This window comes from Companilactobacillus formosensis (assembly GCF_005405305.1).
Taxonomy (GTDB): domain Bacteria; phylum Bacillota; class Bacilli; order Lactobacillales; family Lactobacillaceae; genus Companilactobacillus; species Companilactobacillus formosensis.
The window spans coordinates 1-57,671 of sequence record NZ_BJDU01000009.1 but is presented as its reverse complement, the minus strand read 5'-3'; the positions used below and the strand labels follow the sequence as shown (position 1 = coordinate 57,671).

Annotated in this window: 58 protein-coding genes and 1 pseudogene (1 of these 59 running past the window's edge); 21 read left to right on the top strand and 38 right to left on the bottom strand. The window is 35.5% G+C overall.

The window, feature by feature from the left end:
* Positions 1 to 330, top strand: the 3' end of a protein-coding gene (locus tag FFM65_RS10375; RefSeq protein ID WP_119318677.1) for a tyrosine-protein phosphatase. 474 nt of this gene lie to the left of the window's left edge; the window shows 330 of its 804 coding nt (coding positions 475–804); its start codon lies beyond the left edge, outside the window; it ends in the stop codon at positions 328 to 330.
* 246 nt (positions 331 to 576) lie between these two features.
* Here the strand turns inward: FFM65_RS10375 and FFM65_RS10370 are convergent, their stop codons facing one another.
* Genes FFM65_RS10370 through FFM65_RS10360 form a run of 3 tightly spaced genes read right to left on the bottom strand, consistent with a single transcriptional unit; the run spans position 577 to position 3,204 of the window.
* The gene (locus FFM65_RS10370; RefSeq protein ID WP_119318676.1) at positions 577 to 1,332 is read right to left on the bottom strand and encodes an ABC transporter ATP-binding protein; all 756 of its coding nucleotides are present in this window, start codon (positions 1,330 to 1,332) and stop codon (positions 577 to 579) included.
* Positions 1,280 to 2,227: an ABC transporter permease gene (locus FFM65_RS10365; RefSeq protein WP_119318675.1), complete on the bottom strand. Its 948-nt coding sequence runs from the start codon at positions 2,225 to 2,227 to the stop codon at positions 1,280 to 1,282. The genes FFM65_RS10370 and FFM65_RS10365 overlap by 53 nt, the downstream gene beginning before the upstream one ends.
* A gap of 11 nt (positions 2,228 to 2,238) precedes the next feature.
* On the bottom strand, positions 2,239 to 3,204 hold the full coding sequence (locus FFM65_RS10360) for an ABC transporter substrate-binding protein (protein ID WP_119318674.1): 966 nt from the start codon (positions 3,202 to 3,204) through the stop codon (positions 2,239 to 2,241).
* Between the two features lie 773 nt (positions 3,205 to 3,977).
* Between FFM65_RS10360 and FFM65_RS10355 the strand changes: the two genes are divergently transcribed.
* Together FFM65_RS10355 and FFM65_RS10350 are read left to right on the top strand one after the other, a co-directional pair.
* Positions 3,978 to 5,183: an MFS transporter gene (locus FFM65_RS10355; RefSeq protein WP_119318672.1), complete on the top strand. Its 1,206-nt coding sequence runs from the start codon at positions 3,978 to 3,980 to the stop codon at positions 5,181 to 5,183.
* A gap of 50 nt (positions 5,184 to 5,233) precedes the next feature.
* Complete coding sequence (locus FFM65_RS10350) at positions 5,234 to 5,623, top strand: winged helix-turn-helix transcriptional regulator (RefSeq protein ID WP_119318671.1); 390 nt, start codon at positions 5,234 to 5,236, stop codon at positions 5,621 to 5,623.
* Between the two features lie 93 nt (positions 5,624 to 5,716).
* On the opposite strand, the gene FFM65_RS10345 is transcribed toward FFM65_RS10350, so the two are convergent.
* The 3 genes from FFM65_RS10345 to FFM65_RS10335 form a co-directional block, all read right to left on the bottom strand.
* Positions 5,717 to 5,902: a hypothetical protein gene (locus FFM65_RS10345; RefSeq protein ID WP_119318670.1), complete on the bottom strand. Its 186-nt coding sequence runs from the start codon at positions 5,900 to 5,902 to the stop codon at positions 5,717 to 5,719.
* 514 nt (positions 5,903 to 6,416) lie between these two features.
* Entirely contained in the window at positions 6,417 to 8,771 is a 2,355-nt protein-coding gene (locus tag FFM65_RS10340; protein WP_119318669.1) for a phosphoketolase family protein, read from the bottom strand.
* 102 nt (positions 8,772 to 8,873) lie between these two features.
* Complete coding sequence (locus FFM65_RS10335) at positions 8,874 to 9,602, bottom strand: GntR family transcriptional regulator (RefSeq protein ID WP_119318668.1); 729 nt, start codon at positions 9,600 to 9,602, stop codon at positions 8,874 to 8,876.
* A 433-nt stretch (positions 9,603 to 10,035) separates the two neighbouring features.
* Here FFM65_RS10335 and FFM65_RS10330 point away from each other — a divergent pair, with 433 nt between their 5' ends.
* Positions 10,036 to 10,626 (top strand): NADPH-dependent FMN reductase, encoded by a 591-nt coding sequence (locus tag FFM65_RS10330; protein WP_119318666.1) that lies wholly within the window; start codon positions 10,036 to 10,038, stop codon positions 10,624 to 10,626.
* Positions 10,627 to 10,670: 44 nt separating this feature from the next.
* Here the strand turns inward: FFM65_RS10330 and FFM65_RS10325 are convergent, their stop codons facing one another.
* Positions 10,671 to 11,660, bottom strand: coding sequence for a choloylglycine hydrolase family protein (locus FFM65_RS10325; RefSeq protein ID WP_119318665.1), 990 nt, complete (start codon positions 11,658 to 11,660; stop codon positions 10,671 to 10,673).
* A gap of 166 nt (positions 11,661 to 11,826) precedes the next feature.
* Between FFM65_RS10325 and FFM65_RS10320 the strand changes: the two genes are divergently transcribed.
* Positions 11,827 to 12,765 (top strand): Dyp-type peroxidase, encoded by a 939-nt coding sequence (locus FFM65_RS10320; protein ID WP_119318664.1) that lies wholly within the window; start codon positions 11,827 to 11,829, stop codon positions 12,763 to 12,765.
* A 316-nt stretch (positions 12,766 to 13,081) separates the two neighbouring features.
* Here the strand turns inward: FFM65_RS10320 and FFM65_RS12200 are convergent, their stop codons facing one another.
* Positions 13,082 to 13,234 carry a DUF6095 family protein gene (locus FFM65_RS12200; RefSeq protein ID WP_161936656.1) on the bottom strand — a complete coding sequence of 51 codons (153 nt, stop codon included), beginning with the start codon at positions 13,232 to 13,234 and terminating at the stop codon, positions 13,082 to 13,084.
* A gap of 188 nt (positions 13,235 to 13,422) precedes the next feature.
* On the opposite strand from FFM65_RS12200, the gene FFM65_RS10315 reads away from it, so the two are divergent.
* Positions 13,423 to 14,541: an SLC13 family permease gene (locus FFM65_RS10315; RefSeq protein WP_119318663.1), complete on the top strand. Its 1,119-nt coding sequence runs from the start codon at positions 13,423 to 13,425 to the stop codon at positions 14,539 to 14,541.
* A gap of 46 nt (positions 14,542 to 14,587) precedes the next feature.
* Here FFM65_RS10315 and FFM65_RS10310 read toward each other — a convergent pair whose 3' ends face one another.
* From FFM65_RS10310 to FFM65_RS10285, 6 genes are all read right to left on the bottom strand, one after another.
* The gene (locus FFM65_RS10310) at positions 14,588 to 15,121 is read right to left on the bottom strand and encodes a ClbS/DfsB family four-helix bundle protein (RefSeq protein WP_057815391.1); all 534 of its coding nucleotides are present in this window, start codon (positions 15,119 to 15,121) and stop codon (positions 14,588 to 14,590) included.
* A gap of 697 nt (positions 15,122 to 15,818) precedes the next feature.
* Positions 15,819 to 17,237: a C69 family dipeptidase gene (locus FFM65_RS10305; RefSeq protein WP_119318662.1), complete on the bottom strand. Its 1,419-nt coding sequence runs from the start codon at positions 17,235 to 17,237 to the stop codon at positions 15,819 to 15,821.
* A 17-nt stretch (positions 17,238 to 17,254) separates the two neighbouring features.
* Positions 17,255 to 18,121, bottom strand: a complete 867-nt coding sequence (gene sdaAA / locus FFM65_RS10300) for an L-serine ammonia-lyase, iron-sulfur-dependent, subunit alpha (protein ID WP_119318661.1) — start codon at positions 18,119 to 18,121, stop codon at positions 17,255 to 17,257.
* 11 nt (positions 18,122 to 18,132) lie between these two features.
* Positions 18,133 to 18,804: an L-serine ammonia-lyase, iron-sulfur-dependent subunit beta gene (gene sdaAB, locus FFM65_RS10295; protein ID WP_119318660.1), complete on the bottom strand. Its 672-nt coding sequence runs from the start codon at positions 18,802 to 18,804 to the stop codon at positions 18,133 to 18,135.
* Positions 18,805 to 18,942: 138 nt separating this feature from the next.
* Positions 18,943 to 20,379 (bottom strand): C69 family dipeptidase, encoded by a 1,437-nt coding sequence (locus FFM65_RS10290; RefSeq protein ID WP_119318659.1) that lies wholly within the window; start codon positions 20,377 to 20,379, stop codon positions 18,943 to 18,945.
* 95 nt (positions 20,380 to 20,474) lie between these two features.
* On the bottom strand, positions 20,475 to 21,890 hold the full coding sequence (locus FFM65_RS10285) for a glycoside hydrolase family 1 protein (RefSeq protein ID WP_371851284.1): 1,416 nt from the start codon (positions 21,888 to 21,890) through the stop codon (positions 20,475 to 20,477).
* Between the two features lie 150 nt (positions 21,891 to 22,040).
* Between FFM65_RS10285 and FFM65_RS10280 the strand changes: the two genes are divergently transcribed.
* A complete protein-coding gene (locus FFM65_RS10280) occupies positions 22,041 to 22,763 on the top strand; it encodes a GntR family transcriptional regulator (RefSeq protein ID WP_119318657.1) in 723 nt (240 codons plus the stop codon).
* 35 nt (positions 22,764 to 22,798) lie between these two features.
* Here the strand turns inward: FFM65_RS10280 and FFM65_RS10275 are convergent, their stop codons facing one another.
* Complete coding sequence (locus tag FFM65_RS10275; protein WP_119318656.1) at positions 22,799 to 23,821, bottom strand: LCP family protein; 1,023 nt, start codon at positions 23,819 to 23,821, stop codon at positions 22,799 to 22,801.
* Between the two features lie 150 nt (positions 23,822 to 23,971).
* On the opposite strand from FFM65_RS10275, the gene FFM65_RS10270 reads away from it, so the two are divergent.
* A complete protein-coding gene (locus FFM65_RS10270) occupies positions 23,972 to 24,460 on the top strand; it encodes a cysteine hydrolase family protein (RefSeq protein WP_119318655.1) in 489 nt (162 codons plus the stop codon).
* 33 nt (positions 24,461 to 24,493) lie between these two features.
* Here FFM65_RS10270 and FFM65_RS10265 read toward each other — a convergent pair whose 3' ends face one another.
* The gene (locus tag FFM65_RS10265) at positions 24,494 to 24,763 is read right to left on the bottom strand and encodes a hypothetical protein (RefSeq protein WP_119318654.1); all 270 of its coding nucleotides are present in this window, start codon (positions 24,761 to 24,763) and stop codon (positions 24,494 to 24,496) included.
* 110 nt (positions 24,764 to 24,873) lie between these two features.
* Positions 24,874 to 25,200, bottom strand: a complete 327-nt coding sequence (locus FFM65_RS10260) for a thioredoxin family protein (RefSeq protein WP_059074571.1) — start codon at positions 25,198 to 25,200, stop codon at positions 24,874 to 24,876.
* Positions 25,201 to 25,360: 160 nt separating this feature from the next.
* On the opposite strand from FFM65_RS10260, the gene FFM65_RS10255 reads away from it, so the two are divergent.
* The gene (locus FFM65_RS10255; protein ID WP_057815343.1) at positions 25,361 to 25,630 is read left to right on the top strand and encodes a metal-sensing transcriptional repressor; all 270 of its coding nucleotides are present in this window, start codon (positions 25,361 to 25,363) and stop codon (positions 25,628 to 25,630) included.
* A 139-nt stretch (positions 25,631 to 25,769) separates the two neighbouring features.
* On the opposite strand, the gene FFM65_RS10250 is transcribed toward FFM65_RS10255, so the two are convergent.
* Together FFM65_RS10250 and FFM65_RS10245 are read right to left on the bottom strand one after the other, a co-directional pair.
* Positions 25,770 to 26,462 carry a VIT1/CCC1 transporter family protein gene (locus tag FFM65_RS10250; protein WP_119318731.1) on the bottom strand — a complete coding sequence of 231 codons (693 nt, stop codon included), beginning with the start codon at positions 26,460 to 26,462 and terminating at the stop codon, positions 25,770 to 25,772.
* Positions 26,463 to 26,484: 22 nt separating this feature from the next.
* The gene (locus FFM65_RS10245; protein ID WP_119318653.1) at positions 26,485 to 27,174 is read right to left on the bottom strand and encodes a VIT1/CCC1 transporter family protein; all 690 of its coding nucleotides are present in this window, start codon (positions 27,172 to 27,174) and stop codon (positions 26,485 to 26,487) included.
* Between the two features lie 201 nt (positions 27,175 to 27,375).
* Between FFM65_RS10245 and FFM65_RS10240 the strand changes: the two genes are divergently transcribed.
* Positions 27,376 to 27,840 carry a Fur family transcriptional regulator gene (locus FFM65_RS10240; RefSeq protein ID WP_119318652.1) on the top strand — a complete coding sequence of 155 codons (465 nt, stop codon included), beginning with the start codon at positions 27,376 to 27,378 and terminating at the stop codon, positions 27,838 to 27,840.
* On the top strand, positions 27,833 to 28,246 hold the full coding sequence (gene arsC / locus FFM65_RS10235) for an arsenate reductase (thioredoxin) (protein WP_119318651.1): 414 nt from the start codon (positions 27,833 to 27,835) through the stop codon (positions 28,244 to 28,246). The genes FFM65_RS10240 and arsC overlap by 8 nt, the downstream gene beginning before the upstream one ends.
* 144 nt (positions 28,247 to 28,390) lie before the next feature.
* On the opposite strand, the gene FFM65_RS10230 is transcribed toward arsC, so the two are convergent.
* Positions 28,391 to 29,152 (bottom strand): sulfite exporter TauE/SafE family protein, encoded by a 762-nt coding sequence (locus tag FFM65_RS10230; protein WP_245954262.1) that lies wholly within the window; start codon positions 29,150 to 29,152, stop codon positions 28,391 to 28,393.
* Between the two features lie 78 nt (positions 29,153 to 29,230).
* Here FFM65_RS10230 and FFM65_RS10225 point away from each other — a divergent pair, with 78 nt between their 5' ends.
* Positions 29,231 to 30,103 (top strand): AraC family transcriptional regulator, encoded by an 873-nt coding sequence (locus FFM65_RS10225; RefSeq protein WP_119318649.1) that lies wholly within the window; start codon positions 29,231 to 29,233, stop codon positions 30,101 to 30,103.
* A 125-nt stretch (positions 30,104 to 30,228) separates the two neighbouring features.
* Here the strand turns inward: FFM65_RS10225 and FFM65_RS10220 are convergent, their stop codons facing one another.
* The 4 genes from FFM65_RS10220 to FFM65_RS10205 form a co-directional block, all read right to left on the bottom strand.
* The gene (locus FFM65_RS10220) at positions 30,229 to 31,026 is read right to left on the bottom strand and encodes a metal ABC transporter permease (protein WP_119318648.1); all 798 of its coding nucleotides are present in this window, start codon (positions 31,024 to 31,026) and stop codon (positions 30,229 to 30,231) included.
* Position 31,027: 1 nt separating this feature from the next.
* Complete coding sequence (locus FFM65_RS10215; protein WP_119318647.1) at positions 31,028 to 31,696, bottom strand: metal ABC transporter ATP-binding protein; 669 nt, start codon at positions 31,694 to 31,696, stop codon at positions 31,028 to 31,030.
* A 2-nt stretch (positions 31,697 to 31,698) separates the two neighbouring features.
* Complete coding sequence (locus FFM65_RS10210; protein WP_119318646.1) at positions 31,699 to 32,601, bottom strand: metal ABC transporter solute-binding protein; 903 nt, start codon at positions 32,599 to 32,601, stop codon at positions 31,699 to 31,701.
* 205 nt (positions 32,602 to 32,806) lie between these two features.
* The gene (locus FFM65_RS10205; protein ID WP_119318645.1) at positions 32,807 to 33,232 is read right to left on the bottom strand and encodes a Fur family transcriptional regulator; all 426 of its coding nucleotides are present in this window, start codon (positions 33,230 to 33,232) and stop codon (positions 32,807 to 32,809) included.
* Between the two features lie 138 nt (positions 33,233 to 33,370).
* Between FFM65_RS10205 and FFM65_RS10200 the strand changes: the two genes are divergently transcribed.
* The 6 genes from FFM65_RS10200 to FFM65_RS10175 all read left to right on the top strand — a co-directional run bounded on the left by FFM65_RS10200 (position 33,371) and on the right by FFM65_RS10175 (position 39,477).
* Entirely contained in the window at positions 33,371 to 34,063 is a 693-nt protein-coding gene (locus FFM65_RS10200) for a response regulator transcription factor (RefSeq protein ID WP_119318644.1), read from the top strand.
* Complete coding sequence (locus FFM65_RS10195; protein WP_119318643.1) at positions 34,060 to 35,448, top strand: sensor histidine kinase; 1,389 nt, start codon at positions 34,060 to 34,062, stop codon at positions 35,446 to 35,448. The genes FFM65_RS10200 and FFM65_RS10195 overlap by 4 nt, the downstream gene beginning before the upstream one ends.
* 437 nt (positions 35,449 to 35,885) lie before the next feature.
* Positions 35,886 to 37,388, top strand: coding sequence for an AMP-binding protein (locus FFM65_RS10190; RefSeq protein WP_119318642.1), 1,503 nt, complete (start codon positions 35,886 to 35,888; stop codon positions 37,386 to 37,388).
* A gap of 3 nt (positions 37,389 to 37,391) precedes the next feature.
* Positions 37,392 to 38,201: an ABC transporter permease subunit gene (locus tag FFM65_RS10185; protein WP_119318641.1), complete on the top strand. Its 810-nt coding sequence runs from the start codon at positions 37,392 to 37,394 to the stop codon at positions 38,199 to 38,201.
* Positions 38,201 to 38,923 (top strand): ABC transporter ATP-binding protein, encoded by a 723-nt coding sequence (locus FFM65_RS10180; RefSeq protein ID WP_119318640.1) that lies wholly within the window; start codon positions 38,201 to 38,203, stop codon positions 38,921 to 38,923. The genes FFM65_RS10185 and FFM65_RS10180 overlap by 1 nt, the downstream gene beginning before the upstream one ends.
* A gap of 137 nt (positions 38,924 to 39,060) precedes the next feature.
* Positions 39,061 to 39,477 (top strand): protein-export chaperone SecB, encoded by a 417-nt coding sequence (locus FFM65_RS10175; protein WP_119318639.1) that lies wholly within the window; start codon positions 39,061 to 39,063, stop codon positions 39,475 to 39,477.
* 89 nt (positions 39,478 to 39,566) lie between these two features.
* On the opposite strand, the gene FFM65_RS10170 is transcribed toward FFM65_RS10175, so the two are convergent.
* From FFM65_RS10170 to FFM65_RS10125, 9 genes and pseudogenes are all read right to left on the bottom strand, one after another.
* The gene (locus FFM65_RS10170; protein WP_119318638.1) at positions 39,567 to 40,073 is read right to left on the bottom strand and encodes a helix-turn-helix domain-containing protein; all 507 of its coding nucleotides are present in this window, start codon (positions 40,071 to 40,073) and stop codon (positions 39,567 to 39,569) included.
* A gap of 155 nt (positions 40,074 to 40,228) precedes the next feature.
* A complete protein-coding gene (locus tag FFM65_RS10165) occupies positions 40,229 to 41,206 on the bottom strand; it encodes an aliphatic sulfonate ABC transporter substrate-binding protein (RefSeq protein ID WP_162897989.1) in 978 nt (325 codons plus the stop codon).
* Positions 41,203 to 42,720 carry an AMP-binding protein gene (locus tag FFM65_RS10160; protein ID WP_119318637.1) on the bottom strand — a complete coding sequence of 506 codons (1,518 nt, stop codon included), beginning with the start codon at positions 42,718 to 42,720 and terminating at the stop codon, positions 41,203 to 41,205. Before FFM65_RS10160 ends, FFM65_RS10165 begins: the two co-directional genes overlap by 4 nt.
* Positions 42,677 to 43,852 (bottom strand): annotated as a pseudogene (locus tag FFM65_RS12470) (acyltransferase). Before FFM65_RS12470 ends, FFM65_RS10160 begins: the two are co-directional and overlap by 44 nt.
* 694 nt (positions 43,853 to 44,546) lie before the next feature.
* On the bottom strand, positions 44,547 to 45,929 hold the full coding sequence (gene argH, locus FFM65_RS10145) for an argininosuccinate lyase (RefSeq protein WP_119318635.1): 1,383 nt from the start codon (positions 45,927 to 45,929) through the stop codon (positions 44,547 to 44,549).
* Positions 45,926 to 47,167 (bottom strand): argininosuccinate synthase, encoded by a 1,242-nt coding sequence (locus tag FFM65_RS10140; RefSeq protein WP_119318634.1) that lies wholly within the window; start codon positions 47,165 to 47,167, stop codon positions 45,926 to 45,928. The genes argH and FFM65_RS10140 overlap by 4 nt, the downstream gene beginning before the upstream one ends.
* Before the next feature lie 275 nt (positions 47,168 to 47,442).
* Positions 47,443 to 48,255 (bottom strand): SDR family NAD(P)-dependent oxidoreductase, encoded by an 813-nt coding sequence (locus FFM65_RS10135; protein ID WP_119318633.1) that lies wholly within the window; start codon positions 48,253 to 48,255, stop codon positions 47,443 to 47,445.
* A 325-nt stretch (positions 48,256 to 48,580) separates the two neighbouring features.
* Positions 48,581 to 50,914, bottom strand: a complete 2,334-nt coding sequence (locus tag FFM65_RS10130) for a glycoside hydrolase family 65 protein (protein ID WP_119318632.1) — start codon at positions 50,912 to 50,914, stop codon at positions 48,581 to 48,583.
* Positions 50,915 to 51,175: 261 nt separating this feature from the next.
* Positions 51,176 to 51,430, bottom strand: a complete 255-nt coding sequence (locus FFM65_RS10125) for a RodZ family helix-turn-helix domain-containing protein (protein ID WP_057813635.1) — start codon at positions 51,428 to 51,430, stop codon at positions 51,176 to 51,178.
* A gap of 153 nt (positions 51,431 to 51,583) precedes the next feature.
* On the opposite strand from FFM65_RS10125, the gene FFM65_RS10120 reads away from it, so the two are divergent.
* Positions 51,584 to 51,808, top strand: a complete 225-nt coding sequence (locus tag FFM65_RS10120; RefSeq protein ID WP_119318631.1) for a transcriptional regulator — start codon at positions 51,584 to 51,586, stop codon at positions 51,806 to 51,808.
* A gap of 69 nt (positions 51,809 to 51,877) precedes the next feature.
* On the opposite strand, the gene FFM65_RS10115 is transcribed toward FFM65_RS10120, so the two are convergent.
* The 3 genes from FFM65_RS10115 to FFM65_RS10105 form a co-directional block, all read right to left on the bottom strand.
* The gene (locus tag FFM65_RS10115) at positions 51,878 to 52,390 is read right to left on the bottom strand and encodes a hypothetical protein (protein WP_119318630.1); all 513 of its coding nucleotides are present in this window, start codon (positions 52,388 to 52,390) and stop codon (positions 51,878 to 51,880) included.
* 360 nt (positions 52,391 to 52,750) lie between these two features.
* Positions 52,751 to 53,203, bottom strand: a complete 453-nt coding sequence (locus FFM65_RS10110; protein WP_162897988.1) for a flavodoxin — start codon at positions 53,201 to 53,203, stop codon at positions 52,751 to 52,753.
* Positions 53,204 to 53,265: 62 nt separating this feature from the next.
* The gene (locus FFM65_RS10105; RefSeq protein WP_119318628.1) at positions 53,266 to 53,874 is read right to left on the bottom strand and encodes an NAD(P)H-binding protein; all 609 of its coding nucleotides are present in this window, start codon (positions 53,872 to 53,874) and stop codon (positions 53,266 to 53,268) included.
* 178 nt (positions 53,875 to 54,052) lie between these two features.
* Between FFM65_RS10105 and FFM65_RS10100 the strand changes: the two genes are divergently transcribed.
* Positions 54,053 to 54,622 (top strand): sugar O-acetyltransferase, encoded by a 570-nt coding sequence (locus FFM65_RS10100; RefSeq protein WP_119318627.1) that lies wholly within the window; start codon positions 54,053 to 54,055, stop codon positions 54,620 to 54,622.
* Positions 54,623 to 54,672: 50 nt separating this feature from the next.
* Here the strand turns inward: FFM65_RS10100 and FFM65_RS10095 are convergent, their stop codons facing one another.
* On the bottom strand, positions 54,673 to 55,281 hold the full coding sequence (locus FFM65_RS10095; RefSeq protein ID WP_119318626.1) for an NAD(P)H-binding protein: 609 nt from the start codon (positions 55,279 to 55,281) through the stop codon (positions 54,673 to 54,675).
* 151 nt (positions 55,282 to 55,432) lie between these two features.
* A complete protein-coding gene (locus FFM65_RS10090; protein WP_119318625.1) occupies positions 55,433 to 56,488 on the bottom strand; it encodes a baeRF8 domain-containing protein in 1,056 nt (351 codons plus the stop codon).
* Positions 56,489 to 56,723: 235 nt separating this feature from the next.
* Between FFM65_RS10090 and FFM65_RS10085 the strand changes: the two genes are divergently transcribed.
* Positions 56,724 to 57,671 (top strand): RNA-guided endonuclease TnpB family protein (locus FFM65_RS10085; RefSeq protein ID WP_137610117.1); only part of this gene is annotated, 948 nt, incomplete at its 3' end.

The following is a 57,671-nucleotide window of genomic DNA, read 5'->3' as shown; positions in this document are numbered from 1 at the left end:
GCTGGTAAAGATAGAACCGGCATGGGGGCTGTTTTCTTCTTACAAGCTTTAGGAGTACCATTTGAAACTATCAAGTCAGATTATTTATTGACTAACAAGGCCAACAAAGAATACGTTACGGATTTACTTTCCATGTTAAAGGAAAAAGGCTACACCGATCCTGATGTACTTAGTTCAGTCCACGACTTAATGACCGTTCATACTAATTATTTAGCCACAGCCATGAGAACTATCGACAAAGAATACGGTAACATAGATAAGTATATCAAAAACGAACTGGGGGTAACTGACTCAGAAATCAATAGTTTGAAGAAGATTTACCTCGAATAAATTTATTCTTCCAATTTTTGAAACATTAGCATCATACTTTCTTCACATTTACTCGTTATGATGTACTTGTAAGTTAAAGGAAATCAAAAAGCTTTAACTTATCCCCCCTATAAATAATCTTCATATATATAAATTAATGATTCTCACTAAAACATAACAGAAAAAATCCATCCTTCCCCCCTGATAAATGGATTAGAATCAAAAAGCTAGTTACTGATCTCTACTTCAGTAACTAGCTTTTTTTGTTTAGGCGAAAGCTTCTAATAATTGTTCTTTATTTAGATTTTGTTTTTCGATACCTTTAACATCCAACTTAATCTGACCATCTTGAACCATGATCAAACGATTACCGTACTTTAAAGCATCGGACATCTTATGCGTAATCATCATTGTCGTTAAATGTTTTCTCTGCACCATTTCGTCGGTAATTTTCATAACTTCTTGACTAGTCTTAGGATCAAGTGCAGCCGTATGTTCGTCCAACAATAGTAATTTTGGTTGGCTCAAAGTTGCCATCAACAATGACAAAGCTTGTCTTTGACCACCGGAAAGATATTTTACTTGAGTGTTTAAAAAATTCTCCAATCCCATATTCAAAGTCTGTAAAAGTTCTTGATATTTTTCAACATCATTCTTTTTCTGATACCAGTGTAAATTGACTGTATTCGTATGACTTTGAGCTAAGACTAGATTTTGTAAAACAGTTAAATCTCCAGCAGTTCCCATTTTAGGATCTTGAAAGACACGTGACATCCAACGAGACCGATAAGCGACTGATTTTTTGGAAACATCGTGGCTTGCTAAATCAATCTCTCCGCTGTCAGCTGACAAAGTTCCGGCAATCGTATTTAATAATGTTGATTTACCAGCTCCATTGTTACCAATCACGGCAATGAAGTCGCCCTCGTCCACTTGTAAATTAATATTTTTTAACACGTGACGTTCATTTTCAGTCCCGGGAAAGAATACCTTTTGTAGATGTTGCACTTGTAGAACTTTCATCGTCCGTTGCCTCCATTTGTTGTAAGTATTTTTTCAATTGACGCTTCGTTTGAATTTTGTTTTGAATGATTGGCACACAGATGACGATTACCAAAATAATAGCTGATAAAATTTTCAGATCATCGGCTGGGAAACCTAAACTCATCGCCACAGTTAGCAATAACCGATAGACAATTGCCCCAACGACCATTGCTATTAATCTAGTTAAAATATTGTGACCACGTAAAAAGATTTCGCCTACTAAAACTGAAGCTAAACCGATAACGATCGTACCAATTCCCATTCCAATATCAGCGTAGCCATTACTCTGAGCAATTAAAGCACCAGATAAGGCAATCAAGCCATTAGAGATCATGTAACCGAAAATTATCATTCCATCGGTATTTATCCCATTGGCACTCGACATTTCTTTATTGTTACCAGTTGCCATCAACGACAAGCCTAGTCTAGTTTTGAACATCAAATACAATAAAATCACAACTAGACCGGTAACAATCAATCCTAAAACAATCGTTTGAATATCTAAGTTCCAACTTGGCAAATATTCTGTCAAAACTTTCTCATTTAGTAATGGAACATTTGATTTTCCCATAATGTGCATGTTGACTGAATACAAACCTGTCATTGTTAAAATTCCTGCTAATAGTGAAGGAATGTGTAATTTAGTGTCTAATAGTCCTGTAATCAATCCTGCTAAACAGCCAGCTAGAAATCCTACTAATGATGCCGTAATAGCCGATTGACCTTTTAACATCAAACTAACTGCAACTGCAGCCCCAAAAGGAAAACTGCCTTCAGTCGTCAAATCAGGAATATCTAAGATTCTAAATGTGATGAAAACACCGATTGCTAAGGGTGCCCATAATAGTCCTTGTCCAAGACTTGAAATAATCATAAGTTTACCTCCTAAGGTTGTTTAATTTGATCAGGATTTAAGCCAATTTCTTTAGCATAAGCTTTGTTAACGTAGAGTCTCAAAGTATGTGAAGTTTCAACAGGCATATCTTGAGGTTTCTTTTTGTCGATCAAAATTTTATAAGCCATCTTAGCTGTCTGTTTGCCAAGATCTTCGTAGTTGATTCCATAAGTGGCAGTTCCACCATCTTCCGCCATTTCAATCGATCCCGTTACAACTGGAAGTTTAGCTTCACGAGCCTTTTTACCAATAGTCTTCATAGAACTAGCCATCAGATTATCAGTTGGTAGATAAATTCCGGATACCTTGTCAGCCATTCCAGAAACGGCACTGGCAACATCGTTGGTGCTAGTTACACTGACGATATTTAATTTCAAATTGTGATTCTTTGCGTATTTTTTAACCATCTTGATTTGAAGTACGGAATTTTCTTCTGATGAATTGTACAAAACTCCGATTGGCTTATTGTTCTTAGTCAAAGTCGTCAACAATTTCACTTGTTTATCAACTGGTCCAAGATCCTTAGTTCCAGTGACATTAGTATCAGGTTTCTTATCTGATTTAACCAACCCGGCACTTTGTAAATTAGTAACCGCCGTTACTACAATCGGTGTTGACTTAGTCTTCTTAGCAAGTGCTTGAGCTGATGGCGTTGCGATTCCTAAAATCAAGTTGTTTTTCTTTTGTGTTAATTGTTGCGCCATTGAGTTCAAATTAGATTGATCTCCTTGAGCATTTTGATAGTTGTAATTTACTTTAATTGATTTATCGTGTTTTTTAATTTCTTGATTGAGTTCTTGTTTGAAACCTTTTCTAGCGGCATCGAGTGAACCGTGTGGCACAATTTGTAAAATACCGACATTCAATTCCTTACTTGATGCTGAATTACTTGAACATCCCACTAAAACTAAAGCCACCATGGCAATTGTTAATAAACTGATAATTGATTTTTTCATTATTTAATCCTCCCGAAGTATAAAAAAAACCAGCTAGATTCAGATTAGAATCTAACTGGTTTCAATACACGGGCCCGAAATATTTTCTCCAGATAGATTCAACCCTGTATCTATCTGGCTTCTTAAACATGCTTAAAAGCTTTAGCCATTCGATAGATACGAACACGTACGCGTCCGTATCCAATCAAAGGATACAAACGCTATCTAAAGAAAAAGCTAAAGGCAAATTGATTATTCAAATGTGAGTGTTGATTATTAATTTTCATAATAAATTTCCTCTTTTCAATTTACAATGAATAGTAAAACATTTAAAAATTAGAATGTCAATAAGTTTATTAAAACGTTTTAATTTCAATTGGTGTAAGATTCCGTCCTCCATAGCAAAGCAAATTTGGCTGGAACAATGTGGGCACGACTTGGAGCCTTTGCTAAGCCCAAGTACGGGCAAAGTCTTCAAGCTCGACCTTTCACTAGGCAATAAATTGCCAAGTGAAATTTCACATTTGAGCCAATTTGCTTTGCTATTCCGGACTGGATAGTAGTTTCTATTTTTATGTAAGTTATTTCAGAAAATTAATAGAAAATATCATTGGAACTGTAATATATTGCTACAAATCTAGTAATATTTCCTTTTTGCGGACGACGGCATCCCTAGAAGAATACATTAGGTACTTTTTGGTGCCTACAGCACTTTATAGTGCGTAATTGTTTATTTGTCTCAACCCCCTATACTGGTACACATACTCAAATTTTAACTATAGGGGTCAGAAATTATGAACAAGAAAATATCATCTACATGGATTCTTTTGTCACTAGCTATCAGTGCTTTTGCCATTGGATCAACAGAATTTATCAGTGTAGGGATTATGCCATTACTCACTAAAACCTTTGGCATTTCTCTTGCACAAGGAGGTCTGACTGTTTCCATTTATGCAACGGGAATTATGTTTGGTGCTCCAATTTTAGCTTTACTAACTAATCGTTGGGATCGTAAGAAATTGCTGATTGGTATCATGATTAGTTTTATCATCGGTAATACTTTGGCAGCTTTAGCTCCTAGTTTTGCGATTCTTTTAGTTGGGCGTGTCATTGCTGCCTTATCACACGGAATTTTTATGACGATTGCCTCTTTGATTGCCGCTGACGTGGTAGCACCGAATAAGCGTGCTTCAGCGATTGCTGTTATGTTTACTGGATTAACAGTTGCTACTATCACTGGTGTTCCGATTGGGACATTTATTGGAAATACATTTGGTTGGCGTCTATCGTTTTTCTTCTTAGTAGCTTTAGGATTAGTCGGTTTGATCACCAATATCGTCCTTGTACCAAATGAATTACCATTACCTAAGCCTACTAGTGTCAAAGGTATCTGGAGAATTTTAAAGCAACCACAATTACTTTTGATTCTTTTAATTACAGCTTTAGGTTATGGAGCAACTTTCCCAGTTTACACTTACCTTACAACTATCTTGAATAAAAATATGAATTGGTCACAAAATGCTATCGTCATCATTTTGATTTTTTACGGAGTAGCCGTGGCAGTTGGTAATACTTTGGGTGGTAAATGGGCCAACAAACGTCCTTTACCCGCTTTACTCAAAATGTTTGTCGGATTAGGTATTGCTTTAATCGTAACGAGATTCTTTATCAATCTTCATTTCTTAGGACTTTTGGCAGTAATGCTATTAGGACTATTTGCTTTCATGAACGTACCTGGATTACAACTTTACATCGTGCAATTAGCTGAAAAATATACACCCAACGAAGTTCCTTTAGCTTCAGCTTTAAATATTTCGGCTTTTAACGTTGGGATTACTTTGGGCTCAACAATTGGTGGACAAGCTGTTGCTCACAGTCAATTAGTCAACACTCCTTGGTTGGGCGTTGCCATGCTCGTTGTAGGTATTTTACTGATTGGCATATTAATCAAAATGGAAAATAACGTCAAGGTCGAAGATTTAGACTTAGAAAATTGCTAAGAAATATTGGTGGTGGTAGAATAACATTTACTTAACGGAGGAAAACTTTCATGAAACAAGCTATTTATAATATCGGGGTTGAAAATACTATGAGAATTATCGGTGGCAAGTGGAAGCCTATCATCCTCTGTCACTTAAAACATGGCAAAATGCGGACTGGTCAATTACGCCGCGCCATCCCTAATATCACGCAAAAAATGTTGACGCAGCAATTACGAGAACTTGAAGATGACGGTATCGTTGCTCGTAAAGTCTACAGTCAAGTTCCCCCTAAGGTAGAGTATTCACTGACAGAATACGGCCACTCACTCAACAAAATTCTTGAAGAACTTTGTGTCTGGGGTGAACAAGATATCGACCGTCGCAAAGCCAATGGTGAAAATATTATTCTTCTAAACCGCGAAGACGTTGAATATGACAAATTGCCTTACGCAGACTAAAAAAGCTTGAGCTCATTGCGAGTCCAGGCTTTTTTTTACAAAAAAACAGATCTCAAATTGAGATCTGTCAGCATATAATTTATTACGGATTGATTAATCAGTAAATTTGAATGTATGTTTCTTTGAAATTCTATCTTCTGAGTAGACAGCCAATGCAACCGCTGCTAGAGCAACTGCTGGAATGGTGTATCGACTTTGCAAAACGAATAACATCATCAATAAGACTGCGACCACCGCCATTAGTGCTACTTTCATGAATTTTACGTTTCTTGTTGTCATAACATCCACCCCTTAGTGTCTTTTTCTTTTTTTCCATAGATGACAATACCATGCTAAAAAAGGTTTGACAACCCCTTTACACCGGCGTTTAGACGACTATTTACAACTGTCATTTTCTTTCTAATAAACCGAGTGGCACTCTTAAAATAAATTAAAGATTTCTTACTACTGGCAGTATGTTTTTGAAAATCGTTCAAATTATTTTGAAATCTTTTCTTAGAATTCTTAAAACTAAATTTAGACAATTATTTTTAAACTTATTTATGTCACAAACACTGATATGCCGGTCTTTGTGGACAGTTGTTTATTGATTGTGAACAGTATTATTCGATTTATATTTTTAATTTTTCTAATATATTTCGACTAAGGATACCGTCGTCTGCAAAAAAAAGATACTACTAGAACTACAGCAATATGCCGCAATTCTAATAATATCTTCTATTAACTTCTGAAGTAATTTATATAAAGATAGAAATCACTGTCTAGTCAGTAACGAGAAACTTGATTATCTATCCTAAACATCCCAAGTCCAGTTATTAACTTCTGGCAAATCATCACCATACTCACGGATGTACTTGTTGTGTTTATCGACCTTAGCTTCCATTTCATCAGCAAAGTCACTTGCAGCGTCACCTTGAACAGCAACAGCAGCAACTTCAGCCAAGTGGAAACGATCCATTTCATTAACTACACGCATGTCGAATGGAGTTGTAATATCACCATTTTCACGATAACCATGAACGTATAGATTGTGATTGTCACGGTCAAAGAAGATTTCCTTGATGATGTCTTCAAAGCCGTGGAATGCGAATAGAACTGGTTTATCAACGGTAAAGATCTCATTGAATTGTTCATCAGTCAAACCACGAGGGTCAACCTTTGGTGATCTCAGTTTCAACAAGTCAACAACGTTAACGAATCTGATTTTGAGCTCTGGTTTAGCTTTTCTCAAAATACTGATAGCAGCCAATGATTCAAGGTTTGGTTCAGTACCAGCAGCAGCAATAACGATATCTGGATCACCATTATCGTTTGATGCCCAATCGATTACTTTAAGACCTTTATCGGCTAATTCTTGACCTTCTTCAATTGAATAGAATTGGAGTCTAGGTTGTTTTGAAGTTACCAATAAGTTGATCTTTTCTTGATCATCCAAAATCTTAGGCATAACAGCAAGCAACGAATTTGTGTCAGCTGGGAAGTATTCACGAATGTATTCAGGTTTCTTTTCAGCTAAGTGAGTAATGATACCTGGATCTTGGTGAGTATAACCATTGTGATCTTGTTGGAAAGCAGTTGATGTAGCAATCACATTAAGTGATGGATACTTGTTTCTCCAGCTCAATTCGTTAGCTTTTCTCAACCACTTGAAGTGTTGTGTCAACATTGAATCGACAACTCTCAAGAAAGCTTCGTAACTTGGGAAAATACTATGACGACCTGTTAAAGTATAACCTTCGTTAAATCCTTCAGCTTGGTGTTCTGAAAGTTGTGAATCGATGATACGACCAACTGGAGCTTCAAATTGATCATTTGGTTCCTTAACTGGTTCCATCCATTGACGAGGTGAAGCATCAAAGGCGCCATAAAGACGGTTTGACATTGTTTCATCAGGTCCAAAGATTCTGAAGTTCTTTTCATTATTCTTAATAACATCACCGAGATACTTACCTAGTTCAATCATATCTTGAGCAATCTTAGTACCTGGCTTGTCAAATTTCAAAGCGTAATTCTTATAATCTGGAAGTTTCAATGGTTTAGGATCAACCCCACCATTTACAATAGGATTCATTGCCATTCTTGCTTGTCCCTTAGGGATAATAGCAGCAATATCACTATCCAATTTACCATTTTCATCAAATAGTTCTTCTGGTTTATAAGATTCTAGCCATTCAACTAATTTATCAGCGTGTTGCATATCATTTTGATCAACAGGAATTGGAATTTGGTGAGCTCTAAATGAGCCTTCGATTGGTTCGCCATCCCAAGTCTTAGGACCAGTCCAACCCTTAGGTGCACGGAAAATAATTACTGGCCACTTAGGCATTTTAGCTTCTGATGCAGGGTGTTTTCTAGCTTCTGTTTGAATAGCTTGAATTTTTTCAATAGCTTCATCCATAACTTTAGCCATTTCAGGATGCATCTTTTGAGGATCTGTGCCTTCAACGAACATTGGATCCCAACCCATACCTTCAAAGTACTTAGTCAAATCTTCATCACTCTTACGTGACAAAATCGTAGGGTTAGAAATCTTAAAGCCGTTTAGATTTAGGATTGGTAAAACAGCCCCATCATTAACGGGATTAATGAAAGTATTTGAGAACCATGAAGCAGCCAAAGGACCAGTTTCAGATTCACCATCACCAATGACTACGGCAGCAATTTGATCAGGGTTATCTAAGATAGCACCGACACCGTGTGATAGAGAATAACCTAATTCCCCACCTTCATGCATTGAACCTGGTGTTTCTGGAGCAGCATGAGAAGCTACACCACCAGGGAATGAAAATTGTTTAAAGAGTTTTTGCATACCCTTAGTATCTTGAGTAATTTCTGGATAGATTTCTGTATAACTACCATCAAGGTAAGAATTAGAAACCATTACTTGCCCACCATGACCAGGGCCTTCAATATAGAACATCTTTAAACCATACTTGTTAATTACACGATTCAAATGAGCATAAATAAAGTTTTGTCCAGCAATAGTTCCCCAGTGTCCGATTGGGTGAACTTTGACATCACTAGCTTTTAATTCACGTCTTAATAATGGATTATCTTTTAAATATAATTGACCAACAGAAACGTAGTTTGCTGCTCGCCAGTATTTATCGATTAAATTTAAGTATTCTTTTGATGAGTAATCTGTCATTCCAGCACACACTCCTTATGTATTTACAATTGTAATGATAGCGAGAACTATAACAAAAGTCAACCATTTTGAAAATTGGTGCGTTCCAATGTTTGTAAACTCTTACTTATTGGCTAAATCAACGAAAGAATCGTATTTGAAATATTTATAATGTAGTTTCATCGTTGAGAATTCAAAGGGAGTTCCATCGTCTAAGAAGAAAATCCCTTCCATCAAGCCAACAGGCTCATTATCAGCTAAATTCAACAACTCCTTGCCTTCAGCATCCGAAGGTTCAGCCGAAATATTCAAATAAGTCTTGTTAACTTCTTTGCCTAACTCAGATTCTACATAATTAAAGATAGATTCAGAAGCAATTTGCTCTGATAATTCCGGTGCCAACTTGATAGGAATATATCCCGTTTCAATCATGAATGGCACATCATCTAATGACCGCAAGCGCTTGAAAGCATAGACGAATTCACTAGGTTTCAAAAATAAGTTATCTTGCAAATCTTTATCCGGATGAACCACATCAAATTGCAAAACTTTTACGCCGGGTTTTTGACCATTGACATTGAAACTATCAGTGATACCTAAGTTTTTACCACTATAGTTAAATGATGAACCTTGCTTCAAATACAAGGGGTTAACAAAAGTTCCAGATCCTCGTTTTTTAAAGATAATTCCTTGATCAGCCATCAATCCTAAAGCACGTTTGATTGAACTTCGACTAACTTTGTAACTTTCGGCTAAAGATCTCTCGTCAGGTAAACGCATATCTGAGAATTCACCTGCATCAATTGCCTTTTTTAACGATGTAATAATTTTTTGATAAACTAAATCAGCCATAACTTTTCCTCATTTCATAAATTGGGTCGCACCAATTATAAACATGGTGATTATTTTTCTTTCTAAGTATATCTTATAACGTATTGCACTTACATACCAAAAAAATATTGGTTCTTAATTTATAGTTCTTATGAATCTTGATTAATATTCCGTCCTCCATAGCAAAGCAAATTTGGCTGGAACAATGTGGGCACGACTTGGAGCCTTTGCTAAGACCAGAACCGGGCAAAGTCTTCAAGCTCGGCCTTTCACTAGGCAATAAATTGCCAAGTGAAATTTCACATTTGAGCCAATTTGCTTTGCTATTCCGGACTAGATAGTGATTTTATTCTTTTTTTACCACCAATCCACGTTTACTAAGGCCACACTCAAATTAATCATTTGCAATACTACCGTCTCAAGATATAACCTTTGTATATGTGAGGTATATATTATGGGAATAAAAATTGGAATCATTTTAGGAACGACGCGCCACAATTCGCTTGGTGGTAAGATTTTTAAATATTTACAAAATACAGTGCAGAGTAATGCTGATGTTGAATACAATTGGATCAAACTTAGTGACTATCCTTTGCCACTCTATGATCACGAGGAAACTCCTTTGGAAGACCACATTCACGATTTAAATAGTGTCGAAAGTGATTGGCTTAAAAAATTGAACCAGCAAGATGGCTATTTGATTTTGACACCGGAATACGACCACGCTATTACTGGAGCCTTGAAAAATGCCCTCGATTTAGTGGGACCAGAAGTTAATCGCAAACCTGTTTTGACAATTGCCTATTCACACTTCAGTGACGGCGGTATGTTGGCCGCTCAGTCAATCGTGCCAATACTTCAAATGCTGAAAATGATTGTTTTGCCAACGCCGGTCTTATTGTGGAACGCTGATGACAATTTTGCTGAAGATGGTACTTTATTGGATGTTAAGAACAGCGACCACTTTGCTAAACGATTGAATGAGGCTGTAAATGAAATTAATTTTTACACTTCAACTTTGAAAAATAATCCTTTTATGGAATAAAAATAGCATCTATTCAGAAATAAAATCTGAATAGATGCTTCTTTTTAATTTAATGCTTCAAATTCTTGATCAAGTGCTACTTCGAACTCTTTTGGTTCTTTTTGATTCTTAATCAAATCGTCAGTCATCTTAGTAGCATAAACTTTACGATTGCCATAAGGAACAAAGTACATGATCTTGTTAGTCAAATCCAAAACTGTTTGATATTGAGTATAACTGGATTCACCGTTGTCCTTGATGTTAACCCCACGAGGAATGGTTACACTATCAAGCATATGTAAAATCGTATTGACAGCTTGTTTGTTATCTTTAGGTGTTTCGGAAGCATTGCGAATGAAGGCAGTTCTTACAAAACGGTCAACGGCAGTGTAACCACCAGGTAATCTAAAAGTACCATTTTGACCTAAAGGAATAACTTCTTCGTCACCGAATTTTTTAGCAGCGAAGTTAGTTGTTTGAGCACCCAAGTAATTAGCCAAATTAGTCTTGTGCCAATTGTAATCAGGTGTGTTAGTCATTACGCCAACCTTATCTTCTTGAAGTACCAAACCATTGCCTTGTGGTTCTAGGACGTAAGTTGCGCCAGTTGCATCACTGAAAATGAAGTGCAAGGGTTGGTTTTGACCCATTACACCGGCATTTGATTCAATCAAGTGAACTTGTTTAATATTTTCTTTCAAGTCTTCAATTGACTTGTTGTTACCCAAAGCCCAAAGGATAAATTCTTCAGCAACTAAGTTGATTGCTCCGTCAGTTGGTTCTGTATCGTATTTAGCAGCATTGGCAAAATATAATTCTGCAGCCGATAAGCCATATTCGTTAAAACCGTCAGCTACCATGTAATTGTTGCCATATTTAGCACCAGTTCCCATGATGGCATAATCGGTTGTATAAGTTTTCTTATCATAAGAAGAAATCCATTTATATTCTTGAGGTAAAAATGTTGGTCTGCCATTCAATTCAAAGGCAAAATCCATTGTTCTAGCTAAAAATTTTGAGCCATCTAAAGCCCCTAAGCTAAGACTTGTACACATATATCTGTACTTCCTTTCGGGAATTATCAAAATCCATTATTAAATTAATTATTCTCTTAATTAAAGACATTATCAAGAATTTTATTTTGTGGTTTTTAAATATAACTCTTTTAGTAAGGATATGATAAAGTATGTGTGTATAAACAAATATTCCGGAGGTAGGTTCATGACAGTCGATATTAAAAAAGCTCAAGATGTGTATAAAGACGCTGGTGAAAGTGTTATTTTTACAACCTTGATGCTTAATCACAAAGATTTGAAAGCCGAAAAGGATGCCATTGCAGAATTTTCTGACATGTCCAATTCAATTATTAATAGTATGCGAATTCGTGACCCAGAAGCTCAAGCTCACATTGCTTGGGGATTTGGATCAGATGCTTGGGACTATCTTTTCCCCAACGCTCCAAAGCCAAAAGAATTAGAGAATTTTAAAGAAATCAAAGGTCCTAAATACACTGCCGTTTCAACACCTGGCGATATTTTCATTCACGTCCGCTCTAAGAAAATGGCAGTTTGTTACGAATTAATGGATCAATTCATGGGTATTTTACGTCCTATTACTTCAGTTGAAGACGAAACTCATGGTTTCAGATACATTGAAGGTCGAGCAATTATCGGCTTTATTGATGGAACTGAAAATCCAGCTGGTGTCGAATCAATGGACTACACTTTAATTGATGATGACCCTGAGTTTAACAATGGTTCATATGCCTTTGCTCAAAAGTATATTCACAATATGGAAGCTTGGAAGAGTCTCAAAACTGAAGATCAAGAAAAAGCTATTGGACGTCACAAGTTTTCTGACCGTGAATTGCCCGATGACGAAAAATTGCCTAATGCACATAATGTAGCTTCAAAAGATGAAGAAGGTGGAGTTGAACACAAAATTGTCAGAATGAATGTACCTTTCTCTGACCCTGCCAAAGACATCACCGGAACTTACTTCATTGGCTACTCAAAAGATTTTGCAGTAACTAATCGAATGTTAACGAATATGTTTACTAAGAGTGATCGTTTACTTGATTTTAGTACGCCAATCACTGGTAATTTGTTCTTTATTCCTTCCAAGACAACTCTAGAAAAGATTGCTGACGGGGAATATTAGTTTAGATAATTAGACAAAAAAATGGGAGAAGTTGGTCAATACAGACTAACCTCTCCCATTTTTGCGGTTTTATTATTTGGTTTTAGAACTAAATCGCCATAAGTTCCTTACAAATAGTAATGCTAAAAAAAGCATCAATAATCCTGAAAATGCTAAAGAAATCCTTCCAAAGAAAAATCCAGGATCAACGGTCATCTCAATCACACTAACAATCATTGAGACGAGGACCAAAAGAGATGTGCGTTTCAAAATCATGGAAATCCCTCCCCCTATTTGATAGGTCGATTATAACAATTTCCATTTTGTTTGGCATTAATTATTTTGGAAAGATAACGAAAATTGCAGCAAAGAAAATTGCTACCCCAATCGCCAGAGTAAGGTAATATACCGGTTCTTTTTTTGCTTTGAAAGATATTGTCATTATGGCAATTCCAATGATAAACATTAAAATCGATAAAATTATTTGCATTTATTCCTCTCCCTCATGTTAATATTTAATATAGTTAGGTTATAATACATAATGCTTTTTATATAAAAATATTTTCAAAAATCTAACAATCTGAAACTAATTTGGTATTTTTTATATAATTATCTTTTTTAACAGTACTTTTATCTTTATACTAGATAAGGTACTTCTTTTTTGTAGGGGAAACGTAAATGGCCGTATTAAAACGTGTATTTTCAGATAGAGTGTTGTGGATAGCCGGGGCAGCAGCTATTTTAACATCTATCTTCATCAGTCCACCACAGATGATGGACATCAATTGGAAGACACTTGCATCACTACTATCTATGATGATTATAATCCAAATCTATGATTATTTGGATTTTCTAAAATATTACGCGGCGTATATGACACATAAAGCCAAAACGACGCGACAGATGATATTTATGTTAGCTTCTCTAGCATTTTTTGGAGCTATGTTCTTAACAAACGATGTTACAATTTTAACTTTGGTTCCTTTATTTTACCAGTTATCTAAGCATATAAAAGTTAATCCAATTTTTCCAGTCATTATTATTGCGATGGCTGCTAATTTAGGAAGTATGTTTACACCATTTGGTAATACTCATAACTTATTCTTGCTGACACATTTTAATTTGGGTATCAAACAGTTCTTTATCATGTCAGCTCCAATAACAATTATTACTTTTATAGCAATTTTTCTAACAACTCGCTTTTTTCCAAAAGATCCGATTGAGTTAACCGAATTGCCCGCTGTTGAGTTAAATATTCCAAGTTTATCTTTAACAGTAGCAGTAACAATAGTAATATTTTTGGGAATTTTTTCCGTTATCCCAATGTGGGGATCATTGATTGCGGCTTTACTATTAGTAATCTTCATCAATCCGCATATTCTAGCATCCGTTGATTATTCAATTGTTTTGATTTTCATGTGTTTCTTTATTGCCGTTGGTAATATCAATCGTGAACCAGCAATTGTTAACAATCTGCACCAATTTTTACAAACAAGAACTAGTACATACTTAACATCGATTATAACTAGTCAATTTATTAGTAATGTTCCAACTACTATCTTAGTTTCTAAATTCTCTAAATATGTTCATGCTATTTTCTTAGGTACGAATATTGGTGGTTTAGGAACTGTTGTTGGTTCGCTAGCTAATCTATTGGCCTTTAAACAATATAGATTTTTCTTCAAGAAAAATCCTGGTAAATATCTCATGTACTTCACGATCATTAACTTCGCTATGCTATTGATCATTGGTACGATCGGTTATTTCTTAATCGATTTTGGTTTACCAACTAAATAAAAATAACCTTTTGACTGTTTTTCACGACAATCAAAAGGTTATTTTTTTATGAGTTAACAGGATTCTTTTTTCTTAAATTAAAGTTCTTCCACTTTCTCACTTGTCTGCTGTAATTGTTGAATGGTGAAACGGCGTTGATTCTAATCCACTTTGCAACTGGCCACATTGCTTTAGTTGTAGCCCATTTACGTTCTCCTGGTTTGAAAAGTTCGTCATGAGACATGTTCTCGATCCATGAAACTAATTCATCGACCACGCTACTCAATTCCTCTTCCTCATTTTCCAAACCGTTTGAACCGTATTTGATATTAAAATCATGGTATAACTGACGCATTTGATCCCATTTATATCCAGGAGTTGGTGTCGTGATATTTTCACCACTGGCTTCAGCTTTCTCCCAAGATAAAATCATGTTGATCCAGCCAAGTTGATAAGAGAGCATTTCACGTGGAGTCTTGTCCACTTGCTCAATTCTCTCATCGGCTACATCGTCACTTATACCCTCGTATTCATCAATGAACTTGTGATAACTCTCTCTAATCTGGTCTATCAATTCTTGTGAATTTTTATATACCTGCATGCCTTCGCTACCTTTCATTGATTTTTGATTCCCAATCAGGGAACTCCCAATTTCTATTATAGACTGAATTTTGTCACTTTGGGCAAAAAAAGCTCATGATATAGCGAGTTTTTAGTGAGAAAGCGTTTTATTTATGTTATATTAAAAAGTTATGCAAAATTTTTTTAGAAAAAATATGCCGTCGTCCGCAAAAATCCTGTGGCTGGCTGGAACATAGCCGACGCGATTTTGAGCTTTTGCATGGACCCAAAGACGCAAAATCTCAAAACTCGGTCTTTCACTAGGCAATAAATTGCCAAGTGAAATTTGGCTATTGAGCCGCCACAAGATTTTTGCTACCGACTAGACTCCAGTTTCTATATAGATAGAGTTAGACACATACTTTCTTAATAACTATCCTATTTTCTTGTAGTACAAAAAAAGAAGATACTACTAAAATCACAGCAATATACTGCAATTCTAATAATATCTTCTATTAACTTCTTGAAATAATTTATATAAAGCTAGAAACCACAATCTAGCCGGGAGCGAGGTACTGGAAAATGCTCAGCCGTGAAATTCCACTTAGCGATTTATCGCTTAGTGGAAGCCCAATCTTGAAGACTTTGCCCGGTTCTGGTCTTAGCAAAGGCTCCAAGTTGTGGCCACAGCGTTCCAGCGTTTTCCAGTGCCGAACGGACGACGGCAGCTTAACACATTAAAGATTTGGATCCATCTTAAATGTCAACTTACTCAATTCAGTCCCTTTAGTAATCAAATCAGCAATATGTTCTTTAGTAGCTTCATTAAAATGCTCGGCTATCAAATGATTTTGCTCTGTTAAAAAGCTAGTCAACTCTTCACCTGATTTAGCAGATGCTGCTGTTTCAACCTCGGAAATTTTTCTTCTAGCCCATTGTGATAATTTCTTTTGATAGTCCAAATTAGGCTCTACAAACTCTGTGTAATGACTTTCCACTATCATGGCCAATGTTTCATACATCCAGTAAGCACTCTTCATATCTAATTTTTCAGGCACGTAGCTGTATGTTTCATCAATATCATTAGCATTAGTGAAGAATGGTACGTAAGGACTGAAACTTGGAATACCCAGAGCCTTCCATTCGATACCGCCAACATTAGTTTTCGATGTCTTTGGCAATTGTAGAATATGAGAGTTTGCTGTTCTGGACAAGGAAATTGCACGATACTTTTTACTATTTTTACCCGTACTCATTGGATCAAATTCAGTTTCATCATAATGCGATGCTAAAACCGCCTGAATATCTTCTACTGAAATCTTCTTTTCTGGTTTTCTCAAAAATGGTAAATCTGAAGACTCTGGATCTTGTTCGGTTGATGGATTGAGCATTTTTTGACCGTACCAAACTCGTGGCGTGTTGTAATGACGATCTTGTTTCGTATCGGTTCCAAAAATATGTCTGAAGTTAAAACCTTCAAAATCAGGGTTCAAATTATTATCAGCAACGAATTCTTGAATTCCTTTCGACCACATGAAATTATCAGGATCATTAAAATCGATTTCTTCAATTCCAATTTGATTGGCAGCCACAGCATAACTGTCGTCAGGAATTCTAATTGCTACCCAATGATGACCTGTAGCCAATTCAACATACCAAATTTCATCTTGGTCAAAGAATTGTACGCCGTTGCCTTCAGCTGAACCGTATTTTTCAATTAAATTGCCTAAATATTCGACCCCTTGGCGAGCAGAATCAATATATGGCAAAACTAATGTCGTCATCGAATCTTCTGCTACTCCTTCAGGAACTAAAGGATCATAAGCTAAAACCAATTCATTAGCAAAGACACTTTCAGTTGCACTCATTCCGACATTTTTTTCATTGATCCCATCTTCTTCATACCAACCTTCATCTTGATTAGCATCAGGTGAACTCGTATAACGGTAAGCTTTTTCGGGTAATTCAACGGTCAATTTATTGTATGGAGAAACATAGGTCTCATGACGATTCTTTACTGCTGGTTGAACAAAAAATCTCTTAGGCCAATTGGCAATACAATTATCTTCATTTCTGGCTATAAAATTAGAACCATCTTGGGCTGCTTTTTTACCGACCATAATTGAAGTACAGGCCGCATGTTTATGTTGTTTCATTTTTATCCACCTTTCGATTAATCACCAAAAATCTCTTTTTTCAATTTTAAGGCAGTTGGTGTAGTAGCTAAGCCACCTTCAGCTGTTTCTTTAAAAATAGATGGCATTTGTTGACCAACTTTGTGCATTGCTTCAACGACTTCGTCAACTGGAATGACACTCTTGATGCCAGCTAAAGCCATATCTGCAGAAATCATTGCTTGTGAAGAACCAAGGGCATTTCTTTTAACGCAAGGAACTTCAACTAGTCCAGCCACAGGATCACAGACTAATCCCATCATGTTTTGCAAAGTGATAGAAATTGCTTCAGCTGCTTGTTGAGCACTGCCACCCTTAGCACAAACTAGGGCTGCTGAAGCCATCGCTGCGGCTGATCCAACTTCTGCTTGGCAACCACCTTCAGCCCCAGCAATCGATGAATTATTAGCAATCACTAATCCAAAAGCTCCAGCGGTAAATAAGAAGTCAACTTGTTGATCTCTAGTCATTTTCAATCTATCTCTAACCGCAACCAAAACTCCGGCTAAAACCCCGGCACTACCAGCTGTTGGTGTGGCACAGATTAGACCCATTTTGGCATTAACCTCATTGACGGCAACTGCATTTCTAACTGCTTCTAAAATCGGTTCGCCACTTAAAAAGTCACCTTTCTCGATGTATTCGTTCATCAATTTAGCATCCCCACCAGTCAAACCAGTAACAGATTTAACTCCAGCAACACCTTCTTGAATCGACTGTTCCATGACTTCCAAATTACGTTCCATTTGTGAGCGGATGAATTCCTTGCTACGATTAGTGTTCTCCATCTCAGTTTGAACCATCAAGTCAGCAACGGAATCATAATTAGCGCTCTTTTCAACCAATTCTTTAATTGTATAAAACATCTTTTTATCTCCTATTCAAAATACGTTGCATTATCGACATGTGGCAATGACTTTAATTGTTTCAGAATATCTTCACGATCACGACGTTCATCAACTTCAATGATCATGATGGCTTTTTCACCTTTAGAAGCTCGAGTAACGGTCATCGTTCCAATATTGATATCAAAATTAGAAAAGACATTAGTAACTTTGGCAATCATCCCCGCTACATCTTGATGAACTGTGATATAGGTTGGCGTACCCAAACTCAAAGACATCTTGAAACCGTTGATTTCTGAAATTTGAATATTTCCACCACCGATAGATACACCAGTAACTGACAATTCATGATCTCCTTTAACGAGGGTGATTTTGGCAGTATTAGGATGGGCAACTTTGTCACTCTTAGGCACAAAGGCTACCTTGATTCCCGATTCATAAGCAATTTTCAAAGAATCAGACAAACGTCTATCATCTGGTTCCATTCCTAACAAACCACCGACAATCGCCACATCGGTTCCATGACCGCGGTAAGTTTTAGCAAAGGATTCATATAGGTCGATCGTAATCTTATCTGGCTTTTCGCCAAAAATATCATGGACCACTTTTCCTATTCGAGCGGCACCAGCAGTATGAGAACTACTTGGTCCAACCATAACTGGTCCGATAATATCGAAAACACTTTTAAAACGTACGTCTTTCATGATAATTTACCCCTATTTTTCGTTAATTAAAGTTTACAATTATTAGGTGGTAAATTCATTAATATTTTTATCTATTAAACAAAATAACGGTAAATACACTCTAATTTTTGGAGGTATTTACCGTTATTTTCGTATTTTTTAAAGATTTGGATCCATCTTAAATGTTAATTTGCTTAGTTCTGTACCTTTAGTAATCAAATCAGCAATATGAGCTTTTGTTTCATCATTGTAGTGTTTAACGATTTCATGATTTTGCTCTGTTAAATAGTCTGTCAAAGCTTCCCCTGACATTGTAACAGCCTTCTTGTCAACTTCAGCAATCTTTCTTCTAGCCCACTCTGATAATTTCTTTTGATAATCAAGATTAGGTTCAGTAAATTCACTGTAGTGGCTTTCAACGACCATAGCCAATGTTTCGTACATCCAGTAAGCACTCTTCATATCGAGCTTTTCTGGTGTATAACTATACGATTCGTCAATATCATTGGCATTGGTAAAGAATGGAACTTGTGGGCAAAAGCTTGGTACACCGAATCCAGTCCATTCAACACCAGCGGCACCATTCTTGTCGGAATCTCTCATTTGAAGAATGTGGGAATTGGCTGTACGTGATAATGAAATAGCACGGTATGTTCTTCTTTCGTGTTCAGTACCATTTCCTAGTGGATCGTATTTTGTTTCATTGTAATGTGATTTCAAAATATATTGAATATCTTCAACAGCAATCTTCTTCTCAGCTTTTCTAATGAAAGGAATTTCTGGTGATTCTGGATCTTGAGTATCATCTGATGGATTCAAATAACGTTGAGCAAACCAAACACGTGGTGTGTTGTAATGGTGGTCTTGTTCAGTATTTGTACCAAAGATATGTCTGAAGTCCCAACGGTCAAAGTCTGGGTTTAGTCCGTGTTCTTCAACAAATTCTTGAATACCGTCAGCCCACATGTAGTTATCTGGGTCATTGAAGTCGATATCTTGAATAGCAACTTGGTTAGCAGCTACGGCATAGCAGTCATCGGGAATTCTTACCGCTACCCATTGATGCCCTGTAACAATTTCCATATACCAAACTTCATCTTTATCAATGAATTGCAATCCGTTACCTTCAGCCGAACCATATTCAGCAACTAATTTACCTAAGTATTTAACACCATCACGAGCTGAGTCAATGTATGGCAAAACTAAAGTTGCCAGTGAATCTTCAGCCAAACCATTTTTAACATATGGATCAAAGGCTAAAACTTTTTCGTTGGCATAAACACTTTCAGTTGCACTAAGACCAACATTTTTTTCATTAAATCCATCCTCTTCATTAGGCCCAGCACTTTGGTCAGCATCTAGTGTTGAAGTGTAACGATAGCCACTTTCTGGATATGGCATTGTCATTTTGTTATATGGTGAAACATAAGTTGCGTGACGATTTGAAACTGCTGGTTGGACAATAATCCGCTTTCTATAAATAGCGTTAAGGCGATCTTCGTTTCTGGAAATATAAGTAGCTCCATCCATCGAAGCCTTCTTACCTACCATTATGGATGTACATGCTGATGATTCGATCCGATCTAGCTCTGTCATTTTATAATCCCCCAATATAATTTTTTTGTTCTTATATTATTATGATACTCGTCCTGGGAAATGGCATCTAGCGTTAACTTAACTAAAAGAATTATTTATGCGTATTGATTTTTTTCAGTTACTAAATTCAAATCATCCAAATTCTGACCATTAGATTCAATAACTTGTTTTAACCACCAATAACTCTTCTTAAGAATCCGTTCCATATCCTTCAAATCATGGTTCGTCCGATTGACATAAACCGTTCCATAACGTTTGTCCACATTGCCACTAGAACTTGGAATATCGATCAAGCCCCAACCTAAATAGCCAAGAACTTCAACACCGTCTTCAAAGATAGCATCCTTCATTGCTTGAATGTGGTCGCGCATATAATTTATTCGTTTATCATCTTGAATCTCTTGACCCGTATACTCTTCACGCATACCTAAACCATTTTCAATTGGAAACATTGGTACGCTGTATTCGTTATAAACTTTTGCCAAAATATCTCTAAAACCAGCTGGATCAATTTGCCAACCGTATTCTGACGTTTCTAAATAAGGATTCTCTTTACTACCATAATCTAAATACAAATTAGGCACAGTGTTGAGTGGAACCTTCGTCGAATCAATCGTTTCACTACGATAATAACTAAAAGCAATGAAATCCGAACTTACTTGAATCAAAGCTTCGTCATCGTTTAATTGATAATCCATTTCAATCTTATGATTTTTGATATATGTCATTACCTCATGTGAGTAACGACCATAAATAAAGGCATCAAGTAAATTACGATTTAAAAATTCATCAATTTTTCTTGCATATAAAACATCTTTAGGATTAGGTGTGGCTGGATAAACTTCACTGTAAGCTAACATCCCACCAATTTGGCAATCAGTGTGTTCGTGAATAAAATTGGCCACTCCAGCATGAGCTAACATAACATGGTGACTGATCTGATATAACTCATCAATTGTCTTATCACCCTTTAAATAACCAGAAATATTAAAGGCTTCGCTCGTATGATAAAGATTTTGTTCATTAAAAGTAATCCAATATTTAACTCGATCTCCAAATCTTTTCACCATTTCAATTCCGTATCTAACGAATGCTTGCACTACTGGACGCGATAAGAAGCCATTATATTTTTGAGCTAAGGCTAATGGCATGTCGAAATGGTATAAACAAATCATCGGTGTAATGTTACGTTTCAAAAGTGCATCGATCATTCTGTTATAAAACTCGATTCCCTTTTCATTGAAGTTGCCGTCTCCTTCAGGGTCAACTCTGCTCCAAGAAATCTGAAACCGATAAAAGTTCATGCCTTGACTAGCCATCAAATTAAAATCTTCCTCAAAGCGATGATACTCATCAATACCATCTTTCCAATCAGAAGTACTATCAGTAGCTGGTCTGACATCATAAACTGATTTGCCTTTACCATCCAAATTCCATGCACCTTCCGTTTGCATACTAGACGTAGAATTTCCCCAGAAAAAATTCTTTGGTAACTTGTTAGTCATAATCATTCCGCCTCTCTGATTGAATACGCTTTCATCATATCACAAAAAGTGTTAATGTAAATAACAAATAGGTGATAAGTATATACTTTTATATTCAAAAGAAATTTATTCTTTTTCATGATAAACTTAACCATGAACAATTAGGGAGATAATGTTATGGCTTACAAATACAAAGAAGTTGCTAATTCTTTACGCAAAGCAATCCAGGCAGGTAAATATGAACCTGGAGAGAATTTACCAGATCAAAATCAAATTGCTAAAAATTTTAATACAACTCGTATCACCGTCCACAAAGCGCTCCAACTATTAATGGTTGAAGGAATGATTTACTCCAAACGTGGTGCGGGAACTTTTGTCAGAAAAGATTACGTTGCTGATGATCACAGCAAATTTGGAAAAGTCTCTCCAATTGATAAACCTTTCGGAGCTACTAAGACTAATGCCGGAAAATCTGTAACTAGTAAGGTTTTGGAACTATCCGCTCGCATTCCAACTGAAGATGAAGCCGATAAATTGCTCATCAAACCAACTGAACCAGTATATGTAATTAGACGGGTGCGTTACGTTAATGGAGTCGTCTTTGCTTACGAAAATACAATTATGCCGACTGCTATCACGACTTTGACTGAAGATATTCTCAAGAAATCAATCTACGGTCACATGCAAAAAGAAGGCCTGACGATCGAAGGAACTCACCGAATTATTTCCGCTGACAAAGCCAGTCAAATTGACGTTGACACTGGCATTGCAGAAAAACTTGGAGAACCCGTTTTAGTTATTAACCAGTTAAGTTACCTCGAAGACGGTCAACCTTTTGAAATATCTGAATCCCGTTTCCCTTATAAGACTAGTCAACTAACTGCTGACATTACTTTATAGGCCCACACAAAAAGCGCACATGAAAGTGCGCTTTTTTAATACGTATTATTAGTATAGAAAGTCTTGTCTAATCCAAAAGTATTGTAATCAGTATCATCTTCATTTTCGAAGAAAGTCTTATTTTTAGCATTCAATTGCGTTTCAGTATTATTCAAAGTCTGAGTTGATAAGCCCAAGTTTTCGCGTAATTTATCTGAAGCTTGCTGCATCGTGTCTGTTGGTAAAATTTGATAAGAACTACCATTGATCCAAGCATTACGTCCTTGAAGTTGATTGAAATCCATTGTTTTACCACTGCTATGATACTTCAAAATAATTTGATCTATCTGACTAGTAGTCAAATCAGTACTGATATCACTACCCAAATCTTTAATCAACTTAGGTAATTTGGTTAAATACTTAGGTTGTTCAAGCTTCTTTACTACAGCTCTCAAAATTTGTTGTTGACGGATTTGACGACCATAATCCCCACGAGGATCTTGATAACGCATTCTAGCGTATGTCAAAGCCTCTTTACCATTTAAATGGTGCGTTCCTTTAGGAATCGTAATCCCGTCAAAGGAAACCTTTAAATCACTTGTCACAGTCACACCGCCGACAAAATCAACTGTTTTTTCCAAAGCTTCCATATTGATTGCCACGTGATAGTCAACTGGAACCCCTAACATACTACCGACAGTACTTTTAGCCATTTTTGATAAGCCAATATTGTAAGCAGCGTTGATTTTTTGAACATTCTTTTCTTTATCACCAACCATTTCAGCTAAAGCATCTCGTGGAATGGAATAAGCAACCGTTTTTTCAGTCTTAGGATTCAAAGTCAACAACATCATGGTATCCGAATTACCACGATCAACACGGCCATCAGTTCCCGTATCTGCTCCCAAAAGTAAAATGGAAAATGGTTTACCATTATTTATTTTGTTAGAAACGCTTTTCTTATTAGTATTCAAAGAATTAAGCGATTGTTGCGTATGATATATGAACACTCCCCCTGCACCTAATGCTGCTAATAGAAGTACACCTATAATTATTGAAATTATTTTTAATTTTTTCATTTTTTATATCCTATATTTTTTATGATTCCTATTATAAGAGCAAATAATACTTGTTATCAAATTTTAGGAACATTTTTCAAAAATATCGCTTTCATAAATTGAATCAAAATGATAATCTCAAACTATAAAAATGTTTTAGGGGGGATTAAAATGTCAGAATTGGCTGATGCTTTAATCGTAATCGATATGCAAAAGGCTCTACAATACAGTTACAATTTCGATGGACTGATTCGCAATATCAATGACCGGATCTCTCTATACCGTCAAGCCAACTTACCTATCATTTTTATTCAGCATAACGATCAAGATGTTGTTCGAGGTAGTGAATTGTGGCAACTATCGGGTAAATTAGACAAACAAAAAGAAGACATTGTGGTTGAAAAGTTTCACCCTAATGCCTTCTACCAAACTAATTTAAATAAAGTCTTGATGAATCACAATATTCATACAATCGAACTCTGCGGAGCTCAAACTGAATATTGTTGCAATGCCACAATCGTCATGGCGCACGGTCTTGGCTACAAAATTTTAATGGGACACGATATGACTACTACTTTTGATAATGACTACATGATTGCTGAAGATACGATTTCTTTCTTTGAAAATATTTGGAATCAACGCTTCGTTACCTTTCAGTAAAAAATAAAAAAGCCGATCATTTCGGCTCTTCTATTATGCGTAGGTTACGCCACTGTGAACTAACTCGTATCCGTTCAAATTCAAATCGCCCAACACTCGATTGATGGTCTTATCTGGGAAACTGCCATCCATCTTGTATGCTAAGTAATATTTGGAGGAATCATCTGAAGAAATCCAACGTCCTAATTGCGACAATTCAGGATAAATCTTGGGGTCAAAATCAACCGACCTGCCAAAATCGATAGTAATGATTTCTCCTTCAAACCAACTGATATATTTCAACGTTCTGGGTAAAGTAGCCATGTGCAATCATCCCTTCTGAAGAATTTTGTGACCGTTTTCACAGATAAATATAACACCTTTTGAGGGCAAAAAAATATCCGATACCAAAAAAGTATCGGATATTGTGCTTTTTACATATACTTCTCTAAAGCCATGCGGAATTTCTCTTCTGGTTGATAACCAACCATACGTCCTACAACGTTACCATCTTTCTTGATGATAAATGTTGGGATACCTTGAATTCCGAAGTTATTAGGTGTATCAGGATTGTGATCAACGTTCATAGAAGTAAACTTGATCTTATCGCCTAATTCATCTTTAGAAGATAACTTCTCCAAAATTGGATTCATCATCTTACATGGAGGACACCAGTCGGCGTTAAAATCTGTAATAACTAGTCCCTTACTTGTCTCATCGTTGAATGTCTTATCTGATAACTCAGTGATATTTGCCATCATTCAATCTCCTTCTCATATCTTATGTACCCAATATACCCCCTAGGGTAAAAGTGTGCAACTATTTTGTTTTATCAACATATTCAAGATTTAAAATGCAATTATTTGCGACCCGTTACCCATATGGGTATAATTAACTAAACAAACCATTTGGGAGGAAATTATGTCTCAAACACCCGAAGAAATTGCCAGCAAAAAAATAACTAGTCGTTTAAAACGTTCTCGGGGTCAGCTAGATGCCGTACTGAGAATGATGGATGATGACAAACCTTGCGATCAAGTTTTAATGCAATTATCTGCCGTTAAATCCAGTGTCGATAAAGCGATGAAGTTAGTTATTGCCCAAAATATCCGTAAGAATTCTAATTGTACCGATGAAAAACAACTCGAGGAATTACAAAAATCGTTGGATTTGATGTTAAAAACTAAGTAATCTTCTAAGACTGCCATCGTCTGTGAAAATCCGGTGACTGGTTTCAATTTCTATTCAATAAATACTAAAAAAATCTCATTAAAATGTTAGAAAATTTGCATTCTAATGAGATTTTTTATATTGAAATATTTTATTTTTATTAAAGCATTAAACCAACTGAATAGTGAATTGCCATAGTTACAATACCGACAATTACATTTCTAATAATAGCAGTTTTAACTAAACCATCACCTAATTTAGCACTTAAGAATCCTGTCAAAGCGACTGACAAAGTAACGGCTAAAATTGTTCCTGGCCATTTAATAGCGTTTGGTAATAGAGTCATCGCTACTAATGGGAAAATCCCACCAGATGCAGCTGAAACTAGTGATGAAAAGGCAGCATCCCAAGGATTCATATAATGACCTAATTGCAAATCGTATTTAACACGGACAACCGTTCCTAAAGCATCTTGTTCCATTAATTCTTTAGCAATCTTATCGGCAGTAGCTTGTTTGACGCCACGATCAACGTAGAACTTAGCTACAACGTCCAATTCATCTTGATAATTAGTTTTGATTAGTTCACGTTCTTTTTCAATTGCAGCTCTTTCGGTATCCTTTTGAGAGCTAACTGAAGCATATTCTCCAGAAGCCATTGAAAAAGCACATGCGAGCAAATCTGATAGTCCAGCAATAAAGATTGTGAAGGTGTTAGTTGTCGCTACAGCAACTGAGAACAAAACACCAACAACGGTTAAAATACCATCATTTGAACCTAAAACTCCAGCACGAAGAGTATTTGAACGTTCGGCCATAGTTTTCTTTTGTTTTTTGGGTTTAGACATTGTCATTGATTTCAACGTTTCTCACTCCTTAATGTGCGAATAAAGATCCAATTAAATAAGTTACTAACATCGTCAATAATCCGGAAACGATATTTCTCAAAACGGCTTTACCACGGTTGGCACCACCTAAAGCTGCAGCTGTATAACCGGTAATTGCCAAAGCAATCATCACTGCAATGACAGTTGCAATCATCTTAATACTTTGAGGGAACATTGTAATAGAAACCAGCGGCAAAATTGAACCAGTTGGGAAAGAAATCATTGAGGCCATCGCTGCAGCAATCGCACTGGTCTTTTCTTTCGGATTAAAGCCATATTTTTCACGAACAGCTACATCGAGTGGATCATCACTCATCATTTCTTTAGTAGCTTGAGTGGCTAATTCATTAGAGATTCCAGTAGCTTGATATTTATTGCGAATGAAATCAAATTCATCATCGTAATGTCCATCTAACGCTGCGGATTCTTTTTCTACCGCTCTTTTTTCAGAATCACTTTGGGTACTAACTGATACCCATTCACCCATTGCCATTGAAACTGTTCCGGCTAACATTCCGGCAATACCTGATAGAAAAATAGCATGATTATTACTTTGAGCACTAGCAACACCGATAACAATACCGGCAATTGAAATAATTCCATCATTGGCACCCATAACACTGGCACGCATGACATTGATTTTTTCAGCTAAACTTTGTTTTTTCTTTGCTTTAGGCATGATGCTCACTCCTTAATTTTTTGTTACATTGGAATGGTTCTCATCTGTTAACGACTACATAATAACGCAGACCTTTTTAAAAGTAAACGAAATACCTCCTTAAAACGTTTTCAAGGTTTTTAGAAGTTTTCTTTGGTATTCTCTCTAATTTCGTCATATAATTACATTGAAATGATTCTAAGGTAGAAAGGAAGATTGCTCATGGCTAGTAATGCTGTAATGGAAGAAACACTACAAGTCCTAAAAGATCATAAGCTCAGAGTTACTCCACAGCGGCACATTATTTTGGCATACTTAGTTAGTCATCATAATCATCCTACCGTTGAAACGATCCGCGATGGACTCAGTAAAGATTTACCTAATATTGGAGCATCTACAATTTATAATACGCTGAACACTTTTGTTGACCACCATTTAGTCGTCGAATTACAAAACGGAGATGGAAGTACCCATTACGATTACTTCGGCACACCCCACTATCACGCCATTTGTACAAATTGTGGACGGATTGTAGACGTTACGTATCCTGGATTTAGCGATACCGAAAAGAACCTTGAAGAAAAAACGGCCGAGATTTCCGGTTATATGATTTCTGGTAATCATATGGAAGTTTATGGTTTATGCCCTGAATGTCAGATCAAGTTAGGAATTAAGCAAAATGACTAAGAGTATTTATTTTTTGTGTAGTGGCAACGCTTGTCGTAGTCAAATTGCTGAAGGATACGCTAAACAATATTTACCTGACTGGAATGTTCAAAGTGCTGGCGTGAGAGTCGATGGATTGAATCCCTGGGCTGTTAAAACTATGGCTGAAGATGGAATCGATATTTCGCAACAGTATTCAAAATTAATCGATTCTGATTTTCTTGAACAAGCAACAGTAGTAATTACCCTTTGTGGTGAAGCTCGCGATAAATGTATTATTCCTCAAAATGCTCGTTGGTTGCATTGGCCTATTAATGACCCTGCCCTAGCAACTGGCAGTGATGAAGAAATTGCGACTGCTTTTAGATCTTCACGAGATGACATCAAACAACGAATTATTCAATTAGCTGAACACATAAATAATTAATTTGAATAATGATGGCAAAAATTCTAGACGATAAAAATAAGGTCCAGAAATCGTAATGATTTCTGGACTTTATTTGCTTCTATACTATAACAAAAAACATTTTTAGAAATAACAAAGGAAGAGATTTCAAGCCTTTTTCACCATTTAATAGGATTGAATAAAGAAATAATTTGCTTGTATAAAGGCCAATATGGCAATGACCCAGCGTAATTTAACAATCGATATATGACGTAATATCCTTGGACCTAAAAAACCACCTATCAACATTCCCGCTGCTAAAAAGATACCTTGTAACCAATAAACTTGCGATCTGAAGATAAAAATGACAAACGCAACAACATTAGCTAACCCACAAATTACATTTTTAATCGCATTATTAACTAAAAAATTTTCATTAGTTAAATAATCCAGTGCAGCTAAAAGAATGACACCATTAGCACCACCAAAATATCCTGTATAACATCCCATCATGAACATGATGACAACAATCAAAAATTTAGGAATTACCCTTGTCGAGTTTTTTTTCTTGTTTCCAATTAAAAAAAGGATACCTGATAAAACTAAAAAAATGGGTACTACTTTTTCGAATACCTTTGAAGGAAAAGCCAATAATAAGTATGTACCAAATACTGCTCCAACTGTGGCACTCATAGCATAGAAAATTGATTGTTTCCAATGTCCCTTTAATTCCTCAGTAGATGAAGAAATTGCTCCCAAATAATCAAAAATCAATGCTCCATGATTAGTTATGTTAGCAAAAATTGGTGGAACTCCACTGATCAATAAAATTGGATAAGAAACTATTGAAGCTCCGCCCGCAACTGAAGAAATCATGCCACCGAAAATACCGCCTAAAAAAACTAAAATTAAAATAAAATTGAACATAATAAGTTCCTTTCTTCTCATTATCATATCCAATCATTCAATGTTATAGTCACATTAAATCATCAAAAAATATCACAATATCTTCAAGGTAATTGTCTAATGGCTGAAAATATCATCAATTCTATTAATTTATATCAAAAAAATTCTTTTCCTTATTTGGTTTTGAACGTCAAAGGAATAGCGGCTTTTCCACATAACCCAGGCTTTCGAACCTGGCATTGGCATGAGGATCTACAATTCATTTTTATTTCCAAGGGTCCTATTACCTTTTCCACATTAGAAAACAAAAACATCATTTTAAATTCAAATGAAGGATTATTTTTAAATAAAAACCAAATTCATCTCATTGAACCCACGACCCAATCTAATTACCATAGTTTCATCTTTCCCGAAAAATTTCTGAATTTTTATTTGAATAGTCCTGCAAATACTACAGTAAATAAACTAATCAACAATCAAAATTTTAACTTTGTCCATTTATTGCCTAGTATTCCTTGGCATAGAAAAATTTTGAAATTGTTGAAAAAACTAACCACGCTTGACGATAGAAACTCTGATTTATATCCCTACCGAGTTTTAGTAAATCTACACAATATTTGGTTATTAATGCAAGAAAACATTGATCTACCAACTGATATTCCCAATAATAATCTAACCAAAGAGAGAATGTATATTTTTTTAAATTACATTCATCACCATTTTGCGGAAAAAATAACTATTACTTCCATCGCTAATAGTGCTCACGTTAGTAAATCTGAATGTTTACGTTGCTTTCATTCAACACTTAATATCACTCCATACGAATACTTACTTGATTACCGACTTCAAAAATCAATCATACTTTTACAAAATTCAGACTCCAATATCACTGATATTGCAAATAAAGTGGGATTCAATCAACCAAGTCATTTCATCGCTATTTTTAAAAAAAGAATTGGCAAAACTCCTAAGCAATTTCGTAATTTACAATAATTAGCTATAACTTTCTATTCTTCATTTGATATAGCAAAATTGACACATCAAAAAACACGATAGAAAATTCTATCGTGCTTTATTTAAAATCGGATGTTATATCCCAAACTCTTGCTGTCTAAATATTAATGATTTAATTTCCAATTTTTATAAGTCAAACCACAGAAGTAAGCTAAAACTTCAAAACTAGAAATAAAGAAAGTAACTGGCCAATTGGTAATAAAGGCAAGATACAAGCCTAACCAAACACCAGCCAATGATAATCCCACTGAAACCATCAACAACTTAGGTATCGTGTGAACCAAATACTTAGCTGTAGCACCAGGCAACGTTAATAACACGAAGACTAACAATGAGCCAACGATTTGGGCACCGATACTGACACTCAAAGCTAAAGTTACCAAGAAAGCGATCGATAACAAACGAGTCTTCAAGCCAGCTGCACGAGCGCCAATATGGTCGAAGGAATCAAATGACAATGGCTTGTAAAAAATTATGAAAATGGCAATTACTACTACTGCCAAAATTACTAACTGTTGAACTTCTTTGGCACTAATACCAACGATACTACCAAATAAAATATTCGTCGCATAACTACTCGATTCTGAAGATAATGATAGAAAAAGAATTCCTAAACCAATAAATAATGAAGAAATAGCACTAATCGAAGCTTCCCGTCGTGAACTTTCTGAACTTAGACTACCAACTGCTATTGAACTAATAATCGTGAAAAGAATCATCCCTGCTAAAGGAGATATTCCAATCAAAATTCCAAATGACGCTCCAGCAAAACCAATTTCTGACAAAGTATGCGAGAGAAAGGACATATTTCTGGAAACCACGAAGACGCCAACGATACCAGCCGTAATAGCAATGAAAGTACTGGCGATAAAGGCTTGACGCATAAATTCATATTCAAACATTTTATCCCTCCATCTCAAACATTTTTTCTGAAATATGACTAATAGGAATTTCCTTCAGAGTTTTATTTTGGAAGAAAAGTGCCTTAGTCGTATATTTTTTGGTCAATTCATAATCATGTGTAATGAAAATAACTGTCAATTGATATTTTTTATTTAATTCGGCAACTAAATCCATCAATTGCATTTTTACCTCAACATCTAAACTAGCTGTCGATTCATCAAGAATTAAGATTTTGGGCTCATTCAACAATGCCTGTGCCAAATAAGCTTTTTGCTTTTCACCACCAGAAGCTAATCCTAGAGGACGATCTTTCAAATCAGTCAATCCCGTCTTCTCTAAAATTTCTTGAATCAATTGGTCATTTTGATGACGTTTTGTTGGACTGAACGTAAATTTCAAATTAAGTCGGATAAAAGCTTCGATACTTAGTGGATAATCGTTATCGATGTTTCGAAATTGTGGAACATAGCCGATTGTCTGCTTGTGATCGAAGTTTAATTCGCCACTAGTTTTTGGCTCTAACCCCATTAGTATTTTGACTAAAGTGGTTTTTCCAGATCCATTAGGTCCGATTAGGCTTAAAAAATCGCCCTGATTTATTTTAAAATTAACATTTTGAAAAACTAATTGGTTTCCAAAACGCTTAGTTAAATTTTTTGCTTCAATCAAAATTATTTTTCACCTTGTAAAATTTTATTCATTGCTTGATATTGCGATAACATCCATTCAGTGTAAGTCTTATCTTTTGGCAATGTTTCCGTAACTTCTAGAACCGGAATATCATTTTTCTTTGCTAAATCAACCAAATTATTAACTAGCTTGCTGTCTGTTTGAATATTTAAAACAAAGAAAGCAATTTTTTTAGCTTTAATATTGTCTTGCATAGTTTTAATCGTTTGAGGTGTTGGGTCAGTTCCATTTTCAACAGCCTTTTCAAACTCTTTGTTACCTACTTTGAACCCAGTTGCCTTAATTGAATAATCAAAAACTGGTTCACTGACATAAACTTCTTTATTAGTTACTTTTTGCGAAGCTGTCTTAAGTTTTGCTAACTCATTTTTCACAGGTTTCAACGAAGCTATGTACTTTTTAGCATTTTGTTGAAAATACTTTTTATTCTTAGGTTGTTGCTTAGATAATTCGTTAGCCAAATATTGTGCATATTTGGGCATCGTCTGCGGATTGTACCAAATATGAGGATTATCGCCAGTCTTTTTATTCATGACATCCTCACCAATTTTGATATATGTTCCGTCTTGCTTGTCTAGTTTATTCATCCATGAATCGTATCCCAAACCGTTGGCAACTGTAACATCAGCTTTACTAACAATTTGAGCCGTTTTGGTTGTTGGTTCAAAATCATGAGGATCAACGGCAGGATTACTAATAATTGAAGTAACGCTACCCTTGTTACCGACAATCTTCTTAGCAACTTCACCGTAAAAATCAGTCGTTGTGACAATATTTAGTTTGTCTGAGGAAGTACTAGTCTTCTTATTAGTACATCCCGCTAAAACTACAATAAAAATCAATCCTAAAATAATTCCAATAAATTTTTTTCCCTTAGAAAACATAAGAAATTCTCCTTAAACAATAAAAGTTACTATTTAACCCTAAACTAATGTCTTTAAAAAGTAAATGATAAATTTTACTATTTAACATTTTTTCCATGTTGATTAATGTTATATTCCGGACTAGATAGTGATTTATTTTTTCAATAGAATTTAAAAACATCTATTAGACAATAGTCAGTTGGACTATTTTATCCAATAGATGCTTTTATTTAGCCTTCAATTTTTTTGTACAATCGGCACAAAGTCCGTATACTTCCAAAGCGTGTCCTTCGACTGTATAGCCTGGTAATTGATCAGTGAAAAACTCGATTGGACAAGCTTTTAATTCAGTGACTTTGCCACAATTCTTACAGACGAAGTGGTGATGATGACGATGCTCAAAATCACATTGATATTTCACTAAAGTCTTATCTTTTTCTTGGGATTCAACCAAACCAATTTCTTCAAATTCTTTTAAATTACGGTAAATCGTATTATTACTTACTCCAGGATACAAGGAACGCATATAGTCAGCAATATCGTTGATTGATACGTATTGAACGGTAAATTTACTGAGAAATTCTAATAAATCTTTGCGCTGTTTAGTTACTTTATAATGGTTTTTTTTCAAAACTTCAATTGCTTTATCCACTTATCTCACCTTTTCTAACTAATCCATTGTATTGTAGTGTAACATAATTAGTAATTATTACGCATTAGAAAGTTTAGTTAGTATTAAGGTAAAATTGCTACTATAATTATAGAAAATATTGTTTGGGAGATTTTATTAATGAAAAATACAATTTTAATTGTCGAAGATGAGCGCAGTCTTTCCAGTTATGTTAGTAAAGAACTCCAATTTGAGGATTTTGATGTCATCGTCGCTAATGACGGAATTGAAGCTTTAGATCTCTATGAAAAACATCAAAATGATTTGTTATTGATTTTATTGGATTGGATGTTGCCAAAATTAGACGGTATGGAAGTTTTACGTCGAATCAGAAAGCACGACCAAGTTCCTGTAATCGTTATGACGGCCAGAGATTACGTTGGTGATAAAGTTGCCGGATTAGATAATGGTGCAGATGACTACATTACTAAGCCTTTTGAAATTGAAGAATTACTAGCTCGAGTTCGTGTCATTAAACGTCGTGCTCAAAATATGTCTGAACCTGACCAAACTTATCAAATCGCTGATTTAACTTTAAATACCAAATCACACCAAGTCACTCGTAACAACGAAAACGTGCAATTAACCCGTCGTGAATATGATTTATTGCTGTTCTTCCTACAAAATATCGGCAAAGTATTTACTCGTGACGAATTGCTCGACAACGTTTGGGGTGAAGATTTTCTTGGTCAACAAAATGTGGTCGATGTATATGTAGGATATTTACGAAACAAAGTTGATGGCAAAAACGATAAACCGTTGATTCAAACAATTCGTGGTGTTGGTTATTCGCTTGAGGATGTTAACAAATGACGAAGAAAAAGTCTCTGACCTATCAAGAACTGATAAACAACGCAATTCGTAAATTAGTTATCATCATTACATTAGCTATCAGCGCTTTGATTTTGGTAGTAGTTGGCGTACAGCAATATTCGCAAACTGTCCATGAAGCACGTGGTCAAATGATGAGTTTGTACTTTTCTAATATTGACGACGTTCCCGGTTTCATTCAATGGAGCAATCAAAACAATCGCCACACAAAACAAAATACGGTTATTCGAGTCAAAACTAAGAAATCATCTATCACAGCAGCTTCGGATCGAGCCGGTCAACAAATCATGACGACTTCAGCTTCTAAAAAATTCATCAACCAACATAAATTCAGTATTTTTCCAGGGCAGCACATCGTCTACGTTCAAAATTTTGGATTCTTCTTGTTCTATCAAAAAAAGGACAACGATACGACTTATCAACTGTGGACTAGCCTATCTCGTTTGATCAACAGTTTGATTTTGTTATTGATTTTAATCAGTATCATCGTTTTCGTCACTCTAGGATTCGGTACATGGTGGGCCCAACGTTTAGCGGAGAAACTCAGTGCGCCAACAATTGACTTAGTCAACGAAACTCGCAGCACGACTAAGGACCCAGACTTCGATCAACCTAAATTAACAGTCCCAACTAGCCCTCAAGAAATCAAAGAATTGGGCGATGCCTTCAATGAATTGCTCGATACCCAAAACAAACGCCTGCAACGAGAAAGAGATTTTGTTTCTAACGCTTCGCACGAATTGAGAACACCAATTGCAGCTGTGCGCGGTAATTTAAATTTGATTAAGCGCCACGGTGACAAACATCCCGAAGTGATTCCCGAGTCTTTAGGCTATATCGATGAAGAATCTTTGCGGATGCAACATCTAATTGAAAACTTACTCCACTTATCTCGAGCCGATCGAGCAGAATTAGTTTTAGAAAAAATTGACTTATCAGAAATCACCAACAGTATCGGTCAACAATATAAAAAAACAATTGCTCAAAAATTAAACTTAGATATTCAACCTAACATACACATTTTGGGCAATGTCGATGCTTTGAAACAAGTTACAGTAGCATTGTTAGATAATGCTAACAAGTATTCGCCAGATAATACTCCAATCAAATTGTCACTTAAACAAAATGGTTCAAAAGTAGATTTATCAGTAGCTGACCAAGGTATCGGTATTCCTGACGATCAAAAGCAACTCATTTTCCAAAGATTTTACCGAGTCGACACTTCTCATTCGACCGAAATCAAAGGAAGTGGTCTGGGATTATCAATCGTTTCACAATTAGTTAAATTGAATAACGGTTTGATTAAAGTTCTCGATAACCAACCACGCGGTTCTATTTTTAAAATTGAATTTGATGCAGATAAGTAAATATATAACTGTGACGCCGTCCTTAAATTATTGCCAATAATAAAAATTACAAGGATTTTTCGGACGACTAGATTCAAAAACGGCACCTATCCAGATTGGATAGATGCTTTTTATTTACCTAAAATCAAAAATAAAACCACTATTTAGTCCGGAATAGCAAAGAAAATTGGCTCAGTAGTGAAATTTCTCTTGGCAATTTATTGCCTAGTGAAAGGTCGAGCTTGAAGACTTTGCCCGGTCTTGGGCTTAGCAAAGGCTACAAGTTGCGTCGGCAGCGTTCCAGCCAATCACAGGGCTTGTGCGGAAGACGGTATTTTACACTACACCACTATCTTTCTAAGAAATTCTTATTAAACCCTTACCAAACCTAAGTAGTTACCTCACCTCAATGATTGTAGACTATGTTTATTCAATCGAAAGGACATGGTGACTTACTTATGTCAGAACTTACTGAAAGATTACAACAACAATTAATTGCTGGCGCTACTCGTCCTTTAATGCAAGATGCAAATCAGCATTGGTACACTGGCAGTGAACTTAACTTAGAAAAAAACGTATGGAAAAATTATTGGAAAAATAAAGGTATCGGCCACAACGATATCGTTTTAGTTAGCTTAACAAATTCAGTTACTTACTCATTAGTTATTCAAAGTCTTTGGGAAATTGGTAGTATCGTTCAAACCTTGAATCCTGCTGCTACTGAAATTCAAATCAGTGAACTTGAAGATCAATATCATTATTCAGCTATTATTTTTGATTCAGATGTTAAAGAATTAAAATTCTTAAACGATATTTTTACTAACCAACCTCGTTTGACAACTTTACACGAATCAGAAGTACAAATCTTCGTTCGTAATAAACACATCGCTCATTTGGCAGAAACACCGGAAGATGACCAAATCGCATTGATTATGCATACTTCTGGTACTACTGGCAAACCTAAACGAGTTGGTCTAACTCACAAGCAACTTTTAGCCGGAGCTTTTAACGTCATCGATAGTGAAAAACTAACGGATCAAGATAGCACTTTTATCTTAATGCCAATGTTTCATATCAATGCCATGGTTATTTCTAATCTAGCTACTCGTTTATCTCACGGACAATTATTATTCCGTCCCAAATTCAGTGCTCATCTTTTCTGGAAGGAAGTTAGTAGTGAAAAGGTAACTTGGGTGTCATTAACGCCAGCCATCATCGCCATCTTATTGCAACGTGATGAACAACCAACTCACACTAACTTGCGATTTCTCCGGACTGCTTCAGCCCCTCTCCTCCCAAGCATCCATGCACAATTTAAGCACCGCTTCGATATTCCACTAATTGAAAGTTATGGTATGACTGAAGCTGCTAGTCAAATTGCCCAAAATCCACTCGAAAAACCAATTCAAAAAACGGTTGGTAAAGTAGTTGGTACACAAATCAAAATTTTCGATAATAACTATCATGAAGTCGGAAAGAACAAAATCGGACAAATTGCTCTCAAAGGCGACAGCGTCATTACTCATTATTTGGACCCTCAACCCGAAGCTTTCCACGATGGTTGGTTATTGACCGGAGACCTTGGTTCACTAGACGATAACGATTACTTACACATCGCCGGTCGTAGTAAAGAAATGATCATTCGCGGTGGTAAAAATGTTAATCCACTAGCCGTCGAAGATTGCTTACACAACTTGAAATTTATCCGTGAAGTAGCCGTCGTTGGTACTCCCGATTTAATTTATGGTGAAACTGTCACCGCCGTTATTGTCCCTAAGAAACTCAGTCATGATCATCGCCACCAATTGGCGTTGTTGAACGAATTAGCAAATGAGCAATTATTACCTGTTGAACGTCCCACAAAGTACATTTTTAGTACTGAATTGCCTAAGAATGCGACGGGAAAAATTCAACGTACACTTCTAGCTCAAGAAGTGGTTCAACAACAAAAGGAGGCCTAACCGATGCAAAAACCTGTGACTTTAACGACGACACGTAAGAAAATCAATCTGCCAGTCGATAAAATTTTGCCTTTCTTAATTCCTATTATCGTAATTTTGTTTTGGCAAGTTAGTAGTACACTCGGTTGGTTATCAAGTTCAGTTTTACCCTCACCTCTAGCTGTTCTTCAAGATGGTATTAAACTAACGCAATCTGGAGAACTACCTAAAAATCTCAGTATCAGTCTTTATAGAGCTACTGTTGGTCTCTTAATCGGTGGTGGTGTTGGTTTTATTCTTGGCTTTATCAATGGTATGTCCAACACTTGTCGCTTATTATTTGATTCTTCAATTCAAATGTTTCGTAATATCCCCCATTTGGCTTTGATTCCATTAATCATTCTTTGGTTAGGTATCAATGAATCAGCCAAGATTTCACTAGTTGCGATTGGAACGATGTTTCCTGTCTATATCAATACTTTCCATGGAATCCGTTCAGTCGATCCAGATTTGATTGAAATGGGTGAATCATACGAACTTTCGAAACGCCAAATGTTTTTCAAAATTATTTTCCCAGCTGCTTTACCACAAATTCTCGTTGGTATTCGTTATGCCTTAGGTGTAATGTGGACTACTTTGATCGTTGCTGAAACTATCTCAGCTAGTTCAGGTATCGGATATATGGCCAACAATGCGGAAGACTTCGTCGATATGGAAACCGTTATTTTATGTATCGTCGTCTATGCCGTACTTGGTAAAATTTCTGATTTAGTTGCCAAAAGTTTTGAAAGTCTCTTATTAGATTGGCAAAATACTGGAAGGAGCAATGCTTAATGAATAATTCAATGATTACAATTAAAAACGTAAATAAAACTTATAATAATTTAACTGCTTTACACGATGTAAATTTAGATATCAATCAAGGTGAATTCATCGCCTTAGTTGGTATGAGTGGTGGTGGTAAGAGTACCTTGCTACGCCTCATCGCTGGATTGGAAAAACCTACGAGCGGTTCAGTCCAAATCAATTCAACCGATACAAAATCTTTGATTCGTGTAATGTTCCAAGAAGATAGATTACTTCCCTGGATGTCCGTTTTAGACAATTTATCCTTTGGTTCAAAAGATAAAAATACTAAAGCGCATGCCAAAGAATTACTCGATTTAGTTGAACTGGGAGACTATGCTGATCACTTCCCTAACCAATTATCTGGTGGTCAAAAACAACGTGTCGCCTTAGCTAGAGCTTTAATGAGTCATCCTAAAATTTTATTATTGGATGAACCTTTAGGAGCTTTGGACGCTTTGACAAGACGCAAGATGCAGGATTTAATTTTAGATATTTGCAAGAAACAAAATCTAACGACTATCTTAGTTACCCACGATGTCGAAGAAGCTGCACGCATGGCTGATCGTATCGTCGTCATGAAAGATTCAACTAATACATATGAAGAAGATTGCCCTAAGAATCGCAACGCTGGTCAAATTGGTATCGTCGCTGATCGAGTTCTTGGTGAAATCTTGGAAGAACCCGAAGTACAACAACAGACTGCTTAATCAAAAAAATCCTGAAATTATCTATTACATCGAAAATAGATATTTCAGGATTTTTTTTGATTAAATATTGTACCTAAATTAATGTTAATAATTAGGAACCATGCTAGTATTGTAAGAAATGACTGGAGAAAAAGCTTATGAATATGACTAGTAAGTATTTACAGTTTGATAATCCTACCGTTCTAAAATTTGATTTCCAAGTTAATGACGATTTTGATTTTGAAAATGACTTCGATTCCGCTGACATTGGTACCTTAGTAGAAATGCCTAGTGAAGAAGAGATCGACTGGAATGACGACATCCCTGTTTACTTAACTATCTTCATCAATCAAGAGAACGACAATGTTCCTTATACGATTACTGCTAGAATCATGACGCTTTTTCAAGTCTCTGAGCTTCTTCCTCATAGTGACGCCTTACAATTGTTACAAACAGATGGAGCTTCAATTTTATTGTCATATTTAAGACCAATGGTTTCGATGATGACTTCTGCCAGCGGTTTTCCAGCAATGACTTTACCAATATTGGATTTTTCAGATAGTGATAACAACTAAAAAATGACATTGTGTTAATTCACAGTGTCATTTTTATTCAGAACAACGATATTTATTAAATCCTTTAATTATCATTAGAAGTTTTACTATTAATCCTTAAATCCCAACCAAAAACTGATCAAAAAATCAATTACGAATAGTGCTAACAAAATAATACCAAAAAATACTGCTCTTTTATTGAGACTACGATCAATATACTTCCATTTAATATTCATTAAGAGACCCAGCAGACTAACTATTTCTAAAATTGACATCCCAATATTAATTGCACTATTAGTCACATTAAATTGCTTTAAAAGAAATAAACCAATAATTCCTAAGCCAATTCCGCCAAAAATAATAGTTTCAACATGATTTAATCTTATCTTTCCGTCATCTTTAAACTTATTCATCAATTCTTCATCTCCTCGAATCAACTCATCTAAGGAAATATCAAACAGATCACTGATTGCCACTACATTATTAAAACTAGGCAAACTGCCACCATTCTCCCATTTAGAAATCGATTGTCGAGAAATATTTAGTTTTTCGGCTAGATCATTTTGTGACATGTTGTGACGTATTCGCTGTTGTTGTAGTTGCAAACCAATTTTCATCGAAAAATCCCCCTTTGATTACTTAATATTTTATCTTGACGGAGATAATTTAACTAGAAGTTGACGGTTGCTTTTGATTGGTAAAGTGAATTTTATCGTTATATCATCGTTACATTTAATAGCAAAAAAAGACGACCAAGCGGCCGTCTCATTTATTACTTATAATCTCCAGAATCGCTAACTGTAACTTTATTTTCAATCAAACCTTCTTCATAAAATAAATCAGCAATCTTTTGTTCTTCTTTAGCATACGTGTTATTCATTGTACTGATTCCATAAGTTCGACGTTCTACCATCTTCTTAACGACCGACTTGGAAACTTTCAACGACTTACTCATCATCGTAATCAACTCACTGTGATTGTTGTTAGCCCATGTCATATCTTCTTGTAGATACTTAATCAAACACTTCGAAATTTCAGTATTCTTCTTGGCATAACTTTGCGTTGTTAAAATGTAATCACGATTGTTGGTAATTCCAACACCATTTGTCACTAACTTAGCATTTTGTGTCAATTGCGCTTGAGCTGTGTATGGATCCCAAGTTGCCCAGGCATCAACCTTCCCTTTAGAAAAGGCTACACTAGCACTAGATTGATCCATGTTGACCCAAGTGATGTCATCAGCACTCAGACCGGCTTTCTTCAAGGCTGCTAGCAACATGTATTGAGAACTAGTTCCTTTAGTATAGGCAACTTTCTTACCTTTCAAATCTTCAATTGAAGAAATGCTTGAAGATTTCTTAACCAAGATACCAGAGCCTTTAGCCTTCGATGAACTGGCAGCAACATAAGTCAGTTTAGTACCAGTTGAAAGTGCTGAAACTGGAGGTGTATCACCGGTTCTAGCATAGTCGACACTACCAGCTTTCAACGCTTGCATTAGAGAATTTCCATCAGAGAATTCTTTAAAGACTACTTTATAGCCTTTCTTCTCCATCTTCTTAGAAAATTCACCGCGTTGTTTGGCGATATCGAACGGATCACCTTTTTGATATCCAATCGTCACTGTTTCTAATCCAGAAGTAGCAGCCCCGGCATCAGTCTGTTTAAAACCATAAATGGCAATCGCTGCCCAAAAGACTAAGACGACACTGATCAATAATTTTTTTAAATTTCTCTTTTTCTTACTCATCCAGCACTCCTAACTAACGTTGACATAACTTGTTGGCGTAATTTCAAACGAATAACTTTACCTGTAGCATTACGTGGATAATCCTTCACGAAGAAAATTCTCGTCGGCTGTTCATAAGTAGCTAAAGTTTCTTTAGCATGAGCAATGATTTTTTGACGTTCTAATTCTTCATCTTGTTCGCCATTACTGATCACAACTGCCGTCACTGCTTCACCATATAGCGTATCTGGTGTACCAATAACGGAAACTTCTTTAACAAAACTCAATTGACTCAAGACATTTTCAACTTGGGCGGGAGCAACTTTTTCGCCACCATGGTTGATGATGTCTTTTTTGCGTCCTTTAACGAACAAGTAGCCGTCTTCGTCCAAATATCCTAAATCACCAGTTAAGAACCAACCATCTTTGAACGAGTCCGGATGTGGATCTAAGTAATCACTAATAACATGGTCACCACGGACAACAATTTCACCGATTTGTTTAGGACGTTTAGTAATTTGGTCATTAACCATAATTCCTAAGTCAGTTTCAAATGGCTTTCCAGCTGAACCAACTTTTGGTGCATCAAATGGATTGATCGTACATTGGCTAGCAGTTTCCGTCATCCCATATCCTTCCAAAATTCTCGTATGGAAACGAGTTTGGAAGGCAGTCAATTTATCGAGTGGCAAAGCAAATGATGAACATCTAACAAAACGTAATCTAATATCATCACTATAACTTTCATTAGCTTTTTGATTGATTAACAAAATATTGACGATAGTTGGTACGACTGATACCCAAGTAACATCATTATTTCTAACTTGGTTCCAAAACTTAGATGCACTGAATTTTTCAGCAATTACTAACTTGCCACCAGATAATCTAGTTGCCAAAATCACTACGGCTTGAGCATTGATATGAAACATCGGCATAACCAACAAACTAGTATCTTCAGATGTCATCTTGTGGCTTTCAATATCATGTTTGACACCATTTAACAAGATTCTATGCGTCAAGCCAACACGTTTGGGCTTACCAGTAGTTCCAGAAGTATTCATAATCAAAGCCAAATCATCTTCTTCAGGGATTCTGGCATCGTGCCCCATCAAACTACGGTCGCGAATGATATGTAATAAAGAATAAGTTTGCAAATGTAAAGCTGAAACAATCGCCACACGATCATCTAAAGCCGCATCAACTAATGTTTGTCCAACGATAGAAGCCACATAATCATGTTCTTTTAATTCTTGTTGCAATTCCTTTTCTGGTGTTGTGGCAGCGACTGGATGCATCACGGCTCCAACTTCCCAAAGCGCTTGTGTTATTAAGGGATAAGCTGCGGTATTGGCCAAGCAAACTAGAACCACGTCACCATATCCGATGTGTAAGTCTAAAAATTCCTCTCGCAACATCCGAACATCATCAGCAACTTCAAAGCCTTTATACCAACGATTTCGTTTTTCATCCTTAATTATTTCTTGATTCATATTATTCCTTAACTGCTTGTTTAATTGATTCGTTATTTTTGACATTTTCAACTACTCCTTTAGCTTTTTTTGCACTAAATATGTGTTGTGGGCGTCCAATCAAAATTCCAAATGGTGGCACCTTGTAACAGAACCAAGAAATTAAGAATGATCCTCCTAACACGAAAACGTAACCGAATGGCAATAACAACAACGTCACGATTGAAGGTAAATGGATCATATTCAATATTCCATAAAGCATTGTTACCGGAATTGTTTGGACTAAATAAATCCCAAAGGAAACTTTTGACATATTTTTAATAATTTTTTCTAACCAATTTGGAAAACCATGATTTCTAGCATGAGCATATTGACGACCAATCCAGAAGACAAATGCAATCATAAACGTGTCATAAATAAAAATTAATGGTTGATGAATTGATAAACTGGCACTCAAACTAAGTTTCAAAATATTGATATTTCCAAAGAATAATGCGACTGTACTAATTGCTAAAGCCAAAGTTGACCAGCCGATCATACGGTGATTTTTTTCGATAAAACGATCTACTTAATCATAGTGAATGGCCACGAAGGCGCCAGCAATAAAGTAAAATTGATATACTAAAATGTTTAATCCATAGGCTCTAAATAAATACCACCAACTGTCACGATCAACTCCTGGCAACCAATATTTAATTCCAATTACTAAGAGTAGTTGTAAGATGGCACTAACAGTTAAAACAGCCAAATGATGATTCTTAAATTTCTTAAACATGTACACCAACAATGGAAAAATCAAATACAACTGGAAAGTAACAATAATGTAGTACATGTAAAATTTGTTACCATGAATAATTGCATCAAATAAATTCTGGAAGTAATTAGGCCAATTCAAGGCAACCCCAGCTGTAATAGTCGTGAACCACATCATAATGGCATTCCAACCAATATAAGGAATCCCAACGCTGATATAACGTTTCTTCCAAAACTTCAGCCAATGATGTTCTTTATTGTAATAATTTAGTACCAAAACCAGTCCTGTCATAAACATGAAACCCATTCTGGTAAAGTGAAGTGCCAAGTGAGAAGCTTCTAAGAACAATTCACTACCTGACCCACTGCCGACATTATTTCTAAAGGCGGTCGTTGTATGATTCAACAACACCCCGCCAATGAAAAGAACACGCATCAGGTCCACTTCATGGAGATATTTCTTTTTTCTAGTTTTTACTTCAGCCAAAAAGTCACCTCTGTTACATTTCTTACCGTTTCTAAAGCATATATAAGTTATAGCATCCCAGTAGTGGCGCGGTCTTGATGATTTGGTAAGGGTAAAATAAGAAAATCTTAGATAGAGGGTGGAAGACAACCGATTTAGAATTTTAGTCAATATTGGATGCCGTCCTCCATAGCAAAGAAAATTTGGCTGGAACAATGTGGGCACGACTTGGAGCCTTTGCTAAGCCCAGACCCGGGCAAAGTCTTCAAGCTCGACCTTTCACTAGGCAATAAATTGCCAAGAGAAATTTCACATTTGAGCCAATTTTCTTTGCTATTCCGGACTATATAGTGCTTTTGCTTTTTTACCTCTTAGTTACTTAAACAAAAAAAATAGGACCACTTTAACCACACAAAGTGATCAAAATAATCCTAATTTCAAAATTTTATTTACTTTGGTACGAATAGTAAACTGAATCAATAATCAAAGCGACAATAACCAAAGATATTATTAACAAGTATCTCTCAATTGAGAACGGGGGGTCTTTGCTTCTAAAGAGAACATCCTTTCACTGCATAAATCACTAAACATATTTTTATAGCAAACACCAATCAACGAAAAAAATCCTACTAGAATGCCTTAATCGACACTCATAGTAGGATTCTTTTGATTTTTATAAATCTAATTCCTCTTGAGCTTTTTTAATTTGTTCACGAACTTGTTTAAAGCCAGTACCGCCATAAGAATTTCTTCTTTCCACGGCAACCTCTGGTTTCAATACTTCATAAACGTCTTCTTCAATCAAAGGTGAAATTTTCTTAAAATCAGCCATCGAAATATCCTGTAAGTTTTGACCACTTTGGATACCTTTCAAAACTAATTCTCCAACAATTCCATGTGCTTGTCTAAAAGGAATCCCCTTCGTAGCCAAGTAATCAGCCAATTCAGTCGCATTTGAAAAGTCGTGCGTAGTAGCTTTGTACATGTTATCTTTTTTAACTTTAACAGTCGAAAGCATCCCGTTGAACACTCTCAAAGCTGGCAGAATAGTTTTGACAGTATCAAAAACGCCTTCTTTATCTTCTTGAAGATCCTTGTTATAAGCCAAAGGTAAAGACTTCATCGTCGAAAGTAATCCGAACAAATGTCCAAACACTCGACCACTCTTGCCACGGATAAGTTCTGCCATATCAGGATTCTTCTTTTGAGGCATGATAGAGCTTCCCGTCGTGTACTTGTCGCTTAGTTCCAAATAGTTGAATTCATAACTGACCCACATACTCAACTCTTCACAAAAACGTGATAAATGTAGCATCAAAATTGAAGCGTTACTCAAAAATTCTAAAGCAAAATCACGATCAGACACTGCATCCAATGAATTACCATAAACTTCACCAAATCCCAATTCATCAGCTGTAAATTGACGATCGATTGGAAAAGTCGTTCCGGCTAAAGCAGCGGCACCTAATGGTGAAATATCAGTGTGTTTTTGATTAAATTCTAATCTTTCCACATCACGTTTCAACATTGAATAATAAGCCATCAAATAGTGACCATAAGAAATTGGTTGAGCGTGTTGCAAGTGAGTATATCCAGGCATGATAGTCTCGACATTTTCATTCGCTAGTTTAACCAAAGTCGTTTGGATAGTCTTGATTTCTTCAATAATCTTAGGCAAACGATTCTTGACGTACAAATGAAAATCAGTTGCGACTTGGTCATTTCTTGAACGTCCCGTATGCAATTTACCAGCTACAGGTCCAATTCGATCAGTTAAAATACTTTCAATATTCATATGGATATCTTCGTTTTCAACTGTGAAATGGATTTTTCCTTGATGCAAATCTGTTTGAATATCCTCAAGTCCAGCAACTATTTTTGAAACGTCATCATGATTCAAAATTCCAGTTTTTTCTAACATTTTGACGTGAGCCAAAGATCCAGTTATATCTTCATCAGCCATTTGTTGATCAAAACTGATTGAAGCACCGAATTCATCTACCCAACTGTCGGCTTGTTGTGAAAATCTTCCACCCCAGAGCTTTTCGGTACTCATTGGTTCACCTCAGTATGGCTAGCTTCGTTCTTCTGTTGAGCAGCTTTTTCGCTAACTTGAGCAGAAACTTGTGTTGGAAGTCCCCATAGTTTGATGAATCCTTGAGCAGCTTCTTGGTCGAATGAATCAGCTGAAGTGTATGTTGCCAAATCCTTGTCATATAGGGAATTTGGTGATTTACGTCCTTGTACCAAAACATTACCCTTGAACAACTTCAACTTAATAACTCCATTAACGGTCTTTTGACTTTCATGCAAGAAGGCCAACAATGAATCCATCAATGGTGAGAACCATAGTCCGTTATAAATTGTGTCGCTCAATTGTTTTTCGATATATGGCTTAAAATGAGCTAAATCACGTTCTAGTGTCAAATCTTCAAGTTCTTTGTGAGCTTTCAACAAGACTGCAGCAGCAGGTGTTTCATAAACTTCACGTGACTTGATACCAACCAAACGATTTTCGATATGGTCGATTCTTCCGATACCATTTTCACCAGCAATCACATTTAGTTCTTGAATCATATCTGAGAACTTCATCTTTTCACCATCTAGTGAAACAGGAACACCTTGTTCAAAGGCAATTTCAATACTAGTTGGTTCGTCAGGTGTTTTTTCAATTGGATTAGTGATATCAAAAGCATCTTCTGGTGCTTCGTTCCAAGGATCTTCCAAAACGCCACATTCATTAGCACGACCCCAAATATTGGCATCGATAGAATATGGTGAGTCCAAATCAATCGGAATTGGAATGTTGTGTTCCTTGGCATATTCGATTTCTTCCTCACGTGACCAATGCCAATCACGAACAGGTCCTAACACGGTCATTTCTGGAGCCAAAGCGTGGATGGCAACTTCAAAACGAACTTGATCGTTACCTTTTCCGGTACAGCCATGGGCAATGGCAACTGCATCATTTTCTTTGGCAATTTCTACTAATTTTTTACTAATAAGAGGTCGGGATAAGGCAGAGAGAAGAGGATAAATACCTTCATAGAGGGTATGTCCTTGTAATGCTACTAATGCGTAATCGTCAGCGAATTCATCTAAAGCATCAATGGCGATTGCATCAACTGCACCAGCGTCAATCGCTTTGTTCTTGATAAACTCAAGATCTTTTCCTTCACCAACATTGATACAACATGCAATAACGTCGTATCCTTTATTTTTCAACCATGGAATGGCTACTGATGTGTCCAATCCACCGGAATATGCTAAAACTACTTTTTTTGTCTCTGTCATAATACTGTCTCCCTTTATTAGAAAAAAATTAATTTATGAAAAAGATAGTAGCACCTTATAAATTCTTTTTCAACCTTAAAATTAGAGAAAAATTAGACTATTTAATCTTTTCTAAGAAAGCTGGAGCTCAATAACGCCTATTTGATAAGGTTTTGAAAATTATTTAAAAAAAATAAAAAAATTTTGAATTTTCTTTTTTTTGATGAAATCTTCCATAATAAAAAAACATTACCAGAACACAGTATTATCCGTTATTCCGGTAATGTCTTTAATCTTTATTTCATCAATTTATTCAAGGCAAAGCGATAAACTCTTGGCATAGTTGTAGCCGTCAAAACCATTCCGTGATCAATAATTGAATGGTAATAACGACGTTTTGGATGAATATCGGTCGCTGCCTGATAAAATACTTTTGCCAAATCTTCAGCCGTAGCTTGGGTACCTTTGATTTTGTCGAATAGACCTTCAGTCTTATCCAATAAATTTTCATATGGAGAATCTTCTAATAAATTCTTACGCGCATTTTCAAAGGCAATCTTACTCCACTCTGACTTAGTCAACCCTGGTTGAACTATCACTGAACGAATCCCGAATGGCTTTACTTCTTGATCTAAAACGTCACTCCACATATTTAAACTAGCCTTAGTCGTATAGTACCAACCACCCAGGGCACTGTAAATATTGGCTCCGACTGACGAAATGTTCACGATTCGACCGGAATTTTGACGACGCATGACTGGCAATACTAATTGAGTAATACGATCTGCTCCAAACAAGTTGACATCAAATTGGCGCTTAGCATTCTCTACGGGAACTTCTTCAATTGGTCCAAATTCACCATAACCAGCATTATTGATCAAAACATCAATTCTACCTTGCTGCTTAACAACGTGATCAACCAATCCTCGAACCGACAGTTTATCAGTTACATCAAGCTTTTGGGTATGAATTCCCATTTCTGACAAATCAGCCAAACGTTCAACACGTCGTGCACCACCATAGACCTCAAATCCTTGATTTTTAAAATAAATGGCTGCTGCCCGTCCCATTCCTGACGAAATTCCAGTAATTACTACCACTTTAGTCATACAAACATCCTCCATAATTTCAGTTAGTTATATTTTAATATATTTTGATTAGAAATAATTTCATGAAAATGTTTCTGTTTGAAAACTGCCGTCATCCGCGAAAGCCCTGTGATTGGTTGGAACGCTGCCGGCACTATTTCTTTATTCTTTACATATATAAAACAAAAAGGACACCATTAGAATGCAGCAATAGTCCACAATTCTAATAATATCCTCTATTAATTTTCTGAAGTAATTTATATAAAGATAGATATCACTACCTAGTCGGGAGCGAGGTCCTAGAAAACGTTCGTCCTTTTTAACCTGACATCAATTAACACAACCACTATCTTTTAACTTTCTCAGGCACAAAATCATCAACTTCGATTTTAGAATTATCCGGAACTTGATACTCTTGACCATTGTTGACGAATTCAATCCCATCACCCACAACTTCTACTTCCATTTCATCATGTGTAATAGAAACTTTGACAATACTACCGTGCCAACAAATCCGATACTTCAAACTAGACCAGGCTTTAGGAAGATGTGGATCAATCCGTAATTTACCATTGGAAATCCTCACACCGCCGAAACCTTGAACGGTCATGCTCCAAATTCCACCACATGATGCTAAGTGCATCCCTTGAACGGATTTACCAACATGAACTCCCATGTCCGTCTCACAAGTCCATCTGTAAAATTTGTAAGCTTGGTCATCTAGTCCTAATTCATTAGCAATCATTGAATGTGGCGGCATAGACAAAGAAGATTCGTGAGTTGTTTTTGGCTCATAGTAATTCCAATTAGCCAATTTCACATCTTTATCAAAATAATCATCGAATAGATTAATCAATAACATCACATCAGCTTGCTTAGTAACTTGTAAATTATTAACTTGATCCAAATTATAATCTTTAAAAATCTCGCTGATTTGATCATTTATTTGATACTTGGTTACATCAATTTTTTTCTTAGAAAGATATTTGTCATCTTGAGGAATTACTCCTTGTTTATTTGGTTGTGGCAAATAAATTTTATTTACACGTGAAATCCAATCATTGTAAGCTTCAACTAAATCTAATTTCTTATCCAAAATCACGTAAAGATCTGGATGGTCTTCTTTCAAAATATTAACGACTTGAATAGCCTTTTGAATACACCAATGGGCCAAGTAATTAGTGTAAGCATTATTGTCCGCATGTTCTTTATACTCATCAGGTCCAATAACGTTAGTTATTTCATAGCGTTCGTGATCTTGATCATACTCCAAACGGCTGACCCAAAACTTGGCCGCATCCAAAATAATCTCGTAACCCATCTTTTTAGCAAAGTCACGATCATTGGTAGCATTCAGATATTCCATTACTGCATAAACGACATCACCAGTAATATGTTGTTCAATAAAACCAGACCAAACTTTCATCGGCTCACCAGTCACAATATCAGCAGAACCCCAGAGTGGAGCTGTTTCGCCATCACTAGGACAGGCAGCTTCCCAAGGAAATTCAGCACCACGGTAACCATTTCTAATTGCTTTCTTGTGAGCACCTTCTAGTCCTAAATAACGATACTCTAAGAGATTTCTAGCAATCTTAGGCATTGTAAAAATAAAATATGGCAACATGAAAATTTCTGTGTCCCAAAATGTATGACCTTTATAACCTTCACCAGTTAACCCCTTAGCACCAATATTCATATTTGGAGAATGTGGTGTGTTAGCAGCTAATTGATAACGAGCAAAGTTAATCGCTACTTGTGGTTCAATTTCATTAGATTTGATTTCAACAAAGCTCTTCTTCCAAACTTTCTTATCCCAAGCTCGAGCCGACTTTTGTAATAACTCATGGTAATTAGCCCAACTTGATTTCTTCAAACAATTAACTGAAGTTTCTGCCAAATCGTCATCTTTAACGTCTTGATCAATACTCGTGAAGACGTTACTATACTTCACAATTTGAAAGACTTGTCCGGCTGCCAAATCAACGTCATAATTTTCAAAAATCTGCCGACGTCCCATTTTGATATAAGGCTTGTCATTTAATAAAACTTCGTTCACAAACAATTTATGCATCGAATTAAAGACAAATTCAATCTTAGATTGTTGTGATTTTTCAGTTAATTGAATGAATTTACCTTCATAAAATCTCTTACTACCTTCCATAAGATGTTGCGTGCCACTGTTTGACTGTTGACCATCAATTCCTGATTTAATTTTTAAATCAATATCTTTATCAGCACTAATAGTTACTTTCGATGCCAACAAATGATAATTATCCATCGAAACGAAGCGAGTGAATTTAAAATTAACTTGCTTATAATCGATAATCCACGTAAATTCACGTGTCAATTCACCATTCTTCATATCAAGGTATTTATGATATCCCTTTACTTGACCATCTTTTAAATTTAAAGTTTTGCCATCAACTTGAAAGACCATATTCAACAGATCAGGCAAATTAGGAAGCTCTGTTACTTCACTTGGAAAAGCATCAAACGTCCCGGAGACGAACATATCACGTTTTTCATTTAATTGTGGTTCTTCCGTCACGCCTCTCATACCAACATAACCATTACCTTGAAACATAATTGTTTCAATTTTATTGATCATTTTAGAATCGTAATTTTTAGTCCCGATATACCAACTATTATTTTTATTTGTATCTACGCAAAATTCCATTTCTCATCGTCCAATCATTCAAGATATTTTGTCTAAATACTAGTAATGTCAATAACATGTTTAAACTTCCCTCATATGTATTGTAGTCGATTCTAGAGTCAATGTGAAAGCATTCCTCTTGCTAAAATGTAAAAAAACAGTCCTACATCAAGGTTGATGTAAAACTGTTCCGATTCCCTTTATATATATCTTTAATAACTTGATATTTATATTTTTATATCAAGTTTTAGACTACCCCATACGAATTTAAGTCTAACTTTTTTAGTTTCTTCTATTATTTGCTTTAAGATTCTTTAAGATCAAATCACTTAACTCTGTTAAGTCAGCACCGTATAAATCTGCTAAGACAAATAACAATTCGCCATCCAGAATTTTGTTCTTATCAGTTTCAATAGCACTCAAAACTGAAGTTGATGTTGAAAAATTATAGTTCTCTCGTACAGTATCGACTACCTGTTGCAAAGTTAATTCCTTAAAAAATCTCTTAGTACGTAAATATCTTCCAATTGTCATCATATGTCAAATACAACCTATACCTTTCATATATGATATTTTAACCTAAAATACAAATTTTTCAATAAATATTTTTGAAAAATTTGTATTTTTAGTTTAACATAATACTGTTCCTAAATTAAGGAAAAAGGCTTGAGTTGGAGATTACACATAACTATGTATAACAATCAATATCTAAAGGCTTTTTTCACTCTAAAAAAAATCAAACAGAGTGATATTGCCAAACTCTTGGAAAAATCTACATCAACTATTCGTCGAAAGAATGATGATTTAGGTTTTACCCAAAAAGAGATTTTACTCATTCATGAGAAATATGACATCCCCATCGAAGCTTTTTTCTATGACAGTTCCGATGAAAAGGATATCAAAAAATTCTTATAGAAACCTTAAAAACAATTTTTCTTAAGAATTTTAAAAAAACGTGGGCGAAAACCCGCGTTTTTTTTGTTCTTATTGACTAATATCTTGTTGCAACTGCCCTAAATCGCCATTATCGGACAATTTTTGATACTGTTGATAAGCTTGATACCAATTCCCATCACTGACTGCTTTTCTCAATGGAGTGTAATCTTCATTAGAAAAAATTTCTGCAGCTGCTTTTTGAGATTGCTCCTTAGATAAAGAAGAAGAATCTTCGATCAAAGTGGCAGTTTTATTCTGATTATTAGCAGCGGACATAATCTCGGACATTTTCTTCTTGCCCAAGATAGATGCTGCTCGATCAATTTTTTTATCTCTTTGCGCATTACCATTTTTCTTTGATTTAACTTTTTTTACTAATTCTGATTTGACTACTTTATCACTCGCCGTGTCATTACCAGTAATGTTTCTGATTGCATTATTCAATGGGAAAAAGAAAATGACGCATAAAACTAAGATTACTAATATTGAGACCAATGTGATGATCAATGGCTTTTTATTACTTTTACGATGACGCATTTTATCACCCATTCCTTTCGTCATGATAGTATGTCATCAAATATCAACAGTTTGCAATTGATTTGACCAATTAAATTTTAATATCTAGAATTTGAATATTTTATTATAAATATTGTTGATATAACAGTCTTTATTATTTATAAACTAATCTACTTAGTATTTTTTTAATGTTTACCCTTGTAAATTAGAAAAATATTAATTATAATCAATTACAACCACTGTTGATAACATTGGTTATCTCCGCTGGGGGTAGCCAATGGAATCCATTATTCAATATCAATTAATCGTTCTCCCATATTACACACAAAAATGGTTAATTGGTTATATAAACCTCAAAAAGTTGAAGCCGCTTGGATAATTCCCGATCCGAGTGGCTTCAACTTTTTATTTGTCATTTAAAAATGTCTTTAGTTTTTCATCATTAAACTGATATCTAAAATTATCTGTCACAACAGCTTGTTTTGCCACTTTTTTTACGGAAGGCAAAGACTCACTGGCACTTGATCCACCAGTTGTTGTGAAAGGAACGATTTTTTTATTCGAAAAATCATACTGTTCAAACAAAGTGTGGAATATCATTGGAATTTTTCCACTCCATGTCGGATACCCTAAATAAATCGTGTCATATTTTTTCAAATCTGGAATTTCTTCTTTGATCTCAGGATGAATGTCATCTTCAAATTCTTTCATCCCAACTTTAGAATACTTGGAATATCCTTCTGGATAAGGATTTTTAGCTTCTAGACGATAAATATCAGCCCCAGTAATCTCCTGGACTTTTTGAGCGGCCTTTTTAGTATTATTAGAAAGTGAAAAATAGATAATTAATTTTGCCATTACACTACCTCGCATCATTTTCCTTTATCTTAATCCCTAAAGTCGACTTCAGCTCAAGTAAATTATGCTTCTTTTCGACTAATACCTAAGCTTTCTTCAGAACCTAGCTTTTCATCTTGAGCTAATTTCACTACGAAATCGGCCACACTGACAATCGATACATCCTGACTCTTATTTTCTTCACCGTCAGCAGTAACTTCATAATTCAAATCTTGACCATTATCAAAATTTCCTGGACGAATTATCGTATAGTTCAATCCAGAATCAGCTACCATCTGTGCTGCAGCTTGATAATGCTTCAAAATAGCATCTTCAGTCAAATTACCCGAAGCACCATCACTGACTGGTACATCGTTGTATAGTCCCATTGAGCTGGCAAAAAGAATCCGCTTGATACCAAGTTTCTTCATTCCATCGAGAATTCGTTGCGTTGATTGCTCCAGATTGCTATCCAAAGCTACAAAAACAACCTCATTACCCTTCAAAGCTTCCATTAAAGGTTTATCATCAATGACATCCCCTTCAATGGTACGTTCACGCTTTTCATCAATAGACAAAATACTAGTATTGCGAGCCATCAAAGTTAAATAATCATCAGTCTTTTCCAGAAAATACTTGGTGACCTTTTGACCAACTAAGCCAGTTGCACCGATTATTAGAACATTTGTCATTTAATCTACCTCCGAAATTTATTTACACTTCTATCGTACCGCTTTGAGTAAAATTCAACCTAAGTAAACAATTATTTTTCACATTTTCAACTAAATTTATCGTTTTCAAAGATTTTTCTAAAATTTTCACAAGTATGCTATCCTTAGTATATAAATTATTTGGGAGATGCTTAAAAAAATGGATATTGAACAAGATCCTGCGTATCAGCAGATGATAAATGGAGAACTTTATTTAGAATCAAAACCTTTATCCGATCTACGCAACGATGTACGTACTAAATTAATGAAATACAATTTAATTGCTGACAGTGACGAGCGCAACGAAAAGATCAAGAGCCTAATGAAATCAGTTGGTGACAGATTCTTCGCTGAACCAACGCTTTACTTCAGTTACGGAGTCAACATTACTATTGGTAACCATTTCTATGCTAACCACGATGTAATGCTCTGTGACGAAGGAAAAATCACTATCGGTAATGATGTTAAGTTTGGACCCAAAGTTGGTCTTTACACACCTAAACATCCCATGGACCCAGCAGTTAGAAGGACCGAAGCCGAAAGAGTCGCTCCAATTACGATTGGAAATGATGTTTGGGTTGGAGGTGGCGCTAGCATCTTGCCCGGTGTCACTTTAGGAAACAACGTTATCGTTGGTGCAGGATCAGTTGTTACTCATTCATTCCCTGACAATGTTATTGTTGTCGGCAATCCCGCAAGAATTTTAAGAAAAAATGAACCTCAAAAATAGCAAAAGACCTTATGAGAATTTGTGTTCTCACAAGGCCTTTTTATTTATTCTTAAATTTTACGACTGATAGCTATATTGTCACGAGCATCCAGCTGGTCATTGCTAGCTAGACGAAGAATTAGATCAGCTACACTATTGCGTGAAACTGTATCAACTTGGAATGGTTTACCATTATGATCAATTTGATAATTCTTAATATCTGATCCATCGTCTAACCAACTAGGACGAATAATCGTATAATTTAAATCCGAGTCTTCAATTCTAGAAATAACTTGTTGATATGGTTCTAAAATCGAACGTTCAGTTAAATTACCAGATGCTCCGGCATAAATAGGTACCTCGTTGCAAATACCCATTGATGTTAAAAATAGAAAACGCTCAACATTTGCTCTGTCCATAGCCTCAATAATCTTTTGGATAAGACGCTCTTCATTACTATCCAATGAGACCAAAACTACATCGATTCCTTTCATTGCAGCATCCAAAACATCTTTATCAATAATGTCTCCCTGATATACACGTTCTCTTTTCTCATCAATCGTCAAAAGATTCGTATAACGTGCCATCAAAGTAATATTATCATCAGTTTTGTTCAAAAAATACTTAGTAGCAAGTTCACCCATGGCGCTAGTTGCACCAATAATTAAAATATTTTTCATAGTACTCTACCTCCGATTTTTTACTTCTCCGTTACAAGTTCATTTTAACCCCTTCCTAAAAAGTTTGTTAAGAAAAACAAATTTACAAGTCGTAAAAAAAGAAGCTTAGAATCCTTTTTAAAAAGAATTTTAAGCCTCTATTAGTTACCACTTAATACAAAATGGCATTCATACTAGAATAACGATTAAAATTTGGTGTATAAATAACTCGACAATTAATCTTATTTAATAAAGATTTTATCAGTAATTTATTGTGAGCAATTGAATATGATTTACCATCATTAAATGAAATTAACGTCTGAACATCGCGATTATTAAGAGCAAATTCAATAATATTCAAATCATTCAACAATTGATTCCCTTTATGAGCTGAGATAATCTTCTGCTTGATTGATTCAATTCTGGCTATTCTTTCAAAAGCATAATATTCGGATATTCTTTTTTTTAATTCTGAATGAGATAAATTAGCCACTGAATCATGAATAATTCCACTCACATATTTTCGATTAGCATATAAATTCAAGAAATTATCCAAAGCCGTTGGCAAACCTGTTATTAAAAATTCGTAGCCATATTTTAAATGAAGATTTTTCAATTTTCGATCTAAGTAACGATAATAAATCAGCTGTTCTTTTTCTTGCTGCTCGGACTTAGTATGATGTCCGTGATAAAAAGTCGCTCCACCTACAGAACGGAAATTGATTTTAGATTTAACGTCAAAATCATCATAATAATTGGAAAAATGAGTATGTAACCCCTCTAACTTAACTCTTTCCAAACTACTAACATCATAAATTCGAATTCGGTCACGACTTAAATCAATCAAAAAATCAGCTCGATGAATCTGCTCTTCAGGTAGTAATAAGTCTTGAATCAAGAAAGTACTTCCAACATGCGACTTAGCTGCCACTTGATGTTCCACTTCACAAATTTCTATCGCTTCATTATTGGCAAAAATCAGTAAGGCAGTCTTAGTCTCATTCCATAATTTTCGATCAAGGATCAATGACTCCAATTGTTCAACAGCTTTAATCCACTCCCGACGTGGATATTGATTTAATTCTTTTTTTACTTCTTTCAAGAGGTTTTTGTATGTAATCAAATTCACTTCTACCTGCTGGGTCTGCTGATAGATTGGCATAATAATACTGATTTTGGGCTCAATATCAGATGAGAGTAATTTCATTAAATTTTTTGATAACTTCATAGTTTCACCTCACTAAATTCTTATCGTTATTATTAGTATAATATGATACTAGCATGTTACCTTGTGAACTGTCTAACATTTTCTATAGATTTTTTTATAAAAATCGCTAATTGAGAAAACACGGTAATTTATTGCCGTGATAAATCAATGATTTATGCGATTTTAGATGTTTTCACAAACATACGTTCCCCTTGTGTGATATAATTACGATACCAAATCATGGGAGGAGGTTCATATGGTCTTAAAGGGTATTAAATTACGCATCTATCCCGATAGTTACCAGAAGGAACTGATTGAATATAACTTTGGCGCTAATCGTTTCGTTTGGAATAATATGTTAGACATGATGATCAAACGTCATGAAAATAATCCTGATTTGAAATCTTTGAAAGCATTTGATTTGAATTACATTTTAACAACTTTCAAAAAAGAACATGTTTGGCTAAAGAAAGCTGAAAGCACTAGTCTTCAAGTTTCTAATAAAGACTTATTTGAAGCGTATAAGGGATTCTTTAGTAAAAAACGTAAATTCCCACGATTCAAAAGTAAGAAATATCCAAAACAAAGTTATCAATCTAAATTTGTTAATAACAATGTTGAAATCATTGATGATTCTTATATCAAATTACCTAAACTTGGAGTAATGAAGTATAAGAACAAGAAGGTTATCCCTAGTATCATCAAGTACGTGACTATTCGTAAATCATCAACTAACAAGTACTATGCAATTCTTACAGTTGATGAAGAAATAGCTCAATTACCAAAAACAAACAAGTCTGTCGGTCTTGATATGGGTGTTTCTGATTTAGTAATCTGTTCAGACGGAAGTAAGTATAAGACTATCCGTTTTGATAAGAAACTTGCCAAAAAGAAACACTATTGGGAAAAACGATTAGCAAGAAGACGTACTCAAGCTCTAAAGGATATCCAGTATAAAAAGAAATTTGGATTGATTGATCCAAAACCTTTAGAACAATACTCAAACTATATGAAAGCTAAACTAATGGTAGCTAAGTATAGTGAGAAGATAGCTAATCAAAGAAAAGACTATCTCCATAAAATAACTCGTGAATTAGTTGAGAATAATGATTTGATTGTTATTGAAGATTTGAAAACCAAAAATCTTCTCGGCAATCATAAACTATCACGTGCCATCGCTAATCAATCATGGAGAGCATTAAGA

What these genes read in the sequence shown, in the direction of transcription:
- FFM65_RS10370 (WP_119318676.1), bottom strand. Translation starts at nt 1,332, where the DNA reads ATGAAAGTTCTACAAGTGCAACATCTACAAAAGGTATTCTTTCCCGGG.
- FFM65_RS10365 (WP_119318675.1), bottom strand. Translation starts at nt 2,227, where the DNA reads ATGATTATTTCAAGTCTTGGACAAGGACTATTATGGGCACCCTTAGCA.
- FFM65_RS10360 (WP_119318674.1), bottom strand. Translation starts at nt 3,204, where the DNA reads ATGAAAAAATCAATTATCAGTTTATTAACAATTGCCATGGTGGCTTTA.
- FFM65_RS10355 (WP_119318672.1), top strand. Translation starts at nt 3,978, where the DNA reads ATGAACAAGAAAATATCATCTACATGGATTCTTTTGTCACTAGCTATC.
- FFM65_RS10350 (WP_119318671.1), top strand. Translation starts at nt 5,234, where the DNA reads ATGAAACAAGCTATTTATAATATCGGGGTTGAAAATACTATGAGAATT.
- FFM65_RS10345 (WP_119318670.1), bottom strand. Translation starts at nt 5,902, where the DNA reads ATGACAACAAGAAACGTAAAATTCATGAAAGTAGCACTAATGGCGGTG.
- FFM65_RS10340 (WP_119318669.1), bottom strand. Translation starts at nt 8,771, where the DNA reads ATGACAGATTACTCATCAAAAGAATACTTAAATTTAATCGATAAATAC.
- FFM65_RS10335 (WP_119318668.1), bottom strand. Translation starts at nt 9,602, where the DNA reads ATGGCTGATTTAGTTTATCAAAAAATTATTACATCGTTAAAAAAGGCA.
- FFM65_RS10330 (WP_119318666.1), top strand. Translation starts at nt 10,036, where the DNA reads ATGGGAATAAAAATTGGAATCATTTTAGGAACGACGCGCCACAATTCG.
- FFM65_RS10325 (WP_119318665.1), bottom strand. Translation starts at nt 11,660, where the DNA reads ATGTGTACAAGTCTTAGCTTAGGGGCTTTAGATGGCTCAAAATTTTTA.
- FFM65_RS10320 (WP_119318664.1), top strand. Translation starts at nt 11,827, where the DNA reads ATGACAGTCGATATTAAAAAAGCTCAAGATGTGTATAAAGACGCTGGT.
- FFM65_RS12200 (WP_161936656.1), bottom strand. Translation starts at nt 13,234, where the DNA reads ATGCAAATAATTTTATCGATTTTAATGTTTATCATTGGAATTGCCATA.
- FFM65_RS10315 (WP_119318663.1), top strand. Translation starts at nt 13,423, where the DNA reads ATGGCCGTATTAAAACGTGTATTTTCAGATAGAGTGTTGTGGATAGCC.
- FFM65_RS10310 (WP_057815391.1), bottom strand. Translation starts at nt 15,121, where the DNA reads ATGCAGGTATATAAAAATTCACAAGAATTGATAGACCAGATTAGAGAG.
- FFM65_RS10305 (WP_119318662.1), bottom strand. Translation starts at nt 17,237, where the DNA reads ATGAAACAACATAAACATGCGGCCTGTACTTCAATTATGGTCGGTAAA.
- sdaAA (WP_119318661.1), bottom strand. Translation starts at nt 18,121, where the DNA reads ATGTTTTATACAATTAAAGAATTGGTTGAAAAGAGCGCTAATTATGAT.
- sdaAB (WP_119318660.1), bottom strand. Translation starts at nt 18,804, where the DNA reads ATGAAAGACGTACGTTTTAAAAGTGTTTTCGATATTATCGGACCAGTT.
- FFM65_RS10290 (WP_119318659.1), bottom strand. Translation starts at nt 20,379, where the DNA reads ATGACAGAGCTAGATCGGATCGAATCATCAGCATGTACATCCATAATG.
- FFM65_RS10285 (WP_371851284.1), bottom strand. Translation starts at nt 21,890, where the DNA reads ATGATTATGACTAACAAGTTACCAAAGAATTTTTTCTGGGGAAATTCT.
- FFM65_RS10280 (WP_119318657.1), top strand. Translation starts at nt 22,041, where the DNA reads ATGGCTTACAAATACAAAGAAGTTGCTAATTCTTTACGCAAAGCAATC.
- FFM65_RS10275 (WP_119318656.1), bottom strand. Translation starts at nt 23,821, where the DNA reads ATGAAAAAATTAAAAATAATTTCAATAATTATAGGTGTACTTCTATTA.
- FFM65_RS10270 (WP_119318655.1), top strand. Translation starts at nt 23,972, where the DNA reads ATGTCAGAATTGGCTGATGCTTTAATCGTAATCGATATGCAAAAGGCT.
- FFM65_RS10265 (WP_119318654.1), bottom strand. Translation starts at nt 24,763, where the DNA reads ATGGCTACTTTACCCAGAACGTTGAAATATATCAGTTGGTTTGAAGGA.
- FFM65_RS10260 (WP_059074571.1), bottom strand. Translation starts at nt 25,200, where the DNA reads ATGATGGCAAATATCACTGAGTTATCAGATAAGACATTCAACGATGAG.
- FFM65_RS10255 (WP_057815343.1), top strand. Translation starts at nt 25,361, where the DNA reads ATGTCTCAAACACCCGAAGAAATTGCCAGCAAAAAAATAACTAGTCGT.
- FFM65_RS10250 (WP_119318731.1), bottom strand. Translation starts at nt 26,462, where the DNA reads ATGACAATGTCTAAACCCAAAAAACAAAAGAAAACTATGGCCGAACGT.
- FFM65_RS10245 (WP_119318653.1), bottom strand. Translation starts at nt 27,174, where the DNA reads ATGCCTAAAGCAAAGAAAAAACAAAGTTTAGCTGAAAAAATCAATGTC.
- FFM65_RS10240 (WP_119318652.1), top strand. Translation starts at nt 27,376, where the DNA reads ATGGCTAGTAATGCTGTAATGGAAGAAACACTACAAGTCCTAAAAGAT.
- arsC (WP_119318651.1), top strand. Translation starts at nt 27,833, where the DNA reads ATGACTAAGAGTATTTATTTTTTGTGTAGTGGCAACGCTTGTCGTAGT.
- FFM65_RS10230 (WP_245954262.1), bottom strand. Translation starts at nt 29,152, where the DNA reads ATGAGAAGAAAGGAACTTATTATGTTCAATTTTATTTTAATTTTAGTT.
- FFM65_RS10225 (WP_119318649.1), top strand. Translation starts at nt 29,231, where the DNA reads ATGGCTGAAAATATCATCAATTCTATTAATTTATATCAAAAAAATTCT.
- FFM65_RS10220 (WP_119318648.1), bottom strand. Translation starts at nt 31,026, where the DNA reads ATGTTTGAATATGAATTTATGCGTCAAGCCTTTATCGCCAGTACTTTC.
- FFM65_RS10210 (WP_119318646.1), bottom strand. Translation starts at nt 32,601, where the DNA reads ATGTTTTCTAAGGGAAAAAAATTTATTGGAATTATTTTAGGATTGATT.
- FFM65_RS10200 (WP_119318644.1), top strand. Translation starts at nt 33,371, where the DNA reads ATGAAAAATACAATTTTAATTGTCGAAGATGAGCGCAGTCTTTCCAGT.
- FFM65_RS10195 (WP_119318643.1), top strand. Translation starts at nt 34,060, where the DNA reads ATGACGAAGAAAAAGTCTCTGACCTATCAAGAACTGATAAACAACGCA.
- FFM65_RS10190 (WP_119318642.1), top strand. Translation starts at nt 35,886, where the DNA reads ATGTCAGAACTTACTGAAAGATTACAACAACAATTAATTGCTGGCGCT.
- FFM65_RS10185 (WP_119318641.1), top strand. Translation starts at nt 37,392, where the DNA reads ATGCAAAAACCTGTGACTTTAACGACGACACGTAAGAAAATCAATCTG.
- FFM65_RS10180 (WP_119318640.1), top strand. Translation starts at nt 38,201, where the DNA reads ATGAATAATTCAATGATTACAATTAAAAACGTAAATAAAACTTATAAT.
- FFM65_RS10175 (WP_119318639.1), top strand. Translation starts at nt 39,061, where the DNA reads ATGAATATGACTAGTAAGTATTTACAGTTTGATAATCCTACCGTTCTA.
- FFM65_RS10170 (WP_119318638.1), bottom strand. Translation starts at nt 40,073, where the DNA reads ATGAAAATTGGTTTGCAACTACAACAACAGCGAATACGTCACAACATG.
- FFM65_RS10165 (WP_162897989.1), bottom strand. Translation starts at nt 41,206, where the DNA reads ATGAGTAAGAAAAAGAGAAATTTAAAAAAATTATTGATCAGTGTCGTC.
- FFM65_RS10160 (WP_119318637.1), bottom strand. Translation starts at nt 42,720, where the DNA reads ATGTCAAAAATAACGAATCAATTAAACAAGCAGTTAAGGAATAATATG.
- argH (WP_119318635.1), bottom strand. Translation starts at nt 45,929, where the DNA reads ATGAGTACCGAAAAGCTCTGGGGTGGAAGATTTTCACAACAAGCCGAC.
- FFM65_RS10140 (WP_119318634.1), bottom strand. Translation starts at nt 47,167, where the DNA reads ATGACAGAGACAAAAAAAGTAGTTTTAGCATATTCCGGTGGATTGGAC.
- FFM65_RS10135 (WP_119318633.1), bottom strand. Translation starts at nt 48,255, where the DNA reads ATGACTAAAGTGGTAGTAATTACTGGAATTTCGTCAGGAATGGGACGG.
- FFM65_RS10130 (WP_119318632.1), bottom strand. Translation starts at nt 50,914, where the DNA reads ATGGAATTTTGCGTAGATACAAATAAAAATAATAGTTGGTATATCGGG.
- FFM65_RS10125 (WP_057813635.1), bottom strand. Translation starts at nt 51,430, where the DNA reads ATGATGACAATTGGAAGATATTTACGTACTAAGAGATTTTTTAAGGAA.
- FFM65_RS10120 (WP_119318631.1), top strand. Translation starts at nt 51,584, where the DNA reads ATGTATAACAATCAATATCTAAAGGCTTTTTTCACTCTAAAAAAAATC.
- FFM65_RS10115 (WP_119318630.1), bottom strand. Translation starts at nt 52,390, where the DNA reads ATGACGAAAGGAATGGGTGATAAAATGCGTCATCGTAAAAGTAATAAA.
- FFM65_RS10110 (WP_162897988.1), bottom strand. Translation starts at nt 53,203, where the DNA reads ATGGCAAAATTAATTATCTATTTTTCACTTTCTAATAATACTAAAAAG.
- FFM65_RS10105 (WP_119318628.1), bottom strand. Translation starts at nt 53,874, where the DNA reads ATGACAAATGTTCTAATAATCGGTGCAACTGGCTTAGTTGGTCAAAAG.
- FFM65_RS10100 (WP_119318627.1), top strand. Translation starts at nt 54,053, where the DNA reads ATGGATATTGAACAAGATCCTGCGTATCAGCAGATGATAAATGGAGAA.
- FFM65_RS10095 (WP_119318626.1), bottom strand. Translation starts at nt 55,281, where the DNA reads ATGAAAAATATTTTAATTATTGGTGCAACTAGCGCCATGGGTGAACTT.
- FFM65_RS10090 (WP_119318625.1), bottom strand. Translation starts at nt 56,488, where the DNA reads ATGAAGTTATCAAAAAATTTAATGAAATTACTCTCATCTGATATTGAG.